Annotated in this window: 60 protein-coding genes (2 of these 60 running past the window's edge); 13 read left to right on the top strand and 47 right to left on the bottom strand. The window is 67.9% G+C overall.

The window, feature by feature from the left end; translation table 11 throughout:
* On the top strand, nucleotides 1-343 hold the end of the coding sequence (locus tag H4N64_RS06660; RefSeq protein WP_186281154.1) for an NAD(P)H-hydrate dehydratase. It extends 1091 nt beyond the left edge of the window; the window shows 343 of its 1434 coding nt (coding positions 1092-1434); its start codon lies beyond the left edge, outside the window; its stop codon occupies nucleotides 341-343.
* On the opposite strand, the gene H4N64_RS06655 is transcribed toward H4N64_RS06660, so the two are convergent.
* The 4 genes from H4N64_RS06655 to H4N64_RS06640 all read right to left on the bottom strand — a co-directional run bounded on the left by H4N64_RS06655 (nucleotide 315) and on the right by H4N64_RS06640 (nucleotide 4437).
* Entirely contained in the window at nucleotides 315-599 is a 285-nt protein-coding gene (locus H4N64_RS06655) for a hypothetical protein (RefSeq protein ID WP_186281309.1), read from the bottom strand. The two genes, H4N64_RS06660 and H4N64_RS06655, sit on opposite strands and share 29 nt — an antisense overlap.
* Nucleotides 600-684: 85 nt before the next feature.
* Complete coding sequence (gene glmS, locus H4N64_RS06650; protein ID WP_186281153.1) at nucleotides 685-2532, bottom strand: glutamine--fructose-6-phosphate transaminase (isomerizing); 1848 nt, start codon at nucleotides 2530-2532, stop codon at nucleotides 685-687.
* 88 nt (nucleotides 2533-2620) lie between these two features.
* Nucleotides 2621-3430: an ABC transporter permease gene (locus tag H4N64_RS06645; RefSeq protein ID WP_186281152.1), complete on the bottom strand. Its 810-nt coding sequence runs from the start codon at nucleotides 3428-3430 to the stop codon at nucleotides 2621-2623.
* A gap of 2 nt (nucleotides 3431-3432) precedes the next feature.
* Nucleotides 3433-4437, bottom strand: coding sequence for an ATP-binding cassette domain-containing protein (locus tag H4N64_RS06640; protein WP_186281151.1), 1005 nt, complete (start codon nucleotides 4435-4437; stop codon nucleotides 3433-3435).
* 194 nt (nucleotides 4438-4631) lie between these two features.
* Here H4N64_RS06640 and coaA point away from each other — a divergent pair, with 194 nt between their 5' ends.
* Nucleotides 4632-5600, top strand: a complete 969-nt coding sequence (gene coaA, locus H4N64_RS06635; RefSeq protein ID WP_186281150.1) for a type I pantothenate kinase — start codon at nucleotides 4632-4634, stop codon at nucleotides 5598-5600.
* 18 nt (nucleotides 5601-5618) lie between these two features.
* A complete protein-coding gene (locus tag H4N64_RS06630) occupies nucleotides 5619-6548 on the top strand; it encodes a DUF389 domain-containing protein (protein WP_186281149.1) in 930 nt (309 codons plus the stop codon).
* An 18-nt stretch (nucleotides 6549-6566) separates the two neighbouring features.
* Here the strand turns inward: H4N64_RS06630 and glmM are convergent, their stop codons facing one another.
* The 3 genes from glmM to rplM form a co-directional block, all read right to left on the bottom strand.
* Nucleotides 6567-7925, bottom strand: coding sequence for a phosphoglucosamine mutase (gene glmM / locus H4N64_RS06625; RefSeq protein ID WP_186281148.1), 1359 nt, complete (start codon nucleotides 7923-7925; stop codon nucleotides 6567-6569).
* Nucleotides 7926-8102: 177 nt separating this feature from the next.
* Nucleotides 8103-8615 (bottom strand): 30S ribosomal protein S9, encoded by a 513-nt coding sequence (gene rpsI, locus H4N64_RS06620; RefSeq protein ID WP_003998795.1) that lies wholly within the window; start codon nucleotides 8613-8615, stop codon nucleotides 8103-8105.
* A 42-nt stretch (nucleotides 8616-8657) separates the two neighbouring features.
* The gene (gene rplM, locus H4N64_RS06615; RefSeq protein WP_003998796.1) at nucleotides 8658-9101 is read right to left on the bottom strand and encodes a 50S ribosomal protein L13; all 444 of its coding nucleotides are present in this window, start codon (nucleotides 9099-9101) and stop codon (nucleotides 8658-8660) included.
* 492 nt (nucleotides 9102-9593) lie between these two features.
* Between rplM and H4N64_RS06610 the strand changes: the two genes are divergently transcribed.
* The gene (locus tag H4N64_RS06610; protein ID WP_186281147.1) at nucleotides 9594-10481 is read left to right on the top strand and encodes a hypothetical protein; all 888 of its coding nucleotides are present in this window, start codon (nucleotides 9594-9596) and stop codon (nucleotides 10479-10481) included.
* A 4-nt stretch (nucleotides 10482-10485) separates the two neighbouring features.
* On the opposite strand, the gene H4N64_RS06605 is transcribed toward H4N64_RS06610, so the two are convergent.
* The gene (locus H4N64_RS06605; RefSeq protein WP_186281146.1) at nucleotides 10486-11907 is read right to left on the bottom strand and encodes a cellulose binding domain-containing protein; all 1422 of its coding nucleotides are present in this window, start codon (nucleotides 11905-11907) and stop codon (nucleotides 10486-10488) included.
* Nucleotides 11908-12197: 290 nt separating this feature from the next.
* Here H4N64_RS06605 and H4N64_RS06600 point away from each other — a divergent pair, with 290 nt between their 5' ends.
* Nucleotides 12198-13469, top strand: coding sequence for a nucleotide sugar dehydrogenase (locus H4N64_RS06600; RefSeq protein ID WP_186281145.1), 1272 nt, complete (start codon nucleotides 12198-12200; stop codon nucleotides 13467-13469).
* Nucleotides 13466-15421, top strand: coding sequence for a glycosyltransferase (locus H4N64_RS06595; RefSeq protein WP_186281144.1), 1956 nt, complete (start codon nucleotides 13466-13468; stop codon nucleotides 15419-15421). The genes H4N64_RS06600 and H4N64_RS06595 overlap by 4 nt, the downstream gene beginning before the upstream one ends.
* Before the next feature lie 3 nt (nucleotides 15422-15424).
* On the opposite strand, the gene H4N64_RS06590 is transcribed toward H4N64_RS06595, so the two are convergent.
* Nucleotides 15425-16849, bottom strand: coding sequence for a polysaccharide deacetylase family protein (locus H4N64_RS06590; protein WP_186281143.1), 1425 nt, complete (start codon nucleotides 16847-16849; stop codon nucleotides 15425-15427).
* A gap of 224 nt (nucleotides 16850-17073) precedes the next feature.
* On the opposite strand from H4N64_RS06590, the gene H4N64_RS06585 reads away from it, so the two are divergent.
* Nucleotides 17074-18885, top strand: a complete 1812-nt coding sequence (locus H4N64_RS06585; protein ID WP_186281142.1) for a glycine-rich protein — start codon at nucleotides 17074-17076, stop codon at nucleotides 18883-18885.
* A 39-nt stretch (nucleotides 18886-18924) separates the two neighbouring features.
* Here H4N64_RS06585 and truA read toward each other — a convergent pair whose 3' ends face one another.
* The 36 genes from truA to rpsL form a co-directional block, all read right to left on the bottom strand.
* Complete coding sequence (gene truA, locus H4N64_RS06580) at nucleotides 18925-19767, bottom strand: tRNA pseudouridine(38-40) synthase TruA (RefSeq protein WP_186281141.1); 843 nt, start codon at nucleotides 19765-19767, stop codon at nucleotides 18925-18927.
* Nucleotides 19768-19848: 81 nt separating this feature from the next.
* A complete protein-coding gene (rplQ, locus tag H4N64_RS06575; protein ID WP_186281140.1) occupies nucleotides 19849-20349 on the bottom strand; it encodes a 50S ribosomal protein L17 in 501 nt (166 codons plus the stop codon).
* A gap of 84 nt (nucleotides 20350-20433) precedes the next feature.
* The gene (locus H4N64_RS06570) at nucleotides 20434-21456 is read right to left on the bottom strand and encodes a DNA-directed RNA polymerase subunit alpha (RefSeq protein WP_003966937.1); all 1023 of its coding nucleotides are present in this window, start codon (nucleotides 21454-21456) and stop codon (nucleotides 20434-20436) included.
* 120 nt (nucleotides 21457-21576) lie between these two features.
* Nucleotides 21577-21981, bottom strand: a complete 405-nt coding sequence (gene rpsK, locus H4N64_RS06565; protein WP_003956432.1) for a 30S ribosomal protein S11 — start codon at nucleotides 21979-21981, stop codon at nucleotides 21577-21579.
* A gap of 66 nt (nucleotides 21982-22047) precedes the next feature.
* Nucleotides 22048-22428 (bottom strand): 30S ribosomal protein S13, encoded by a 381-nt coding sequence (gene rpsM, locus H4N64_RS06560; protein ID WP_015658452.1) that lies wholly within the window; start codon nucleotides 22426-22428, stop codon nucleotides 22048-22050.
* Nucleotides 22429-22620: 192 nt separating this feature from the next.
* The gene (gene rpmJ, locus H4N64_RS06555) at nucleotides 22621-22734 is read right to left on the bottom strand and encodes a 50S ribosomal protein L36 (RefSeq protein ID WP_003998809.1); all 114 of its coding nucleotides are present in this window, start codon (nucleotides 22732-22734) and stop codon (nucleotides 22621-22623) included.
* Between the two features lie 59 nt (nucleotides 22735-22793).
* Entirely contained in the window at nucleotides 22794-23015 is a 222-nt protein-coding gene (gene infA / locus H4N64_RS06550; protein ID WP_003948620.1) for a translation initiation factor IF-1, read from the bottom strand.
* Between the two features lie 141 nt (nucleotides 23016-23156).
* The gene (gene map / locus H4N64_RS06545; RefSeq protein ID WP_186281139.1) at nucleotides 23157-23993 is read right to left on the bottom strand and encodes a type I methionyl aminopeptidase; all 837 of its coding nucleotides are present in this window, start codon (nucleotides 23991-23993) and stop codon (nucleotides 23157-23159) included.
* Nucleotides 23994-24115: 122 nt separating this feature from the next.
* Nucleotides 24116-24778, bottom strand: a complete 663-nt coding sequence (locus H4N64_RS06540; RefSeq protein ID WP_186281138.1) for an adenylate kinase — start codon at nucleotides 24776-24778, stop codon at nucleotides 24116-24118.
* Complete coding sequence (gene secY / locus H4N64_RS06535; protein WP_186281137.1) at nucleotides 24778-26091, bottom strand: preprotein translocase subunit SecY; 1314 nt, start codon at nucleotides 26089-26091, stop codon at nucleotides 24778-24780. The genes H4N64_RS06540 and secY overlap by 1 nt, the downstream gene beginning before the upstream one ends.
* Before the next feature lie 234 nt (nucleotides 26092-26325).
* Nucleotides 26326-26781 (bottom strand): 50S ribosomal protein L15, encoded by a 456-nt coding sequence (rplO, locus tag H4N64_RS06530; RefSeq protein ID WP_186281136.1) that lies wholly within the window; start codon nucleotides 26779-26781, stop codon nucleotides 26326-26328.
* Between the two features lie 2 nt (nucleotides 26782-26783).
* Nucleotides 26784-26966, bottom strand: coding sequence for a 50S ribosomal protein L30 (gene rpmD / locus H4N64_RS06525; RefSeq protein WP_003974250.1), 183 nt, complete (start codon nucleotides 26964-26966; stop codon nucleotides 26784-26786).
* 2 nt (nucleotides 26967-26968) lie between these two features.
* Entirely contained in the window at nucleotides 26969-27574 is a 606-nt protein-coding gene (gene rpsE, locus H4N64_RS06520; RefSeq protein WP_003992370.1) for a 30S ribosomal protein S5, read from the bottom strand.
* Between the two features lie 38 nt (nucleotides 27575-27612).
* On the bottom strand, nucleotides 27613-27996 hold the full coding sequence (gene rplR, locus H4N64_RS06515; protein WP_055632352.1) for a 50S ribosomal protein L18: 384 nt from the start codon (nucleotides 27994-27996) through the stop codon (nucleotides 27613-27615).
* Between the two features lie 3 nt (nucleotides 27997-27999).
* The gene (rplF, locus tag H4N64_RS06510; RefSeq protein WP_186281135.1) at nucleotides 28000-28539 is read right to left on the bottom strand and encodes a 50S ribosomal protein L6; all 540 of its coding nucleotides are present in this window, start codon (nucleotides 28537-28539) and stop codon (nucleotides 28000-28002) included.
* Nucleotides 28540-28563: 24 nt separating this feature from the next.
* Nucleotides 28564-28962, bottom strand: coding sequence for a 30S ribosomal protein S8 (gene rpsH / locus H4N64_RS06505; protein ID WP_015658459.1), 399 nt, complete (start codon nucleotides 28960-28962; stop codon nucleotides 28564-28566).
* A gap of 215 nt (nucleotides 28963-29177) precedes the next feature.
* Nucleotides 29178-29363: a type Z 30S ribosomal protein S14 gene (locus H4N64_RS06500; RefSeq protein WP_003948630.1), complete on the bottom strand. Its 186-nt coding sequence runs from the start codon at nucleotides 29361-29363 to the stop codon at nucleotides 29178-29180.
* Between the two features lie 5 nt (nucleotides 29364-29368).
* Nucleotides 29369-29926, bottom strand: a complete 558-nt coding sequence (gene rplE, locus H4N64_RS06495; protein ID WP_007494758.1) for a 50S ribosomal protein L5 — start codon at nucleotides 29924-29926, stop codon at nucleotides 29369-29371.
* The gene (gene rplX / locus H4N64_RS06490) at nucleotides 29926-30249 is read right to left on the bottom strand and encodes a 50S ribosomal protein L24 (protein WP_003998822.1); all 324 of its coding nucleotides are present in this window, start codon (nucleotides 30247-30249) and stop codon (nucleotides 29926-29928) included. Before rplX ends, rplE begins: the two co-directional genes overlap by 1 nt.
* A gap of 2 nt (nucleotides 30250-30251) precedes the next feature.
* Nucleotides 30252-30620 (bottom strand): 50S ribosomal protein L14, encoded by a 369-nt coding sequence (gene rplN / locus H4N64_RS06485; RefSeq protein ID WP_003998823.1) that lies wholly within the window; start codon nucleotides 30618-30620, stop codon nucleotides 30252-30254.
* A 106-nt stretch (nucleotides 30621-30726) separates the two neighbouring features.
* A complete protein-coding gene (gene rpsQ, locus H4N64_RS06480; RefSeq protein WP_018543912.1) occupies nucleotides 30727-31011 on the bottom strand; it encodes a 30S ribosomal protein S17 in 285 nt (94 codons plus the stop codon).
* The gene (rpmC, locus tag H4N64_RS06475; RefSeq protein WP_007494763.1) at nucleotides 31011-31235 is read right to left on the bottom strand and encodes a 50S ribosomal protein L29; all 225 of its coding nucleotides are present in this window, start codon (nucleotides 31233-31235) and stop codon (nucleotides 31011-31013) included. The genes rpsQ and rpmC overlap by 1 nt, the downstream gene beginning before the upstream one ends.
* Nucleotides 31235-31654, bottom strand: coding sequence for a 50S ribosomal protein L16 (gene rplP, locus H4N64_RS06470; RefSeq protein ID WP_030967307.1), 420 nt, complete (start codon nucleotides 31652-31654; stop codon nucleotides 31235-31237). Before rplP ends, rpmC begins: the two co-directional genes overlap by 1 nt.
* A 5-nt stretch (nucleotides 31655-31659) precedes the next feature.
* Nucleotides 31660-32481: a 30S ribosomal protein S3 gene (gene rpsC, locus H4N64_RS06465; RefSeq protein ID WP_031477835.1), complete on the bottom strand. Its 822-nt coding sequence runs from the start codon at nucleotides 32479-32481 to the stop codon at nucleotides 31660-31662.
* Nucleotides 32481-32828, bottom strand: a complete 348-nt coding sequence (gene rplV, locus H4N64_RS06460) for a 50S ribosomal protein L22 (protein WP_019329637.1) — start codon at nucleotides 32826-32828, stop codon at nucleotides 32481-32483. Before rplV ends, rpsC begins: the two co-directional genes overlap by 1 nt.
* 43 nt (nucleotides 32829-32871) lie before the next feature.
* Entirely contained in the window at nucleotides 32872-33153 is a 282-nt protein-coding gene (gene rpsS / locus H4N64_RS06455; RefSeq protein WP_095748093.1) for a 30S ribosomal protein S19, read from the bottom strand.
* A gap of 12 nt (nucleotides 33154-33165) precedes the next feature.
* Nucleotides 33166-34002 (bottom strand): 50S ribosomal protein L2, encoded by an 837-nt coding sequence (gene rplB / locus H4N64_RS06450; protein ID WP_007494772.1) that lies wholly within the window; start codon nucleotides 34000-34002, stop codon nucleotides 33166-33168.
* Between the two features lie 38 nt (nucleotides 34003-34040).
* Nucleotides 34041-34460, bottom strand: a complete 420-nt coding sequence (gene rplW, locus H4N64_RS06445) for a 50S ribosomal protein L23 (RefSeq protein ID WP_186281134.1) — start codon at nucleotides 34458-34460, stop codon at nucleotides 34041-34043.
* Nucleotides 34460-35116: a 50S ribosomal protein L4 gene (gene rplD, locus H4N64_RS06440; protein ID WP_030952370.1), complete on the bottom strand. Its 657-nt coding sequence runs from the start codon at nucleotides 35114-35116 to the stop codon at nucleotides 34460-34462. Before rplD ends, rplW begins: the two co-directional genes overlap by 1 nt.
* Nucleotides 35117-35124: 8 nt before the next feature.
* On the bottom strand, nucleotides 35125-35769 hold the full coding sequence (gene rplC / locus H4N64_RS06435) for a 50S ribosomal protein L3 (RefSeq protein ID WP_062706771.1): 645 nt from the start codon (nucleotides 35767-35769) through the stop codon (nucleotides 35125-35127).
* Nucleotides 35770-35786: 17 nt separating this feature from the next.
* Complete coding sequence (rpsJ, locus tag H4N64_RS06430) at nucleotides 35787-36095, bottom strand: 30S ribosomal protein S10 (protein ID WP_003948644.1); 309 nt, start codon at nucleotides 36093-36095, stop codon at nucleotides 35787-35789.
* Nucleotides 36096-36541: 446 nt separating this feature from the next.
* Nucleotides 36542-37690, bottom strand: coding sequence for an acyltransferase family protein (locus H4N64_RS06425; protein ID WP_418896246.1), 1149 nt, complete (start codon nucleotides 37688-37690; stop codon nucleotides 36542-36544).
* A 227-nt stretch (nucleotides 37691-37917) separates the two neighbouring features.
* Entirely contained in the window at nucleotides 37918-39111 is a 1194-nt protein-coding gene (gene tuf / locus H4N64_RS06420; RefSeq protein ID WP_115906452.1) for an elongation factor Tu, read from the bottom strand.
* A gap of 156 nt (nucleotides 39112-39267) precedes the next feature.
* Entirely contained in the window at nucleotides 39268-41394 is a 2127-nt protein-coding gene (gene fusA / locus H4N64_RS06415; protein WP_186281133.1) for an elongation factor G, read from the bottom strand.
* Between the two features lie 39 nt (nucleotides 41395-41433).
* On the bottom strand, nucleotides 41434-41904 hold the full coding sequence (gene rpsG / locus H4N64_RS06410) for a 30S ribosomal protein S7 (protein WP_003998848.1): 471 nt from the start codon (nucleotides 41902-41904) through the stop codon (nucleotides 41434-41436).
* 2 nt (nucleotides 41905-41906) lie between these two features.
* A complete protein-coding gene (rpsL, locus tag H4N64_RS06405; RefSeq protein ID WP_003948652.1) occupies nucleotides 41907-42278 on the bottom strand; it encodes a 30S ribosomal protein S12 in 372 nt (123 codons plus the stop codon).
* Between the two features lie 412 nt (nucleotides 42279-42690).
* Between rpsL and H4N64_RS06400 the strand changes: the two genes are divergently transcribed.
* The 6 genes from H4N64_RS06400 (at nucleotide 42691) to H4N64_RS06375 (ending at nucleotide 49600) form a co-directional block, all read left to right on the top strand.
* On the top strand, nucleotides 42691-43398 hold the full coding sequence (locus H4N64_RS06400) for a Crp/Fnr family transcriptional regulator (protein ID WP_186281132.1): 708 nt from the start codon (nucleotides 42691-42693) through the stop codon (nucleotides 43396-43398).
* Nucleotides 43399-43544: 146 nt separating this feature from the next.
* Nucleotides 43545-44366 (top strand): hypothetical protein, encoded by an 822-nt coding sequence (locus H4N64_RS06395; protein ID WP_186281131.1) that lies wholly within the window; start codon nucleotides 43545-43547, stop codon nucleotides 44364-44366.
* On the top strand, nucleotides 44363-46450 hold the full coding sequence (locus tag H4N64_RS06390; protein ID WP_186281308.1) for a hypothetical protein: 2088 nt from the start codon (nucleotides 44363-44365) through the stop codon (nucleotides 46448-46450). Before H4N64_RS06395 ends, H4N64_RS06390 begins: the two co-directional genes overlap by 4 nt.
* Nucleotides 46451-46495: 45 nt before the next feature.
* Nucleotides 46496-47686, top strand: a complete 1191-nt coding sequence (locus H4N64_RS06385) for a PE-PGRS family protein (protein ID WP_186281130.1) — start codon at nucleotides 46496-46498, stop codon at nucleotides 47684-47686.
* A gap of 26 nt (nucleotides 47687-47712) precedes the next feature.
* Nucleotides 47713-48210, top strand: coding sequence for a Pycsar system effector family protein (locus H4N64_RS06380; protein WP_186281299.1), 498 nt, complete (start codon nucleotides 47713-47715; stop codon nucleotides 48208-48210).
* Between the two features lie 475 nt (nucleotides 48211-48685).
* Nucleotides 48686-49600, top strand: coding sequence for a M48 family metalloprotease (locus H4N64_RS06375; RefSeq protein WP_336246652.1), 915 nt, complete (start codon nucleotides 48686-48688; stop codon nucleotides 49598-49600).
* Between the two features lie 157 nt (nucleotides 49601-49757).
* Here the strand turns inward: H4N64_RS06375 and H4N64_RS06370 are convergent, their stop codons facing one another.
* The gene (locus tag H4N64_RS06370; RefSeq protein WP_186281129.1) at nucleotides 49758-53657 is read right to left on the bottom strand and encodes a DNA-directed RNA polymerase subunit beta'; all 3900 of its coding nucleotides are present in this window, start codon (nucleotides 53655-53657) and stop codon (nucleotides 49758-49760) included.
* A 94-nt stretch (nucleotides 53658-53751) separates the two neighbouring features.
* Nucleotides 53752-56427: the 3' portion of a DNA-directed RNA polymerase subunit beta gene (gene rpoB / locus H4N64_RS06365; RefSeq protein ID WP_186281128.1), read on the bottom strand. Its footprint extends 810 nt past the window's final position; 2676 of the gene's 3486 nt are visible here — the last part of the coding sequence; its start codon lies off the right edge, out of view; the stop codon is at nucleotides 53752-53754.

Here is a 56427-nt window from a genome sequence, read left to right as displayed (position 1 = left end):
GGTCGAGGGGTCCCGCCTTTCGGCGGTACGGGAGTTGGCGGCGCGGTACCGGGCGACGGTACTGCTGAAGGGCTCGACGACGCTGGTGGCGGACCCGGAGGCGAGAACGCCGGTACGGGTGAACGCGACCGGCACGTCCTGGCTGGCCACGGCAGGCAGCGGCGACGTTCTGTCGGGCCTGTCCGGCTCCCTGCTGGCGTCGGGACTCGCGGCGCGGGACGCGGGGAGCGTGGCGGCGTATCTGCACGGTCTGGCGGGGCGGTACGCGGCGGACGGGGCGCCGGTGGGGGCGCAGGACGTGGCGGAGGGCATCGTCAGGGCCTGGCGGGACGTACGGGAGTGAGGCCCGGAAGAACCAGGTCGTGCGGGAGGTACGGGTGCCCGCCGGGACCGTTGCGCGGGGCCAGCGCGGCGCCCGTCTCGCGGTGCACGGCGATGCCGTAGCTCGTCCGGGACCCTTGGTGAAAACCATGCACTTCCTGGTCGAGGCGGAGGCGGTCATCAAGCTCGGCGTCTACGGCCGCCTGGCAGTCCAAGCGCCCGAAGTCGTCCCCCGAGGCCCAGGCCGACATGGCGAGGTCGGAGGAGCTGGCGGGCATCGCCGTACCGGTGTGGGAGGTGCGGCACGGTCATGCGGCTGGCACGCCCTGCCGGTCGGAGGCACGCTGGCCCTGACGCGGTGACCTACTCCACCGTCACCGACTTCGCCAGGTTCCGAGGCTGATCCACCTCGTTCCCCCGGGCCGTCGCCAGCTCGCACGCGAACACCTGGAGCGGGACCGTCGCCACCAGCGGCTGGAGCAGCGTCGGCGTCGCCGGGATGCGGATCAGGTGGTCCGCGTACGGGACAACCGCATCGTCCCCCTCCTCGGCGATCACGATCGTGCGTGCGCCCCGGGCCCTGATCTCCTGGATGTTGGACACGATCTTGTCGTGGAGGACCGAACGCCCTCGCGGTGACGGGACGACCACCACCACCGGCAGGTCGTCCTCGATCAGCGCGATCGGCCCGTGCTTCAGCTCGCCCGCCGCGAAGCCCTCGGCGTGCATGTAGGCGAGCTCCTTCAGCTTCAGAGCGCCCTCCAGCGCCACCGGATAGCCCACGTGCCGGCCCAGGAACAGGACCGTGTTCTTGGCGGCCAGGGAGCGGGCCAGCGCGCGTACCGGTTCCATCGTCTCCAGTACGCGCTCCACCTCGCCGGAGATCTCCGCCAGGTCCCGGATGACCGCCCGGATCTCGTCGCCCCACTTGGTGCCGCGCACCTGGCCCAGGTACAGCGCCACCAGGTAGCAGGCCACCAGCTGTGTCAGGAAGGCCTTCGTCGAGGCGACCGCCACCTCGGGCCCCGCGTGCGTGTACAGCACCGCGTCCGACTCGCGCGGGATCGTCGAGCCGTTGGTGTTGCAGATCGCCAGCACCCTGGAGCCCTGCTCACGGGCGTGCCGCAGCGCCATCAGCGTGTCCATGGTCTCGCCGGACTGGGAGATGGCGATGACCAGGGACCGCGCGTCCAGGATCGGGTCCCGGTACCGGAACTCGCTCGCCAGCTCCACCTCGCAGGGAATCCGCGTCCAGTGTTCGATGGCGTACTTGGCGATCAGCCCGGCGTGGAAGGCCGTACCGCAGGCCACGACGACGACCTTGTCGATCTCCCGCAGTTCGCTCGCCGGGATCCGCACCTCGTCCAGCGTCAGCGAGCCGGCCGCGTCGATGCGGCCGAGCAGGGTGTCGGCGACCGCCTTGGGCTGCTCGGCGATCTCCTTGAGCATGAAGTAGTCGTAGCCGCCCTTCTCGGCGGCCGAGGCGTCCCAGTCGACGTGGTACGAGCGGACCCCGGCCGGGCTGCCGTCGAAGCCGGTCACCGTGACGCCGTCGCGGCGGAGCTCGACCACCTGGTCCTGGCCCAGTTCGATCGCGGAGCGGGTGTGGGCGATGAAGGCCGCCACGTCGGAGGCCAGGAAGGCCTCGCCCTCTCCCACGCCCACCACCAGCGGCGAGTTCCGGCGCGCGCCGACGACCACGTCCGGCTCGTCCGCGTGCACCGCGACCAGGGTGAACGCCCCCTCCAGCCGCCGGCACACCAGCCGCATCGCCTCCGCGAGGTCGGCGCAGGAGGAGAACTCCTCCGCGAGCAGGTGGGAGACCACCTCGGTGTCCGTCTCGGAGGTCAAGTCGTGGCCCCGCTCGGCCAGTTCCGCCCGCAGCAGCGCGAAGTTCTCGATGATGCCGTTGTGGACGACGGCCACGCGTCCGGCGTTGTCCAGATGCGGATGCGCGTTCGCGTCCGTGGGTCCGCCGTGTGTCGCCCAGCGTGTGTGCCCGATGCCGGTGGAGCCGCTCGGCAGCGGACGGTCGACCAGTTCCTTCTCCAGGTTGAGTAGCTTTCCGGCCTTCTTCGCGGCGGCCAGACCGCCGTCCGCGAGCACGGCCACGCCCGCCGAGTCGTAACCCCGGTACTCCAGTCGCTTCAGCCCGGCCATCACGACATCGAGCGCCGACTGCGACCCCACGTATCCCACGATTCCGCACATGAGCGGCAGCCTACGATCGAATCCATCGCCGAACAGGCCGTAGCCTGCCCGATTTCGGAAATTCCCACGGCCTTACGCCTTCGAGGACTCATGTCTTCGCCCGATACGCCCTCATCGCCAGCGGATAGAACACGAGCGCTATCCCGGCCGCCCACACCAGCGACCACAGCACCGGCTCCGCCACCGGACCGCCGATCAGCAACCCCCGGAAGGCGTCCGAGAGATGGGTCACCGGGTTCACATCGCTCCACGCCTGGAGCCATCCCGGCATCGTCTCCACCCTGACGAACGCGCTGCTGGTGAAGGTGATCGGGAAGATGAGGGTGAACGCGAACGCCTGCACCTTCTCCGCGTCCCCCGCCAGCATCCCGATCAGCACCGCGCTCCATGACACCGCCGCCGCGAACACGATCACCAACAGGGTGCCGAGCAGGAAGCCGTCGAACCCGCCGGTGACCCGGAAGCCGAGCAGCAGCCCGAGCCCGATCATCAGCAGCAGCGCCCACAGATGCTTGGCGAGGTCCGCCGTGATCCGGCCGATCAGCGGTGCCGAGCGGGCTATCGGCAGGCTGCGCAGCCGGTCGAAGACGCCTTTGGTGAGATCGGTGTTGAGCGCCATCGCCGTGTACATCGTCATGAACAGGGTGTTCTGCACGATGATCCCGGGCAGCGCGTACCTCAGATACGCCTCGGGCGATCCGGCCATCTGCCCGCCCAGGACGTAGGTGAACAGGAACACGAACATGATCGGCGTGATGCTGTAGTCGACCAGTTCGAGCGGGTTGTGCTTGACCGCGACCAGGCTCCGCCAGGCCATGGTGAAGGTCTGCTGGAGTCCGGCGAGCGGCCGTACCCGGCCCGACTTGGTGAGGGGGGCCGTGAGGGTCGTGGCGGTCATGATCAGTTCACCGCCCTCTCCAGCTCGGTGTCCTCGCGGACGGGCTCGCCGCCGTCGTCCTCCGGCTCGCCCTCGGGCTCGGCGCGGTGGCCGGTCAGGGCCAGGAACACCTCGTCGAGCGAGGAGCGCCGTAGCGCCAGTTCGCCCACCGCTATGCCCTCCCGGTCGAGCGTGCGGACCACGGCCGGCATCAGCTCGGGGTCCTTCACCGGGGCCGTGACCGTCTCGCCCTCGATCTGGGTCTGGGCGCCGGCCGCCTGGGCCACCAGCGCGTGCACCCGCCCGAGCTCCTCCGCGATCAGCGGCCGCACTTGCAGCACCTGGCCACCGACCTGGGACTTCAGCTGGTCCGGGGTGCCCTCGGCGATCACCCGGCCCTTGTCGATCACCACGATGTCGTCGGCGAGCACATCGGCCTCGTTCAGGTACTGCGTGGTCAGCAGGGCGGTCGCGCCGTCCGCGACCAGGCCCCGCAGCAGGTCCCACAGCTCGCCTCGACTGTGCGGGTCCAGGCCGGTCGTGGGTTCGTCGAGGAAGAGGATGCTGGGTCGGCCGACCAGGCTCGCGGCGAGGTCGAGGCGCCGTCGCATACCGCCCGAGTACGTCTTCGTGGCCCGCCCGGCCGCGTCCGTCAGCTGGAAGCGCTCCAGCAGTTCCCGCGCGCGTGCCTTCGCCTCCCCGCGCGGCAGGCCGAGCAGCCTGCCGATGAGCAGCAGGTTCTCCGTGCCGGTCAGGTTTTCGTCCACCGCGGCGTACTGCCCGGTCAGCCCGACCAGCGCGCGCACGATCCCCGCGTCCCGCACCACGTCGTGCCCGGCCACCTGGGCCCGGCCCGCGTCCGGCTGGAGCAGCGTCGCGAAGATCCGCACGGCCGTCGTCTTCCCCGCGCCGTTGGGACCCAGCAGCCCGAGCACCGAGCCCTGCCGGGCTCCCAGGTCGACCCCGGCCAGCGCCTCGGTCTCCTTGAACCGCTTGACCAGTCCTTCCGCCTCAATCGCATACGTCATGGGTCGCCCCTCAGGGTTACGTCATGTCCGGGTGGACCCTGCCTGGGCCCACCTCTCCCACAACTGTGACGCACGCCACTGACATTCCCCGCCTTGCCCCGGTTCGCCCCGAAACCCTGGGTGCGTGACGGATCCCACCCCACCGCCCGTTCGTACTCCCGTAACAATGGACTGTGATCTCTCCGGTCTCTCCGATGCCCCGGAGCGCCCACCGGCCAAGGCCGGAGGCGACTCCCTACGTCGACCTCACCCGAGCCGAGTGGAGCGCGCTGCGCGACAAGACGCCGCTGCCGCTCTCCGCCGAGGAAGTCGAGAAGCTGCGCGGTCTCGGCGACGTCATCGACCTCGACGAGGTGCGGGACATCTACCTCCCGCTCTCCCGCCTGCTCAATCTGTACGTCGGCGCCACGGACGGCCTCAGAAGCGCGCTCAACACCTTCCTCGGCGAAGGGGGCTCCCAGTCCGGCACCCCGTTCGTCATAGGGGTCGCCGGCTCGGTCGCCGTCGGCAAGTCCACGGTCGCCCGTCTCCTCCAGGCGCTGCTCTCCCGCTGGCCCGAGCACCCGCGTGTGGAGTTGGTCACCACGGACGGCTTCCTGCTGCCGACCAAGGAGCTGGAGGCGCGGGGCCTGATGTCGAGGAAGGGCTTCCCCGAGTCGTACGACCGCCGCGCCCTGACCCGTTTCGTCGCCGACATCAAGGCGGGCAAGGACGAGGTCACCGCCCCCGTCTACTCCCACCTCATCTACGACATCGTCCCGGGCCAGAAGCTCACGGTCCGCCGCCCGGACATCCTGATCGTCGAGGGCCTGAACGTCCTCCAGCCCGCACTCCCCGGCAAGGACGGCCGCACCCGCGTCGGCCTCGCCGACTACTTCGACTTCAGCGTGTACGTCGACGCCCGCACCGAGGACATCGAGCGCTGGTACCTCAACCGCTTCAAGAAGCTGCGCGCGACGGCCTTCCAGAACCCGTCCTCGTACTTCCGCAAGTACACCCAGGTCTCCGAGGAGGACGCCCTGGACTACGCCCGTACGACCTGGCGGACCATCAACAAGCCCAACCTGGTGGAGAACGTGGCCCCGACCCGGGGCCGTGCGACCCTCGTCGTCCGCAAGGGCCCCGACCACAAGGTGCAGCGGCTGAGCCTGCGGAAGTTGTGAGCTGATAAAAAGGCGCCCATGCTGCATCTGCGCCTGATCACGCCGTCCGACAAGACCGACGACGTGGTCCGCCTGATCGAGGGGACGGTCGGAGCCACCCATCTGGTGGTGCTGCCGGGCACCGCCCACAACCCCGCCGGGGACGTCGTGCTGTGCGACGTGGCACGCGAGGCGGGCGACGGACTCCTCAGCGGGCTCCAGCGGCTGGGCATCGAGGACAGCGGCTCCATCGCCGTCGAGAACATCGACCTCTCGCTGTCCAAGCGCGCGGACAAGGCCGAGGCGGAGGCACCCGGCGAGGGCGCGGACGCGGTCCTGTGGGAGCACCTGACGGACGCGACGCACGAGGAGTCGACGCTCTCCGTCACCTACCTCGCGTTCATCACCCTCGCCACGATGATCGCGGCCTGCGGTGTGGTGCTGGACAACGCCATCCTGATCGTGGGCGCGATGGCCGTCGGCCCGGAGTTCGGCCCGCTGGCGGGCTTCTCCACGGCGCTGGTGCAGCGCGCCCCACGACTGGCGCTGCGGTCGCTCACGGCGCTGATCGTCGGCTTCGCCGTGGCCATGGCGGTGACCGTCGGGTTCAGCCTCTTCATGGACTCGATCGACCTGTTCAGCCAGGAGCAACTGGACGACGACCGTCCCCAGACCAGCTTCGTCTACGCCCCCGACGCGTTCTCGTTCATCGTCGCGGTCCTGGCCGGCGCGGCCGGCACCCTCTCCCTGACCTCGTCCAAGTCGGGCGCCCTGGTAGGCGTGGCCATCTCGGTCACCACGGTCCCGGCAGCAGCCAACGCGGCAGTGGCCCTGAGCTACGGCGACACCGAACAGACCTGGGGCTCGACGGAACAGCTACTGCTGAACCTCCTGGGCATCATCCTGGCCGGCACGCTGACGCTGCTGGCCCAGAAGTACTTCTGGAAGCGGCAGCGCCAACGTGCCTGACGGCACGGGGGAGGCGAACTACCCCAACGCCGACTTCACAACATCGGCAAGCCGCCCGGCAACAGACCGAGCCTGATCGATATCCGCGGCCTCGACCATCACCCGAACAAGCGGCTCGGTCCCGGACGACCGCAGCAGCACCCGCCCCGTGGACCCCAGCTCCGCCTCCGCCTCCGCGACGGCAGCCGCCAGCTCCCCGGACGTCTTGACCCGCGACCGATCGACATCAGGCACATTGATCAGCACCTGAGGCAGCCGCTCCATCACAGAGGCCAGCTCCCGCAGGGACCGCCCGGTCTCCGCGACGCGAGCCGCGAGCATGAGCCCGGTCAGCGTGCCGTCCCCGGTCGTCGCGTGATCGAGGATGATCACGTGCCCGGACTGCTCACCGCCGAGCGCGTATCCGTGCTCCTTCATCTCCTCCAGCACATACCGGTCACCGACAGCGGTCTGGACGATCTTCAGCCCCTCCCGCTCAAGCGCCAGCTTGAACCCGAGGTTGGACATGACGGTCGCGACAACGGTGCCGGAGCGCAGTGCGGAACGCTCCCGCATCGCCAGCGCGAGTACGGCCATGATCTGATCGCCGTCCACCTCCTCACCGGTGTGGTCGACGGCCAGACAGCGGTCGGCGTCACCGTCGTGGGCGATGCCGAAATGAGCGCCGTGCTCGACGACGGCGGCCTTCAGCAGATCGAGGTGGGTCGATCCACAGCCGTCGTTGATGTTGAGCCCGTCCGGCTCGGCCCCGATCGTGATGATCTCGGCCCCGGCCCGCGAGAACGCCTCCGGCGACACCCGCGAAGCGGCACCGTGCGCCTCGTCGAGGACGATCTTCAGCCCGTCGAGCCGGTTGGGCAGTACGGCGACGAGGTGGGCGATGTACTTGTCGAAGCCCTCGTCGTACTCCCGGACCCGGCCGACGCCCGCGCCGGTGGGCCGCTCCCAGGGCTCACCGCGCCGGTGCTCCTCGTAGACGGCCTCGATCCGCTCCTCCAGCTCGTCGTCGAGCTTGTGCCCGCCGCGCGCGAGGAACTTGATGCCGTTGTCCGGCATGGCGTTGTGGCTGGCGGAGAGCATGACACCGAGGTCGGCGCCGAGCGCGCCGGTGAGATACGCCACCGCGGGCGTCGGCAGCACACCGACCCGCAGCACGTCGACACCCGCGCTTGCCAGACCGGCGACCACGGCGGCTTCCAGGAACTCCCCCGACGCGCGCGGGTCCCGTCCGACCACCGCAGTCGGCCGGTGGCCCTCGAAGGTGCCCGCCTCAGCCAGCACGTGGGCCGCCGCGACCGACAGACCGAGCGCCATCTCGGCGGTCAGATCCGCGTTGGCGACACCACGCACGCCGTCCGTGCCGAAGAGTCGTCCCACTTGTCCTCCTGATGAAGCGTCAGTTCGGAGATCGTCCGATCACATGTGCCTTTGAGCGTCTTGTGTCGTTATACGCCCAAGACCGTGATAAACGAACGCCCCGGCGGCACTGTGGCGTGCCGCCGGGGCGTTCGGACGTACTGCTGAAGTGCGAGTACGAGCTGCAGGCAGCGAAGCTTAGCGCTTGCTGTACTGCGGAGCCTTGCGGGCCTTCTTCAGACCGGCCTTCTTGCGCTCGACCGCACGGTCGTCGCGGCGGAGGAAGCCGGCCTTCTTGAGCGGGCCGCGGTTGTTGTCGACGTCGGCCTCGTTCAGCGCACGGGCGACACCGAGGCGGAGCGCACCGGCCTGACCGGAGACACCGCCACCCGCGATGCGGGCGATGACGTCGTAGCGGCCCTCGAGCTCCAGGACCTTGAACGGCTCGTTGACTTCCTGCTGGTGCACCTTGTTGGGGAAGTAGTCCTCAAGGGTGCGGCCGTTGATCTTCCACTTGCCGGTGCCCGGGACGATCCGGACGCGGGCGATGGCGTTCTTGCGGCGGCCCAGGCCGGCGGCCGGCTGGGGCTCGCCGAAGCGGGAGGCCAGGGACTCCGAGGTGTACTCGCCCTCGACGGGGACCTCGGACTCGGTGGTGTAGCTGTCGATGTCAAGCTCTTCGAGCGGCTGCTCGGCAGTGGTCTCGGCCACGATTCTCCTCAGATTCTCTTCAGTCTTAGGGGGTGGCCGGACTTACTGCGCGACCTGGGTGATCTCGTACGGCTGCGGCTGCTGCGCGCCGTGCGGGTGCTGGTCACCCTTGTAGACCTTCAGCTTCGAGAGCATCTGACGGCCCAGGGAGTTCTTGGGGAGCATGCCCTTGACGGCCTTCTCGATCGCCTTCTCAGGGTTCTTGTCGAGGAGCTCGTCGTAACGGACGGAACGCAGACCACCCGGGTAGCCGGAGTGGCGGTACGCCATCTTCTGGGTCCGCTTGTTGCCGGACAGGTGCACCTTGTCCGCGTTGATGATGATGACGAAGTCACCAGCGTCGACGTGGGGGGCGTAGATCGGCTTGTGCTTGCCCCGGAGGAGGGTCGCTGCGGTGGTGGCGAGACGGCCCAGGACAACGTCCTGAGCGTCGATGACGTGCCACTGGCGCGTCACATCGCCGGGCTTGGGGCTGTACGTACGCACGGTTCGTAGCCTTCGCTTCGAGTGAATGGTCCTGAACAGGTCACCGAAACGATCACGACAGCCTTGACCGCGCTGCGGTGACGCAAACCGCGCGCTGGTCGCTGGTCATCGGCCCGGTGGACCGGTGTAAGGGCCCGTCCCGTGAGAATGAGCAAGCCAATACACAACGAACAGGCAGAATACCTGGGCTTCCCCGGACGGGTCAAAACGAGGCCACTGCCGTTGCAGGAGCCGATTTTACCCCCATCCGGCGCTCCCCCCGCCCAGCAGCGCCAAACGATCGTGAACGCCTGCACACACAGCGTGAGCGCGCCCGGGAAGGCCCGCCGCCGCAACGTCCGGCGAAGGCGGAGCGCCCACAGATGCCAGGACGCGGGTCGCACCAACCACCCGGAAATGTCGCTTCTGTGCACGCTCATCGGCGTAACGTCAGGCGCCCCAGGGGTTCTTGAGGCGGAACGGCACACCCCCGTCCCGTCTAAGATGCGCTCCATGAGTTTCGGGCAGCAGGGGGGACCCCAGTCCCAGTGGGATCCCTGGAAACCGCATTCCCAGCAGCCGTGGAACAGCGGCGGCGACAGCCGGACCCCGGACTGGGCCGCGCTCGCCGAGGCGTCCGAGTCCCGTAACAAGCGACGTCGGCTGCTGTTCATCGGCGGTGGCGCGCTGGCCACGGTCGGGATAGCCGCGGCGGTCGCCGTGGCCGTGGTGTCGGCCAACGGCGACGAGGCCTCCAACAAGCCGACCGCGCAGCTTCCCGCGACCGCGGACATACCGAGCGGGTCCACGGGCCCGGCGCCGTCCTTCGAACCGACGAGCGCGCCGCCCCCGCTGGATCCGAACGACTTCATCGCGAGCGCCAAGAAGGACACCGCCCCGCTCAGCCCCGAGACCCTCTTCCCGGGCTCGCAGCTGACTCTGGGCGAGACCCTCTACAAGAAGGGTCCGACGGCCGACACCAAGGACTGCTCCTCGGCCGCCCTGAAGACCCTGCCGAAGATCCTCGACGCCAACGGCTGCACCCGTCTGATGCGGGTCACCTACGTCAACGGCGGTGTCGCGGTCACGGTCGGCGTGGCCGTCTTCGACACCGAGGCGCAGGCAACCAAGGCCAAGGGCCAGACCGACGACAAGAGCATCGTGAAGGCGCTGTCCGGCAAGGGCGTGAAACCCTTCTGCAACGCCGCGGTCTGCCGCACCACGCGCAACTCCAACGGCCGCTACGCCTACTTCACGGTCACCGGGTTCACCAGCGGCAAGGACGTCACGACCAAGGACACCAAGGTGTTCGCGACCGACGACGACCTTCAGCGGTTCACCTTCGACCAGATCCGACGCCGGGGCGAGACGCAGGCGTCGGCGGCGGCTCAGGCGGGCTGACCCCTCAGGACTTGGACAGCGTGTCGAACCAGCCGACGCCGTCGCCCTGGAACTCCTTGGCGGCCTCCTCGGCCTCCTTCGCCGTGAGCTTCTCGCCGGCCTGGTGGTAGATCCAGTCGACCTTCATGTCCCAGGCCCGGTCGCCGGTGAACGGCAGGTCCACGAACCAGGTGTTGAAGTTGATCGCCATGTCGGCGCGCGGGGCGTAGTCCGAGCCGCTGCGGTAGAGGGTCTTGCCGTCGATGCTGTAGGTGACGGACTCCTTGTCGACCGTGATCACCATGGTGTGCCAGCCGGCCATGCTCTTCTCGGTCTTGCTGGTGACGCGGTCGCCCTCGTCGGCGTTGCGCCAGGTGGTGGTGTCCAGCTTGGGTCCGGGCGCGCCCCAACCGCCGTTCGGCATGTACTCGTTGTCGAGTTCGGCGTACTTGCTGCCCGAGCCGCCGATGGTGAAGAACGTCTGGTTGATGTGGTCGCCGTTCTCACCGGTGGTCGGCTTGTCGGTGAAGTGGATCCGGGCCGCGTAGGTGCCGGTGCGGAACTTGGACTCCTTCGTGCCGAGGGCCGCCTGCCTGGTGCCGGCCTCCGTGCCGTCGGTGGCGGCGCGCAGGTTGAGCACCTGACCGCCGAGCGCCTCGTCGTCGCCCGGGAACGTGACGCCCTTCGTGGTCCACGTGCTCTCGATGCCGGGCCCGCCCTCGCTGGTGCGCACCAGCCAGCCGTGCTTGAACAGCGCGGTGTCCTTCGGGCCCCGGTAGTTGAAGTCGTCGAAGAACCCGCCCTCGGGCAGCTCGGGCACGGCCCGGGACACGGGCTTGGCCGAGGCCTCGGCGCCCTTGCCGCCGGGCTCCTCGCCCCACACCAGGGCGCCGCGCTTGTAGGCGGGGATCCGGTCGGAGCTCTGGTACGTCTTCTTCGAGGCGTCGTAGGACCAGTCGCCGTCCTGGTCGACCGGCTTGTGGTCGGTCCGGTAGAGCTGGATCTCCAGACCCTCGCTGTTCGCGCCGGGCTTCAGCACGCCCGCCTTCTCGGTGAAGCCGAGCTCCAGATAGTGATCGGCGCCCTCGTGCGGCGCGTCCATGGCAACCACGGCGCCGGTCAGATTCGAGCAACCGACCGCCGCTTCCACGCAGTTGAAGCCGTACGACGCGTCCCCGTCGGCGGTGAAGTAGTACCGCAGGGCGACCTCGCTCAGCGGGACCGGCTTCTCGGAGGTGTTGAAGACCTCCAGCCACGGGCGGACGGCGTCGGCCTCGGCCGAGGTCTCCGTCCGGTAGCGGACCGTGAGCTCGGGGTCCTCCGGGTTGAAGTGGTTCCACACCGGCTTGGCGGCCAGGACGCCGCCGGCGAGGACGGCCACCACGAGCAGGACCTTGAAGGCTCGGGCTATGCCACTGCGACGGCGGGGTTGACGGCGGGACGCCACGTGGGTCTCCTTCAGGGGCGCGGGGCGTGCGCCCGGCGGATGTGGAATCGGCAAGAGGGTACCCGTCGCCGCGCCGTGCGCCAGGGTCGGTTTCAGACCGGAATCCGACGACAAACGACCCGACTCATGACCATGACGAAGGGTTGTACGCGCTTTCGAGTGACAAAAACGACTGTGTGCGACGTGTGAACACATGTGTGGGCACTGTTAGCCTTCTCGTTCCTGTATTCGATGGATGACTGTGCGCCCGGGCTGGGGGCTTGGGTGGCGCCGGGGTGGGAAGTATTGCCGTGAACCGAAACTCCACTGTCGATCTCGTGATCATCGGGCTCGGCTATGTCGGGCTGCCGCTTGCCCGGGCAGCAAGCGCTTCCGGTCTGAGGGTCGTCGGACTCGACCGGAGTGAGTCCGTGGTGCGGGGACTGTCCTCGGGTTCGTCGCACGTGGACGACATCAGCGATGCCGATGTGCGCACCATGCTCGACCAGGGTTTCCGCGCGGTCTCCTCGCCCGAGGTCATCGCGGACGCGGACGCCGTCGTGATCTGTGTGCCCACCCCGCTGACCGAGCACGGCGCGCCCAACCTCGGCGCGGTCGACTCCGCCGTCGCGGACATCGCGGCCCACCTCAAGCCCGGCACCCTGGTCGTCCTGGAGTCCACGACCTACCCGGGCACCACCGACGAGGTCGTCCGCCCGCGCCTGGAGGCCGGCGGCCTGAAGGCGGGCGTCGACTTCTACCTCGCCTTCTCCCCCGAGCGCATCGACCCGGGGAACCCGACCTACGGCCTGGAGAACACGCCCAAGGTCGTCGGCGGCACCACCCCCGACTGCACCAAGGCGGCCCGCGCGCTGTACGAGCGCTTCGTGGGCAGCGTGGTGGAGGCCAAGGGCACCCGTGAAGCCGAGATGGCCAAGTTGTTGGAGAACACCTACCGGCACGTGAACATCGCGCTCGTCAACGAGATGGCGATGTTCTGCCGCGAGATCGACGTCGACCTCTGGGACGCCATCCGCTGCGCCTCCAGCAAGCCTTTTGGCTTCGCGCCCTTCTTCCCGGGCCCCGGCGTCGGCGGTCACTGCATCCCGATCGACCCGAACTACCTTTCTTACAAGGTACGTTCGCTCGGTATACCGTTCCGGTTCGTGGAACTGGCCCAGGAGATCAACCAGCGGATGCCCGCCCATGTCGTCTCACGCGCGGCCGACCTGCTCAACAAGCAGGGCAAGCCGATCCGTGGCTCGCGCGTCCTCCTGCTCGGCGTCACCTACAAGCCGGACATCTCCGACCAGCGGGAGAGTCCCGCGGTCGACGTGGCCGAGCTGCTGCTCGAACGCGGCGCCGACCTCGTCTACTACGACCCCCGCGTCGAGGACTGGACCGTCGAGGGCACCTCGGTGCCCCGCGTCGAGGACTACCTCGCCGGTGCGGCCGAAGCCGATCTGACCATCCTTCTCCAGCAGCACAGCGAGCTCGACCTGGACGCGCTGGCCGACCGCTGCCGCCTGCTCTTCGACACGCGCGGCAAGTCGGCCGACCACCCCCAGGTGGTCAAGCTGTGACCGACACCTACATACCCGCGGCCGTCGACACCGACGGCCGCCGCCGACACAAGCGCAGACGGCATCTGAAGGTCTCGTACTTCGTCTTCCTCGCCATCGCCGCCGTCATCGTCACCAAGCTCGACCCGGACTCGCTCCATCTGTACTCGTTCGGGGCGCTCGGCCTGCTCGCCCTGAAGATGTTCGGAGCGCTCTTCTACCGGCCCGCCAAGGCGGACCGCGAGGAGCTGATGCTCCTGGACAACTCCTGGGTCACCGCGGTCATCCCGATCTACAACGAGGACCCGGTGATGTTCGAGCAGGGCATGCGCAGCCTCCTCGCGCAGAGCCGGCTCCCCAACGAGATCCACATCATCGACGACGCCAGCGCCGACGCCTCCGGCATCAAGGCCGCGAAGAAGCTGCGCCGTGAGTTCGAGGCGCAGGGCGTGAAGTACACGGTCAGCGTCCAGCCCGAGAACAAGGGCAAGCGCGAGGCCCTCGCCCTCGGCTTCGAGGCGGCGCCCTACTCCGACCTGTTCCTGTGCGTGGACTCGGACACGATCCTGTCCCGGGACACGGTCCGTGAGCTGCTGCTGCCCATGGCCAACCCGAAGATCATGGCCTCCACGGGCATGGTGCTGGCGCTCAACCACGACAGCAACATCTTCACGCGCCTTCAGGACCTGCGGTACGGCAACTCGTTCCTGTTCGAGCGGGCCGCCTACTCCCGGCTGAAGTCGGTCCTGTGCTGCTGCGGCGCGCTCTCCGTGTACCGCGGCTCCCTGGTGCGCAAGTATCTTCCGGACTTCCTCAACCAGCAGTTCCTCGGCAAGCCTGCCGTCTTCGGCGACGACCGGCGCATGACGAACTACTGCCTGATGGAGGGCCAGGTCGTCTTCCAGGAGACGGCCGTCGGCTACACCGCCGTCCCCGAGAAGCTGCCGCACTTCCTGCGCCAGCAGGTGCGCTGGAACAAGTCCTTCTTCCGTGAGTCCCTGTGGGCCTTCACCCACCAGAAGAAGTACCGGCCCGCCTTCTGGCTGACCTGCATGGAACTCGCGCTGTGGCTGGTCTTCGGCTCGGCGATGTTCTACTCCATGGTCATCCTGCCGATCATGCAGCCGGAACGGTTCGTCAACCACATCGGCGACTACCTGCTCTTCATGGTCCTCATGGGGTACCTGCGCAACGTCCGGTACCTGGACTTCCCACGCCGCGGCATGGGCTTCATCAAACGCTTCGGCATGTTCCTGCTGACCCCGCTGCGCTTCTACGCGCTGGTCACCCTGCACAAGGGCAGCTGGGGCACCCGTCAGGGCGGCGTCGAGGTCTCCGTCGCCGGCGACCACGAGCAGGACGTGTCCGCGGTATACGAGGAAGAGGACGAGTACTCGTCCCAGCAGGTCTCCTCCACGATCGAGATGATGCGCCTCGAGGGCATCGCCCTGGCCCGTACGGCCCCGCACGCCTCCCCGCGCAACCCCAACGGCATGGCCCAGGCCTACACCGGCCACACCCAGGGCGAGCTGCGCGACATGGGCCGCAACGCGCCCCAGCAGCAGGTGGCATGGAACGGCGTGACCCAGCCGGGGCAGCACATACCGCAGCAGCACCAGCAGCCCCAGCCGGTCCCCCCGCACGGCTACGGAACGCCCCAGCCCCAGCATCAGCAGCCGTACCCCGGCCACGTGCAGGACCCCTACCAGCAGCAGTACGCGCAGCAGCAGTACGCGCAGCAGCAGCACGCCCAGCAGCACCCGCAGCAGACGTACGACCCCTGGCAGGGCCAGCAGGACGCCTACCAGGGACAGCAGGGCAACGCCCAGCAGCCGTACATCCCCCACATCCCGCAGCAGCCGCAACACCCACAGGGCCCGTACCCACAGCAGCAGCAACAGCAGTGGGCTCCGGAGAACCAGCCGTACGCCCCGGAGCACCAGGACGACGGCTGGTTCGGTGACCGCCGCTAGCCGTCAGCTGTAGTACGCCATCGCCTCCTGGACGGTGAGCACCTCGATCTCGCGCTTGTCGATCTCCGCCATCAGCGTGCGAAGACCGGCCTGGCTGATCTCGGTGCTCGCCGCCGGCGTACCGGCGACGATCTTGTGGAGGCACAGGATCAGCCAACTGCCGCTGCCGGCACAGCGGTCCAACGCTCCGCCCGCGCCGATCACCTTGCTCAGCGCGGTGCCGCCGATTCCCGTTCCATCGGTGATTCCGGTCAGTGCTTTCAGCCGGTACGGCATGGCCGGCGCAAAGCTCTCGATGGTCTCGGAAATGATCGAGCGCGCGGTGCTGAAGTGGCGGGTGGCGAGCACATCGACGGGCACTCCGTCGGTGGTCTTCTGAAATGCGCCGTGCGGATAAGCGAAGTGCTCACTCGTGAATCCGTTGCCGACGAGCCATTCCCGCAGCTTCGCGAAATCCGCGTCGACCTCTTGGGCGGTGAGTTTGGGGTAACTCGCCGTGTGCGTGGCGTTGGCGTAGGCGTGCCCGGCCATCTCCCAGCCGGAGGAGTCCTGGAGCGAGCGCATCTGCGCGAGGTTCACGAAGGATCCGGTGCCGATCGCGTCGGCGATGTTGTAGAGCGTGCCCGGCATGCCGTACGGGTCCATGACCGGGCGGGCGAGGTCGTGCACCGACTTGTGCGAGTCGTCGAAGGTGATGGACACGACGCCCTTGGGGAACACGGACTCGGTGTCGGGCACCAGCTCGACCGCCTGAAGGTGGTACGTCACCGGGGCCGCCGCATCGTCGTAGACCGCGAACGACATGTCGGTGAAGCCCGTCCGCACGGACGGTTCGCCCGTGGCGGAGAGGCTGTACGTGCCGGAGGCGCCGCTCACGTCGGCCCACTGCAGATGGACCGTCACCCACTCCCCGGACTGCACGTAGTTGGCCCCGGTCGCCGAATGGGTGTGCACCCGCCAGCTGAAGGCGTTCTTCAGAGCGGAGCTGCCGAGGTAGAAGACGATCCTGCCGAGGTGGGCGGTGTCCGTGACCCGGAAGATCAGCCGGATCATCTTGCCGCTGAGGTCCATGGCGGTCATACCGGTCTTGCGTATGTACGACTGCACGCCGCTGCCCGCGGTGGTCACCCGGGCCGAGGACGTGCCCCGGGTGAAGAACTCAGTGTCCACCGGGTTCGACGAGCCGGTCCCCGCGCCGCCCGCCGTCCAGCCGTGCCCCGACTGGAACTGCTGGCTCCAGGTCGCCCGGCGATAGCGCGGCCGCCGTCCGGTCGGCGCGTACGGCGGCACCCCCAGGCCCTCGGCCGGCGCGGCGTCCGCGGTGGCCAGTGCCCCTATCCCGCCGACCGTGACCAGACCCCCGAGCCCCATGACCCGCAATGCCGAGCGTCTGCCCACCGGCCCCGAATGCTTGCTTCCCTTACTCAAGGTGACTCCCCACTGGCAACAATGCCCCAACCCCCCTGCTCCGCAAAGACGTTCGCAATTCAAGTGTCCAATGCGACTGGTGTGACAGTAAAATAGCCGCTGCCGGGTGGGGATGATGCTCACGGTCCTTCTTTCTTTTCAAGGGCCCGGACGAGACAGGGGAATCTCGCTCCCTACCGCTCTTCACACGCCCCAGGGGGCTGTGTTCTGCACTGGAGGGGTTCATGAACAGACGTTCTTTCGCGCTGCGCCGGGGCACGCGCGCCGTGGGTGCGGCCGCACTGCTGGTGGGCAGTCTGGGAGTCGGGGGCGTCTGGCCGGCCGCCGCGGCCGAGTCCAGGCCGTGCGACCCGACGGAGGGCTTCACCCACTGCCGGATCTACGACCACACCGGCGCGGCCGTGGACTTCCAGGTCCCGGCCGGGGTGGAGGAGTTGGACGTCCGGGCCTGGGGCATGGGCGGCGACGGCAACCCCTTCGCCAACGGCGGCGCGGGCGCGTACGTGGCCGGCTCGCTCGAGGTCACCCCCGGCGAGCACCTGACCGTGAAGGTGGGCGGCTGGTACGGCGGCGGCCGCAAGCTCTTCGGGGACGCTCTCGGCGGCAAGCCCGGTTCCGGAACCTGGGGTGGGAAGGGCGGTTCGAGCTCCGGAGTCCGCGCGGCCGACGGTTCCGCCCTGTTCATCGCCGCCGGCGGCGGGGGCGGCGGTATGGGCGTCATGGCACACGGTCGCGCCGGAAGCGGCGGCGCTCCGGACGGCCTGGACGCCCTTGAGAAGGACCTCGGCGGCAAGGGCGCGAAGGGTGCCACGGGCGGCGCGGTCGGCGGCGAGGGCGGCACGGCAGGCGCCGATCACGCGCAGGGCGGCGCCGGCGGTGACGGCGGCGCCCAGGCGGGCGGTGGCGGCGGTGGCTACGCGGGCGGTGGCGGTGGCGCCGGCAAGAACGCGGCGGGCGACTCGGGCAGCGGCGGTGGCGGTTCCAGCTACGCCGACCCGGAGCGCATGTCCGACGTCCGCATGCTGAGCAGCAGCACATCCGTTCCGCCGGCGAAGGACGACCCGTTCTGGTCGGCCGATCCGTACGGAGAGCTGTCCCCGGTCCTCTCCGGCGTCGGCGAGGGCGGCCCCAACCAGATCGGCGGCGACGGCCGTGTGGTCCTCCAGTGGAAGGACCCCAAGGGCGCACCCGTGGTGAACGAGCTGACGCGGGAGTCCGGCGACGACCAGACCATCCTCCCGATCAATGTCTCCGACCCGATGGTGGTCGTGGCCCGCGACAAGGACGGCGAGCCGCTGGCCGAGCAGAAGGTGAAGTTCACCCTGGAGGACCCGGACGGCCTCGGCGTGAAGTGGGAGGACTTCCCCACCGAGGTGCGCACGGACGCTCAGGGCCGCGCCGCATCCCCCTCCGTCATCACCGGCGAGAAGGAGGGCACCTTCACGGTCCGGGCCACGTCCGGGAGCGCCTCCACGACCTTCACCGCCCACGTCGGGCAGACGAGCCACGCCATCGAGATCAAGGACGGCGACGAGCAGCAGGCCGAGCCCGGGGACGCCTTCGCAGAGCCGCTGACCGTCAAGGTGACCAAGAACGGCGCTCCGGCGGCGGACACCGAGGTGGAGTTCACCGTGGAGAGCGAGGCGGAGGGCGCCCCGGCCTTCGAGGGCGACGAGGACTCCGTGAGCGTCACCACCGACGCCGATGGCGAGGCCTCCGCCACCGAGCTGGTCGCGGGCGAGGAGCCGGGCACGTACAACGTCCTCGCGTCGGCCGGAGACGCCGGGATCCGCTTCACCGTCGAGGTGACCGAGGAGGACGCGACCCCCTCCCCGTCCCCGAGCCCCTCCGGCACGTCCGACGCCACGACCGGCGGCTCTGACAGCACCGGGGGCACCGACACCCAGGGCGACTCGGGCAACCTCGCCCTGACCGGCGCCGCGGGCATCGGCACCCTCGCCGGGGCGGCCGCGGCCCTCACCGCACTCGGCTGGGCCGCGGTGCGGTTCACCCGCTCCCGCCGCACCCAGGACTGACGTACGGCGAAGGGGGGCCCTGCGACTCAGGGCCCCCCTTCAGTGCACCTGCCCCCGCACCCGCCGCGCCTGCCGCTGCCGCTCGGCGAGCTGGTCGGCGGCCGGGTAGGCGACCTCTTCCAGGGTCAGCCCGTGCGGCCGTACGACATGCACGGCGCTGTCCCTGACCCGGGCGTCGAGCACCTTCCGTGGCCACTCCACCCCGCGATGGCCGTCGCCCACGAACAGCAACGCGCCGACCATGGACCGCACTTGGTTGTGGCAGAAGGCGTCGGCCCGGACCTCGATCTCGACGACACCGTCGGCGGTCCGGCGCACCCCGAAGTCGAAGATCTCCCGAACCGTCGACGCCCCCTCGCGCTTCTTCGCGTACGCGGCGAAGTCGTGCTCCCCGACCAGGGACTTGGCGGCCGCGTCCATCACGGCGACGTCCAAACACCAGTCGTGCCACAGCACATGACTGCGCAACAGCGGATCCACACCACCCGGCCGGTCGGCGACCCGGTAGATGTAGCGCCGCCACAGAGCCGCGAACCGCGCGTTGAACCCCTCCGGAGCCTCGGTGAGCGCCCACACCCGCACGTCCTTGGGCAGCCGCCCCGCGAGCCGCTTCACCAGCTTCTCCCGGTGCTCCTCCCACAGCTCCGCCGGCAGATCCACATGCGCCACCTGCCCCCGCGCATGCACGCCCGCGTCCGTCCGCCCGGCCACGGTCAGGTCGTACGTCTCCTTGGACCGCGTCACGGTCCGCAGCGCACTCTCGACCTCCGCCTGCACGGTCCGCTGCCCCCCGGCCTGCTTGGCCCACCCGGAGAAGTCGGTCCCGTCATAGGACAGGTCGAGCCGGACACGGACGTAACCGGGCTGTACTTCGTCACTCACCCCTGGATCCTCTCAGCAACACAAAGCGGGCCCGCCCCTGGAAAAGGAACGGACCCGCCAACGCCCCAAGGGGCAGAACGCTTACGCGTCCTTCGACTCCTCGGCAGCCTCTTCGTCCTTGGTCACGTCGACCTTGGACTCAGTGGCGACCTCGGCAACCTCGGCGTCCTTGGCGGCGCGCTTCGTGGCCGCCTCGGCCTCACCGGTGGCCTCCTGGGCCACGGTCAGGGCCTCCACCAGCTCGATGACAGCCATGGGCGCGTTGTCGCCACGGCGGTTACCGATCTTGGTGATACGGGTGTAGCCACCCGGACGGTTCTCGTAGCGCGGGCCGATCTCGGTGAAGAGCGTGTGGACGACGCTCTTGTCCGTGATGACCTGGAGCACCTGACGGCGGTTGTGAAGGTCACCCTTCTTCGCCTTGGTCACCAGACGCTCGGCGTACGGCCGCAGACGGCGGGCCTTCGCCTCGGTGGTGGTGATACGGCCGTGCTCGAAGAGGCTCTTCGCCAGGTTCGCGAGGAGCAGCTTCTCGTGCGCGGCACTGCCGCCCAGACGGGCACCCTTGGTGGGCTTCGGCATTTCTTTCTCCTGTGTGTCTGCCCCGGCCGTATCAGGTACCGGGGTCAGGAACCCGATGAGCGGATGCTCACCGGCAACGACCGATCAGTACTGCTCGGTCTCCACGAAACCCGCGTCCGCGTCGTCGTCGGCACCGAAGGCGTCGGCGGCGGCCGTGGGGTCGAATCCGGGCGGGCTGTCCTTCAGGGCCAGGCCCATGCCGGCCAGCTTCGCCTTGACCTCGTCGATGGACTTCGCACCGAAGTTACGGATGTCCAGGAGGTCGGCCTCGGAGCGGGCGACGAGCTCACCCACGGAGTGGATGCCCTCACGCTTGAGGCAGTTGTAGGAGCGGACCGTGAGCTCCAGCTCCTCGATCGGCAGCGCCAGGTCGGCGGCAAGGGCGGCGTCCGTGGGGGACGGGCCCATGTCGATGCCCTCGGCGTCGATGTTCAGCTCGCGGGCGAGACCGAACAGCTCGACCAGGGTCTTACCGGCGGAGGCCATGGCGTCACGCGGACGCATCGCCTGCTTGGTCTCGACGTCGACGATCAGCTTGTCGAAGTCGGTGCGCTGCTCGACACGGGTCGCCTCGACCTTGTACGTGACCTTGAGCACCGGCGAGTAGATGGAGTCGACCGGGATACGGCCGATCTCCTGGCCCACCTGCTTGTTCTGCACGGCGGAGACGTAACCGCGGCCACGCTCGACCGTGAGCTCCATCTCCAGCTTGCCCTTGCCGTTGAGCGTGGCGAGGACGAGGTCGGGGTTGTGCACCTCGACACCGGCCGGGGGCGCGATGTCGGCGGCGGTGACCAGACCCGGGCCCTGCTTGCGCAGGTACATCACGACCGGCTCGTCGTGCTCCGAGGAGACGACCAGCTGCTTGATGTTGAGGATCAGGTCGGTGACGTCCTCCTTGACGCCCGGCACGGTGGTGAACTCGTGCAGGACACCGTCGATGCGGATGCTGGTGACAGCCGCACCGGGGATGGAGGACAGGAGGGTCCGGCGGAGGGAGTTGCCGAGGGTGTAACCGAAGCCCGGCTCCAGCGGCTCGATCACGAACCGGGAGCGGAACTCGTCGACGACCTCTTCGGTCAACGAGGGACGCTGAGCGATCAGCATGTGAATCCTTCAGTTCAGGGGCACCCACTATTTGATGCCCTGAGGTACTACAAGGGTACGGGCGATACGACCCTTACAGAGCCGTACCGCCCGAAAACCACAGCCTACGAAGGCGACGCGTCAGACGCGACGACGCTTCGGCGGACGGCAGCCGTTGTGCGGGGTCGGGGTGACGTCCTGAATGGAGCCGACCTCAAGACCCGTCGCCTGGAGCGAACGGATGGCGGTCTCACGACCGGAACCCGGGCCCTTGACGAACACGTCGACCTTGCGCATGCCGTGCTCCTGGGCGCGGCGGGCAGCCGACTCGGCGGCCATCTGCGCGGCGAACGGCGTGGACTTCCGGGAGCCCTTGAAGCCGACGTGGCCGGCGGAGGCCCAGGAGATCACGTTGCCGGACGGGTCCGTGATGGAGACGATCGTGTTGTTGAACGTGCTCTTGATGTGCGCGTGGCCGTGAGCGACGTTCTTCTTTTCCTTGCGGCGCACCTTCTTGGCAGCGCCCTGACGACCCTTGGGGGGCATCTGTACTCCTACGGGAGGTGGTCGGTCCTACAGCGAAGACCGCTGGACGGCGAAGTCCGCTGTGGACTACTTCTTGCCCGGCTTCTTCTTGCCGGCGATGGCGCGACGCGGGCCCTTGCGGGTGCGGGCGTTGGTGCTGGTGCGCTGACCGCGGACCGGCAGCCCACGGCGGTGACGCAGACCCTGGTAGCAGCCGATCTCGACCTTGCGGCGGATGTCGGCCTGGATCTCGCGACGGAGGTCACCCTCGGTCTTGATGTTGTTGTCGACGTACTCACGAATCGCGACGAGCTGCTCCTCGGAGAGGTCGCGAACGCGGGTGTTCGGGTCGACGCCGGTCGCGGCCAGCGTCGCCTGGGAGAGGGTCCGGCCGATGCCGAACACGTAGGTGAGGGCGACCTCCACGCGCTTGTCGCGCGGGATGTCAACACCGGAAACGCGTGCCATTCAATGGCTCCTGGTGATCTTCGGAGGTCTTCCGCAGAACCGACTCCCAGCCGCCGTACCAGGTACGAACTGGGTCCCCGGCCTCCGAACCGGGGGTGTCAGACACCGAAGCGCCTGGGCCCTGCGTATGAACAAATTCAGCTCGCGTCGCGCGAATCTCTGCGATATCGATGCAGAGGGAATGGTCGTGCGTCAGCCCTGGCGCTGCTTGTGGCGCGGGTTCTCGCAGATGACCATGACCCGACCGTGACGGCGGATCACCCTGCACTTGTCGCAGATCTTCTTGACGCTCGGCTTGACCTTCATGGGATTGAGGTTCTCCGGGTCAGTGCCATCACCCCGCCGAGGCGGGATGCGGGCAAGATCTACTTGTAGCGGTAGACGATCCGGCCACGCGTCAGGTCGTACGGAGACAGCTCCACCACGACCCGGTCGTCAGGGAGGATGCGGATGTAGTGCATACGCATCTTGCCGCTGATGTGTGCCAGGACCTGGTGGCCGTTCTGGAGCTCGACCTTGAACATGGCGTTCGGCAGAGACTCGACGACAGTGCCCTCGATCTCGATGGCACCTTGCTTCTTGGCCACGCTTCGCCCTTCGAATCGACTACCTTGATCGACTCAGCGTGAGCGCATGCAGGCATGCGGGTACACAAGAGCCGACGAGTCAGTCTACGTCAGCGCACCCGGAAAGACGAATCGAGGAAGTCTGCCCCACGCCCGAGATCATTACGCAACGGGATCCGGGGCGGCGGTGATCCCGTACTCGGCGAGCTTGGCCTTGCCCCCGTCCGGCGCGGTCAGTACCAGCGGCCCCTGCTCGGTCAGCGCGACCGAGTGCTCCCAGTGGGAGGACCAGGTGCCGTCGGTCGTGATGACCGTCCAGTCGTCCTGGAGGACCTCCGTCTTCGGGGTGCCCAGCGAGACCATCGGCTCGATGGCGAGGCAGAAGCCGGGGACCAGCTTCGGGCCCTTGCCGCGCTGGCGCTCGACATAGTTCAGCAGATGCGGGTCCATGTGCATCTCGGTGCCGATGCCGTGGCCGCCGTAGTCCTCGATGATGCCGTAGCGGCCGCCGCCGGGCTTGGGCTGGCGGCGGATGTACGTCTCGATCGCCCGGGAGACGTCGACCAGGCGGTTGCCCTGCTTCATGGCGGCGATACCCGCCCACATGGACTCTTCCGTCACCCGGGAGAGTTCGACCAGCTCCGGAGCGTGACCGGACCCCACGAAAGCGGTGTAGGCGGCGTCACCGTGCCAGCCGTCGATGATCGCGCCGCAGTCGATGGAGATGATGTCCCCGTCCTTGAGGACGACCTCGTCGGACGGGATGCCGTGGACGACGACCTCGTTCACGGAGGTGCAGATGGTCGCCGGGAACCCGCCGTACCCGAGGAAGTTCGACTTGGCCCCGTGCTCCGCGAGCACCTTGCGGGCGACCTCGTCCAGATCCTTGGTGCTGGCCCCCGGCACCGCGGCCTCCCGAGTGGCCGCGTGAATGGCGGCAACGACCAGCCCCGCCTCACGCATCTTGGCGATCTGCTCGGGGGTCTTGATCTGCACCATGGCGGCGGGAGCCTTTCTGAAACCGGGGTAAGGGCTACTTCACAACCATACGTGCGCGGCCCAACCACGCAGCAGCCGCGGCCCCTCACAAGGGAACCGCGGCTACAGCGACGTACGAAGAACTAGTTCTCGGCGCTCTCGCGCTTCAGCGCGGCCAGCGCCCGGCCCGTGACCTCGTCCACCGGACCCATGGCCTCGATCGTCACGACCAGACCCTGCGCCTTGTAGTAGTCGATGATCGGCTCGGTCTGCGTGTGGTAGACCTCGAGCCGCGTCCGGACGGTCGCCTCGGAGTCGTCGTCCCGCTGGTACAGCTCGCCGCCGCAGACGTCACAGACGCCTTCCTTGGCCGGCTTCTTGTACGAGACATGGAAGACGTGCGAGGAGTCATTACGGCAGATGCGCCGGCCGGCGATCCGCTTGACGACCTCCTCCTCCGGGGCCTCCAGGTCCAGCACCGCGTCCAGGTTCATGCCCTCGGTGTTGAGCAGCTCGTCCAGCGCCTCGGCCTGGGACACATTGCGCGGGAAGCCGTCCAGCAGGAAACCGCCCTCGGCGTCCGGCTGCTCCATGCGGTCCTTGGCCATCGCGATGGTGACCTCGTCCGGCACGAGATTGCCCGCGTCCATGTAGGACTTCGCGAGTTTCCCGAGCTCCGTCTGCTGGCTGATGTTGGCGCGGAACAGGTCGCCCGTGGAGATGTGCGGGATGTTCAGCTTCTCGGCAAGGCGCGTGGCTTGCGTTCCCTTACCGGCGCCAGGCGGCCCGACGAGGACGATTCGCATCAGCGGAGGAACCCTTCGTAATTGCGCTGCTGGAGCTGGCTCTCGATCTGCTTCACGGTCTCAAGACCGACACCCACGATGATCAGGATGCTGGTGCCACCGAACGGGAAGTTCTGGTTGGCCCCGAAACCGGCCAACGCAATCGTCGGGACGAGAGCGATCAGGCCCAGATACAGCGAACCCGGCCAGGTGATCCGGTTGAGTACGTAGCTCAGATACTCAGCGGTCGGTCGGCCAGCCCGGATGCCCGGGATGAAGCCACCATACTTCTTCATGTTGTCGGCGACTTCCTCGGGGTTGAAGGAGATCGCCACGTAGAAGAACGCGAAGAACACGATGAGCAAGAAGTACAGAGTGATGTAAATCGGATGGTCGCCTGTGACGAGATTCGCTTCGATCCAGCTCTTCCAGCCCGATTCGCTGCTTGAGAACTGCGCGATCAGGGCCGGAATGTAGAGCAGCGACGACGCGAAGATGACAGGAATCACACCTGCCTGGTTCACCTTCAGCGGGATGTACGTGGACGTACCACCGTAGGAACGGCGGCCGATCATGCGCTTCGCGTACTGCACCGGAACCCGGCGCTGGGCCTGCTCGACGAAGACCACCAGGCCGACCATGACCAGGCCGACGAGCATGACGGTGCCGAACTCGATCCAGCCGTCGGCCAGGGTGCCCTGCTTCTTGATGGCCCACAGCGCGGACGGGAAGGTCGCGGCGATCGAGATGAACATCAGGATCGACATGCCGTTGCCGACACCGCGGTCGGTGATCAGCTCACCGAGCCACATGACGACGGCCGTACCGGCGGTCATGGTGATGACCATGGTGACGGTCACGAAGATCGAGCGGTCCGGGACGATCTGGCCGGCGACCGTGCAGCCGGAGAAGAGGGCGCCGCTGCGGGCGGTGGCGACGAGGCCGGTGCCCTGCAGGATCGCGAGCGCCACCGTCAGGTAACGGGTGTACTGCGTGATCTTCGCCGTACCGGACTGGCCCTCCTTCTTCAGGGCTTCCAGACGCGGGATCACCACAGTCAGCAGCTGAAGGATGATGCTCGCCGTGATGTACGGCATGATGCCCAGCGCGAAGACCGTGATCTGCAGCAGCGCGCCGCCGCTGAACATGTTGACCAGACCGAAGAGGCCCTGGTTGCCGGACGCCTCGTCCACGCACTGCTGGACGGACGTGTAGTCGACGCCAGGGATCGGGATGTGGGTACCGACGCGGTACACCACGATGATCCCGAGCGTGAAGAGCAGCTTCTTGCGCAGGTCGGGCGTCTTGAACGCCCGGGCGAACGCGGTGAGCACGGTGCCTCCTGCGACCCCCGCGCTACTGCGTCAAGGGTGACGGTCTTGAGGTTCGACGATTAAGTAACGGTCAACTGCCGCTCCGAGTGCCGCCTGTGAGGCACTCGGTAAAAGTTGGCAGTGCAGGCCACCTTACCCGCGAGACTGCCACCCTAGGAACGACCGACCGGGGATACCCCATTTGTGGGGTATCCCCGGTCGGGATCGCTCAAGTCATCGAGACGCCTGATGTGTTCAGACGAGCTCGGTGACGGTACCGCCGACGGCGGTGATCTTCTCCTTGGCGGAGCCGGAGACGGCGTCGACCGTCACCTGCAGCGCCACGGAGATCTCGCCCTGGCCGAGGACCTTGACGAGGCTGTTCTTGCGAACGGCACCCTTGGCCACCAGACCCTCGACCGTGACCTCGCCACCCTCGGGGTAGAGCGCGGCCAGCTTGTCGAGGTTCACGACCTGGTACTCGGTCTTGAACGGGTTCTTGAAGCCCTTCAGCTTCGGGAGGCGCATGTGGAGGGGCATCTGCCCACCCTCGAAGCGCTCCGGAACCTGGTAGCGGGCCTTGGTGCCCTTGGTACCACGACCGGCCGTCTTACCCTTCGACGCCTCACCACGACCGACACGGGTCTTGGCGGTCTTGGCGCCGGGGGCCGGACGGAGGTTGTGGATCTTCAGCGGGTTCTGCTCCGCCATGATCAGTCGACCTCCTCGACCGTCACGAGGTGGCGGACGGTGTGCACCATGCCGCGGAACTCGGGGCGGTCCTCCTTGACGACCTGCGTGTTGATGCCCTTGAGACCAAGGGAGCGCAGGGTGTCACGGTGGTTCTGCTTGCTGCCGATGTAGGACTTGACCTGCGTAATCTTCAGCTGCGCCATGATTACGCACCCGCCCCGGCACGCGCACGCAGCAGAGCCGCGGGAGCGACGTCCTCAAGCGGCAGACCACGGCGGGCCGCGATCTCCTCGGGACGCTGCAGGCCCTTCAGGGCCGCCACGGTCGCGTGCACGATGTTGATCGCGTTGTCGGAGCCGAGCGACTTCGACAGCACGTCGTGAATACCGGCGCACTCGAGCACGGCACGCACCGGACCACCGGCGATAACACCGGTACCCGGGGACGCGGGCTTGAGCAGCACGACGCCGGCAGCCTTCTCACCCTGGATGGGGTGCGGGATGGTGCCCTGGATACGGGGGACCTTGAAGAAGTGCTTCTTGGCCTCCTCAACGCCCTTGGCGATGGCGGCCGGCACCTCCTTGGCCTTGCCGTAACCGACACCCACGGTGCCGTCACCGTCGCCCACCACGACCAGCGCGGTGAAGCTGAAGCGACGACCACCCTTCACAACCTTGGCGACGCGGTTGATCGCGACAACGCGCTCAACGTACGCGGTCTTCTCGGCGGCAGCTGCGCCGCCGTCACGGCCCTTCCGGTCCCGCCGCTCGCCGCCACCGGCACCGCCACCGCGGCGCTGGGGTCCAGCCATTGGATTTACCTCTCTCTTTTCCGCTAGCTACGAACGGCTCAGAACTTCAAGCCGGCTTCGCGGGCGGCGTCCGCCAGGGCGGCGATGCGCCCGGCGTACTGGTTGCCACCACGGTCGAACACGACGGCCTCGACACCGGCGGCCTTGGCACGCTCGGCGACCAGGGCGCCGACCTGCTTGGCCTGCGCGGACTTGTCGCCCTCGCCACCGCGGACCGAGGTGTCCAGGGTGGACGCCGACGCCAGGGTGTGACCCTTGATGTCGTCGATCACCTGGGCCACGATGTGGCGGTTCGAGCGGGTAACGACCAGACGGGGACGCTCCGCCGTACCAGAGATCCGCTTGCGGATCCGGATGTGACGGCGCTTGATCGCGGCGCGCTTGTAGGCGTCGCCCTTCAGGATCTTCTGCCCGTATGCCATGGCTTACTTACCCGCCTTTCCGACCTTGCGGCGGATGACTTCGCCCTCGTACTTGACACCCTTGGCCTTGTACGGGTCGGGCTTGCGCAGCTTGCGGATGTTGGCCGCAACCTCGCCGACCTTCTGCTTGTCGATGCCCTCGACCTGGAAACGGGTCGGGGTCTCCACCTTGAAGGAGATGCCCTCGGGGGCCTCGACCAGGATCGGGTGGCTGTAGCCGAGCGCGAACTCAAGGTTCGAGCCCTTGGCGGTCACGCGGTAACCGACACCGCTGATTTCGAGCTTCTTCACGTAACCCTGGGTCACGCCGGTGATCATGTTCGCCACCAGCGTGCGGGACAGGCCGTGCAGGGCCTTGTTCTGACGCTCGTCGTTCGGGCGGGTGACGTTCAGGACGCCGTCCTCACCCTTGACGATCTCGATCGGCGCCGAGACGGTGTGGGTCAGTTCGCCCTTGGGACCCTTGACCCTGACCGTACGGCCGTCGATGGTGACGTCCACGCCGGCGGGAACCGCGATGGGGAGCTTGCCGATGCGCGACATAGCTGTTTCCTCCGTTCCCTTCCGTTACCAGACGTAGGCGAGAACTTCTCCGCCTACGCCCTTCTTGCCGGCCTGCTTGTCGGTGAGAAGCCCGTGGGACGTGGAGATGATCGCCACGCCGAGGCCGCCGAGCACCTTCGGCAGGTTGGTGGACTTCGCGTACACCCGGAGACCGGGCTTGGAGATCCGCTTGATGCCCGCGATGGAGCGCTCACGGTTCGGGCCGAACTTCAGCTCGAGGACGAGGTTCTTGCCGACCTCGGCGTCCTCGACCTTCCAGCCCGTGATGAAGCCCTCCTGCTGGAGGATCTCCGCGATGTGCGACTTGATCTTCGAGTGCGGCATAGCCACGGTGTCGTGGTACGCCGAGTTCGCGTTCCGCAGACGCGTAAGCATGTCTGCGATCGGATCAGTCATGGTCATGAATTGGCCTTCGGCCTCTCTCGCCGGGGTTTCCTGGTGCGCCATCCCTCTCCCCGATCCGAGACGGGACGGGTGCGGCGCGGTGGACCTACGGCGTAGTAAGTCGTACGGGCGACTGTCAGGCGCCCAACCCTCCAAGCCTAAGCCATGAAGGGGAGGGCGCCTGACACGCCCAGTGCTTACCGAGAGACTCCGGAATCCCTAAAAAGCGGGGACTACCAGGAGCTCTTGGTCACGCCCGGCAGCTCGCCACGGTGAGCCATCTCACGAAGGCACACGCGGCACAGGCCGAACTTGCGGTACACGGAGTGGGGACGGCCGCAGCGCTGGCAGCGCGTGTAGCCACGCACGCCGAACTTGGGCTTGCGAGCAGCCTTCGCGATCAGAGCCTTCTTCGCCATCTCGCTCACGCCTCCTTGAAGGGGAAGCCGAGGTGACGAAGGAGCGCGCGGCCCTCAGCGTCGTTGGTCGCCGTGGTGACCACGGTGATGTCCATACCCCGGACGCGGTCGATCTTGTCCTGGTCGATCTCGTGGAACATGACCTGCTCCGTGAGACCGAAGGTGTAGTTGCCACGGCCGTCGAACTGCTTGGGGGACAGACCACGGAAGTCGCGGATGCGCGGGAGCGCGAGCGACAGGGTGCGGTCCAGGAACTCCCACATGCGGTCGCCACGGAGCGTGACGTGGGCACCGATCGGCTGACCCTCACGCAGCTTGAACTGCGCGATGGACTTGCGGGCCTTGGTGACGGCCGGCTTCTGACCGGTGATCGTGGTGAGGTCGCGGATGGCGCCCTCGATCAGCTTGGAGTCGCGGGCGGCGTCGCCCACACCCATGTTGACCACGATCTTGACGAGGCCGGGGATCTGCATGACGTTCTCGTACTTGAACTCGTCACGCAGCTTGCCCGCGATCTCCTCGCGGTACTTCGTCTTCAGACGCGGAGTGGTGGTGGTAGCCATCAGATGTCCTCACCCGTCCGCTTGGCAACGCGGATCTTGTTGCCCTCTTCGTCGAAGCGGTAACCGACACGCGTGACGACCTTGTTGCCGTCCTTCTCAACGACCAGCTGGACGTTGGAGACGTGGATCGGCGCCTCGGTCGTGACGATGCCGCCGGCCTGGGAACCGCGAGCGGTCGGACCGGCCTTGGTGTGCTTCTTGACCCGGTTGACACCCTCGACCAGGACGCGCTCCTCGCGCGGGTAAGCGGCAATGACCTTGCCCTGCTTGCCCTTGTCCTTACCGGTGATGACCTGGACCAGGTCGCCCTTCTTGATCTTCATGCTTACAGCACCTCCGGCGCGAGCGAGATGATCTTCATGAACTTCTTCTCGCGCAGCTCACGGCCGACCGGGCCGAAGATGCGGGTGCCGCGAGGGTCGCCGTCGTTCTTCAGAATGACGGCGGCGTTCTCGTCGAAGCGGATGTACGAGCCGTCCGGACGGCGGCGCTCCTTGACGGTGCGAACGATGACCGCCTTGACGACGTCACCCTTCTTCACGTTGCCACCGGGGATCGCGTCCTTGACGGTGGCGACGATGACGTCACCGATGCCCGCGTAGCGGCGACCGGAGCCACCGAGCACACGGATGCAAAGGATTTCCTTCGCACCAGTGTTGTCGGCGACGCGCAGTCGCGACTCCTGCTGGATCACGTCTATCTCCTGTTTGTCTGCCGGTTCCCGGCAGGGGCCTCCTCGTTACGAGGGGAGCCCCTGCCGAGCCTGGCGGAACTGACCTGCGGGGTTTGCCCCGCAGGAATTACTTGGCCTTCTCGAGGATCTCGACGACGCGCCAGCGCTTCGTCGCGGACAGCGGCCGGGTCTCCATGAGGAGGACGCGGTCGCCGACACCCGCGGCGTTCTGCTCGTCGTGCGCCTTGAGCTTGTTCGTACGGCGGATGACCTTGCCGTACAGCGCGTGCTTGACGCGGTCCTCGACAGCGACGACGACGGTCTTGTCCATCTTGTCGCTGACGACGAGACCCTCACGGGTCTTGCGGAAGCCGCGGGCCTCTGCGTTCTCAGTCACGTTCTTCTCGCTCATCAGGCGTTCTCCACCGTTTCGATGCCCAGCTCACGCTCGCGCATCAGGGTGTAGATCCGCGCGATGTCCTTGCGGACCGCCTTCAGACGGCCATGGTTCTCAAGCTGCCCCGTCGCCGCCTGGAAGCGGAGGTTGAACAGCTCTTCCTTGGCCTCGCGGAGCTTCGCCAGAAGCTCCTCGTTGCCCAGCTCGCGCAGCTCGGACGCCTTGGTACCGGCCGACATCACGCTTCACCTGCCTCGCGCTTGACGATCCGGCACTTCATCGGCAGCTTGTGGGCGGCGCGAGTCAGGGCCTCACGGGCGATCTTCTCGTTGGGGTACGACAGCTCGAACATCACGCGTCCGGGCTTGACGTTGGCGATCCACCACTCCGGAGAACCCTTACCGGAACCCATGCGGGTCTCGGCAGGCTTCTTGGTGAGGGGACGGTCCGGGTAGATGTTGATCCAGACCTTGCCACCACGCTTGATGTGACGCGTCATGGCGATACGAGCGGCCTCGATCTGGCGGTTCGTCACATACGCCGGGGTGAGCGCCTGGATGCCGTACTCGCCGAACGCAACCGTCGTGCCACCCTTGGCAGCGCCGGAGCGCTTCGGGTGGTGCTGCTTGCGGTGCTTGACCCTACGGGGGATCAGCATTTCGGTCAGGCCTCCGTTCCGGTGCTCTCAGCCGGAGCGGACGCGGGAGCCTCGGCCTTGGGGGCCTCGGAACCGGCAGCCTGCTGCGGCTTGCGACCGCGCCGCTCGCCACCGCGGCCACCACGGGCCGGGCGGTCGGCACCACCGCGGGCCGGGCGGTTACCCGCACGGGCCGCAGCGTTCTCGGCGCGGACCTCGGCGATGTTCTTGACATCGCCCTTGTAGATCCAGACCTTCACACCGATGCGGCCGAAGGTCGTCTTGGCCTCGAAGAAGCCGTAGTCCACGTTCGCGCGGAGCGTGTGCAGGGGCACACGGCCCTCGCGGTAGAACTCCGAGCGGGACATCTCGGCGCCACCGAGGCGGCCACCGCACTGGATCTTGATGCCCTTGGCGCCGGCCTTCATGGCGGACTGCATGCTCTTGCGCATGGCCCGACGGAAGGAGACGCGGGAGGAGAGCTGCTCGGCGACGGCCTGGGCCACCAGCTGAGCGTCCGTCTCCGGGTTCTTGACCTCAAGGATGTTCAGCTGGACCTGCTTGCCGGTCAGCTTCTCCAGGTCACCGCGGATGCGGTCGGCCTCGGCGCCGCGGCGGCCGATGACGATGCCCGGACGCGCGGTGTGGATGTCCACGCGGACACGGTCACGGGTGCGCTCGATCTCAACCTTCGAGATACCGGCGCGCTCCATGCCGGACGTCATCATCCGACGGATGGCGACGTCTTCCTTGACGTAGTCCTTGTACAGCTTGTCGGCGTACCAACGCGACTTGAAGTCGGTCGTGACACCGAGCCGGAACCCATGCGGGTTTACCTTCTGGCCCATTACCGGGTTCCTTCCTTGCTGCTGACGACCACGGTGATGTGGCTGGTCCGCTTGCGGATCCGGTAGGCACGGCCCTGGGCGCGCGGACGGAACCGCTTCAGGGTCGGACCCTCGTCGACGTACGCCTCGGAGATGTAGAGGCTGTCGGCGTCGGTGTGGTCGTAGTTGTGCGCGGCGTTGGCAATGGCGCTGTCGAGCACCTTGCCGACCGGCACGGAGGCGGCCTGCGGAGCGAATCGCAGGACCGCCTGGGCCTCCGTGGCGTCCATGCCACGGATGAGGTCCACCACGCGGCGGGCCTTCATGGGCGTGACGCGGATGTACCGCGCCTGGGCCCTGGCTTCCATGGTTGTCCCTTCAGTTACTTACGTGTCTGAATGCGATCCGCTACTAGCGGCGCTTCGACTTCCGGTCTTCCTTGACGTGACCCCGGAAGGTGCGCGTCGGCGAGAACTCGCCGAGCTTGTGGCCGACCATCGACTCGGTGACGAACACCGGGATGTGGGTCTTGCCGTTGTGCACCGCGATCGTGTGGCCGAGCATGGCCGGGACGATCATCGAGCGACGGGACCAGGTCTTGATGACGTTCTTAGAGCCCGCTTCGTTCTGGGCGTCCACCTTCTTGATCAGGTGGTCGTCGACGAAGGGCCCCTTCTTGAGACTGCGCGGCATCTAAACCCGCTCCTAGCGCTTCTTGTTCGTCTTGCGGCGGCGGACGATGTACTTGTTCGAAGCCTTCTTCGGCGAACGAGTACGACCTTCCTTCTGACCCCAGGGGCTGACCGGGTGGCGACCACCGGAGGTCTTGCCCTCACCACCACCGTGCGGGTGGTCAACCGGGTTCATCGCCACACCGCGAACGGTCGGGCGGACGCCCAGCCAGCGCTTACGGCCGGCCTTGCCCCAGTTGATGTTGCTCTGCTCGGCGTTGCCGACCTCGCCGACCGTGGCGCGGCAGCGCTGGTCGACCAGGCGGATCTCACCGGACGGCATGCGGAGGTGGGCCATCGAGCCCTCCTTCGCGAGCAGCTGCACGGAGGCACCGGCGGAGCGGGCGAACTTGGCGCCGCCACCGGGACGGAGCTCGATCGCGTGGATCGTGGTACCGACCGGGATGTTGCGGAGCGCCAGGTTGTTGCCCGGCTTGATGTCGGCCCCGGGACCGTTCTCGACGCGGTCACCCTGCTGCAGGTTGCGCGGGGCGAGGATGTAGCGCTTCTCGCCGTCGGCGTAGTGCAGCAGCGCGATGCGCGCGGTGCGGTTGGGGTCGTACTCGATGTGCGCGACCTTCGCCGGCACGCCGTCCTTGTCGTGACGACGGAAGTCGATCACACGGTAGGCGCGCTTGTGTCCGCCACCCTGGTGGCGAACGGTCACACGACCGGCGTTGTTACGGCCGCCCTTGCTGTGCAGCGGGCGGACCAGCGACTTCTCCGGCGTGGACCGCGTGACCTCGACGAAGTCGGCGACGCTGGAACCACGACGGCCCGGCGTAGTCGGCTTGTACTTGCGGATTCCCATTTCTCAGTCCTCGTCCGATATCGGACGATCCGACCCGCTTACGCGGTCGGACCGCCGAAGATGTCGATACGGTCGCCCTCGGCGAGGGTCACGATCGCCCGCTTGCTGTCGGCGCGCTTGCCGAAGCCCGTGCGGGTCCGCTTGCGCTTGCCCTGGCGGTTGATCGTGTTGACCCCGGTGACCTTGACCGAGAAGACCGCCTGGACGGCCTCCTTGATCTGGGTCTTGTTGGCACGCGGGTCGACGATGAACGTGTACTTGCCCTCGTCGAGGAGCGCGTAGCTCTTCTCGGAGACGACCGGCTTGAGCAGCACGTCACGGGGGTCCGTGAAGGACTTGCTCAGCGGGGTCTCGACGGTGTTCTTGCCCTCGGTGGCGTGGCGACGCGCCTTGGCGACGCGCGCGGCCTTGGCGGCCTTGGCCGCCTTGGAGGCAATGGCGGGGTGACGGATAGCCATCAGGCCTCGCTCCCTTCGGTGTCATTGGCCTTCGGGCCGGACACGAAGGACTCGAAGGCGGCCTGGGTGAAGACCACGTCGTCCGAGACGAGAACGTCGTACGTGTTCAGCTGGCCCGGCTCCAGGATGTGGACCTGGGGCAGGTTGCGGGCGGACAGCCACGCGGCCTCGTCGGCGCGCTCGACGATCAGGAGCAGGTTCTTGCGCTCCGAGATCTTGCCGAACAGCGACTTCGCGGCCTTCGTCGAGGGGGTCTCACCCTCGATGACGCCGGAGACGACGTGGATGCGGTTGTTGCGGGCCCGGTCGGTGAGGGCGTGGCGCAGGGCCGCGGCCTTCATCTTCTTGGGGGTCCGCTGCGAGTAGTCGCGCGGCACGGGACCGTGCACGACGCCACCACCGGCGAACTGCGGCGCGCGGGTCGAACCCTGACGGGCGCGACCGGTGCCCTTCTGGCGGTAAGGCTTCTTGCCACCACCACGGACTTCACCGCGGGTCTTGGTCTTGTGGGTGCCCTGGCGGGCAGCGGCCAGCTGTGCGACGACGACCTGGTGAAGCAGCGGAACGCTGATCTTCTCTACGTCGAAGATCTCCGCGGGGAGCTCGACGGTACCGGCCTTGTCGCCCGCCGGCGAAAGGATGTCAACAGTGCTCATCGGTTACCTCAGGCCCCCTTGGCCGCGGTGCGGACCAGGACGAGGCCGCCGTTCGGACCGGGAACCGCGCCCTTGATGAGCAGCAGACCCTTCTCCGCGTCAACGGCGTGGACGGTCAGGTTCTGGGTGGTGACCCGCTCGTTGCCCATGCGACCCGCCATGCGGAGGCCCTTGAACACACGGCCCGGGGTGGCGCAGCCACCGATGGAACCGGGGGAGCGGTGCTTGCGCTGGGTGCCGTGACCGGCGCCGAGGCCCTTGAAGTTGTGACGCTTCATGACACCGGCGAAGCCCTTGCCCTTGCTCTTGCCGGTGACGTCGACCTTCACGCCGGCCTCGAAGACCTCGGCCGTGACTTCCTGGCCGAGCGTGTACTCGGAGGCGTCAGCGGTGCGGATCTCGACGAGGTGACGACGGGGGGTGACGTCGGCCTTGGCGAAGTGGCCCTTGAGGGGCTTGTTCACCTTGCGCGGGTCGATCTCGCCGAAGGCGATCTGGACCGACTCGTAGCCGTCGACGTCGTTGGTACGAACCTGGGTCACGACGTTGGGGCCGGCCTTGACGACGGTGACCGGAACAACACGGTTGTTCTCGTCCCACACCTGCGTCATGCCGAGCTTCTCGCCCAGGATGCCCTTGATCTGCTTAGCCATTCTCAGATCACCGACCCTCAGAGCTTGATCTCGATGTCGACACCGGCCGGGAGGTCGAGTCGCATCAGAGAGTCAACGGTCTTGGGGGTGGGGTCGAGAATGTCGATCAGGCGCTTGTGCGTGCGCATCTCGAAGTGCTCGCGCGAGTCCTTGTACTTGTGCGGCGACTTGATGACGCAGTACACGTTCTTCTCAGTGGGCAGCGGCACCGGGCCCGCGACCGACGCACCAGTACGGGTCACCGTCTCGACGATCTTCTTCGCCGAGGAGTCGATGACCTCGTGGTCGTAGGCCTTGAGCCGGATGCGGATCTTCTGTCCCGCCATGGCTACTCAGTAGTCCTTTGTCTCGTAACGCTCTGGAACCCGGTGTTCCTGTTCCTCGCTCTCCGACCCACGCGGTCGGGCGTGTCGCGCTCCCGCTGACACAGATGCCCCTTGTTCGAACATCCCTGCTGGGAATGCACACGGCCCTTCCGGAACCGCAAGCCGAGGGCGAGAGGCCCACCGGGTGCCTGGCCGGTGCCGCACCACACTTCCCGGAAGATTCCCGTACGTCCGCCCCAGCGCTGCCGTAAGGCAGTTAAGGCGACGAGTACCGTGGGACTCGCTTCCAGTCCTCCCGGCGGGAGGCGCGCAGCATCAACACTCGACCGAGCAACTCCGACAGTCTGCCATATGGGGCAGGGGCCTGGCCAATCGAGCCGGAGAGAATACCCCGGGAGTGACGCAGGTCAAACCCGGGCCGCCGACAGCCCAAGGGATCAGGCACATCACGGCACCTGCCGCCCCCGTACCCGCGCGAACGACGTGTCCAACCCCCGCTTCAACACCCGCGCCACCGGCCGCTCCACCACGCGATGCACCGCCCAGCTCAGCATCAGGAACCCCGCGATCAGCAGCCCCAGCAGCAGCCGCGCGTCCATCGTCCCGTGCAGGCGGCTGATCAGGGACGTGCCGGCCATGTAGTGCGTCAGGTACAGCGGATAGGTCAGGCACCCCGCCGTGACCAGCCACTTCCAGCGGATGCCGTCCAGGCGGCCCAGGGACACCGCCACCATGACCAGCATGAAGGCCGTGAAGATCAGGACCGCTCCGCGCCAGCTGGAGACGCCCTCGTACTCGACCCGCTCCCCCAGCTCCAGCTGGCCCATCAGCCAGGCCATCGCCAGGATGCCCCAGAGCAGCAGGTCCTGGCCGAAGCGGTGCATCAAGTACAGCGCCAGGCCCGCGATGAAGTACCAGGCTCCGTCGGGGTTGGCGAGCAGCTCCAGCAGGGGGAAGCCCGATACCGGCGCCAGCATCGCGACCGCGCCCCAGACGCAGCAGAAGACGATCACCCTGCGGTAGGTCAGGCCCATCGCCACGACTACCAGGAAGAGCAGGTAGAAGCGCAGTTCCGACCAGAGCGTCCAGTAGACCATGTCCACGTTCGGTACGTCCGAACCCGCTTGCAGCATCGTCAGGTTGAGCAGCACTTCGCGGACAGGGAGCCGCTCCCAGACGCCCGGTACAGCCACCAGCACGGCCGTGGTGAACAGGACCGCGAACCAGTACGCCGGGTACAGCCGGATCACGCGCGAGACGAAGAACTGCCGGGGCGTGCGGCCCCAGCAGGACATGCAGATCACAAAGCCGCTGATCACGAAGAAAATCTCGACGCCGATCCAGCCGTAGGCCGCGACATGGAACACCGACGGCATGATCTCCGAGACCGGTCGGCTCCAGATCGCGTTCCCCGGTTCGTTCAGCCGCCGTGTGCCGGCGTAATGGTGCAGCACCACCATCAGCGCCGCGACCAGACGGATGCCGTCGACGACGTAGAGCCGCCGGGTACGAAGCGGCTGCAGCGGGCGTTCCGCCACCGCGACCGGGACTTGCTTCGGCAACGGCATCGACAGTCCGCCGCGCGCTCGGTGCATCAGGAAACCTGGCCGTCCTCGGGAAACTCTGGGCCCGCACCAGGAAAGCCCATTCCCGCAGCTCGCAGGGCGACCTCGGCGGAACCCTCGCAAATCCGTCGCCCAAGGTTCGGCCAGGCTTCATTCACGCCCTGCCACGACGGCAAAGGACGGCAATGGACGGCAAAGGGGCCCGTACGACCGAAGTCGTACGGGCCCCTTCAGAGACCTACCGGGTCAGTTCAAGATCACTTGTTGATCTTGGTGACCTGGCCGGCGCCCACGGTCCGGCCACCCTCACGGATGGCGAACTTCAGGCCCTCTTCCATGGCGATGGGCTGGATGAGCTCGACCTTCATCTCAGTGTTGTCGCCGGGCATGACCATCTCGGTGCCCTCGGGGAGGGTCACAACACCGGTCACGTCAGTCGTACGGAAGTAGAACTGCGGACGGTAGTTGTTGAAGAACGGCGTGTGGCGGCCACCCTCGTCCTTGGAGAGGATGTAGGCCTGGGCCTCGAACTCGGTGTGCGGGGTGACCGAACCGGGCTTGATGATGACCTGGCCGCGCTCGACGTCCTCGCGCTTGATGCCGCGGAGCAGCAGACCGACGTTCTCACCGGCCTGGCCCTCGTCGAGCAGCTTGCGGAACATCTCGATGCCGGTGACCGTGGTGGTGGTCTTCTCGGTCTTGATGCCGATGATGTCCACGGTCTCGTTGACCTTGAGGACACCACGCTCGATACGGCCGGTGACGACCGTACCGCGACCGGTGATCGTGAAGACGTCCTCGATCGGCATGAGGAACGGCTTGTCGACGTCGCGCTCCGGCTCCGGGATCGCGGTGTCGACGGCGGCCATCAGGTCCAGGACCGACTGGCCCCACTCCTTGTCGCCTTCGAGCGCCTTGAGCGCGGAGACCTTGACGACCGGAACGTCGTCGCCCGGGAACTCGTACTCGGAGAGCAGCTCACGGACCTCGAGCTCGACGAGCTCAAGGATCTCCTCGTCGTCCACCATGTCGGCCTTGTTCAGGGCGACGACGATGTACGGAACGCCGACCTGGCGGGCCAGGAGCACGTGCTCCTTGGTCTGCGGCATCGGGCCGTCGGTGGCGGCGACCACGAGGATGGCGCCGTCCATCTGGGCAGCACCCGTGATCATGTTCTTGATGTAGTCCGCGTGACCGGGGCAGTCGACGTGGGCGTAGTGACGGGTCTCCGTCTGGTACTCGACGTGCGCGATGGAGATGGTGATACCGCGCTGGCGCTCCTCAGGAGCCTTGTCGATCTGGTCGAACGCCGAGGCCTCGTTCAGGTCCGGGAACGCGTCGTGCAGCACCTTGGTAATGGCGGCCGTGAGGGTCGTCTTACCGTGGTCGATGTGACCGATGGTGCCGATGTTGACGTGCGGCTTAGTCCGCTCGAACTTCGCCTTCGCCACTGGGGTCCTCCTGTGGAGTGGTTCTGAACGCCTTGCTTCATCGGCGCCAGGTGATCTTTGCTGGAAAGCCCGGGCCCGGGGGCATTCTCACCATGATTGCGGTGGAATGCCCCACGAGACTCCGGAGTCAAGCCTAAAGCGTGTGAACGCGGAGCGTTACTCGCCCTTGGCCTTCGCGATGATCTCCTCGGCGACGTTCCGCGGAACCTCGGCGTAGGAGTCGAACTGCATGGAGTAGCTGGCACGGCCGGACGTCTTGCTGCGCAGGTCGCCGACGTAACCGAACATCTCCGAGAGGGGCACGAGGCCCTTCACGACGCGGGCACCGGCCCGCTCCTCCATGGCCTGGATCTGGCCACGGCGGGAGTTGATGTCACCGATGACCTCACCCATGTAGTCCTCGGGCGTGGTGACCTCGACGGCCATCATCGGCTCAAGGAGCACAGGGCTGGCCTTGCGCGCGGCCTCCTTGAAGGCCTGCGAACCGGCGATCTTGAACGCGAGCTCGGAGGAGTCGACCTCGTGGTACGCACCGTCGTGCAGGATCACGCGCACACCGGTCATCTCGTAACCGGCGAGGATGCCGAACTGCATGGCCTCCTGCGCACCGGCGTCGACCGAAGGGATGTACTCCTTCGGGATACGACCACCGGTCACCTTGTTCACGAACTCGTACGAGGTGTCGCCACCCTCAAGCGGCTCGATGCCGATCTGCACCTTGGCGAACTGGCCGGTACCACCAGTCTGCTTCTTGTGCGTGTAGTCGACGCGCTCGACGGCCTTGCGGATCGTCTCGCGGTACGCGACCTGCGGCTTGCCGACGTTGGCCTCGACCTTGAACTCACGGCGCATACGGTCGACCAGCACCTCAAGGTGCAGCTCGCCCATACCACCGATGATGGTCTGGCCGGTCTCCTCGTCCGAGTGGACCTGGAAGGACGGGTCCTCCTCGGCCAGGCGCTGGATCGCGACGCCGAGCTTCTCCTGGTCGCCCTTCGACTTGGGCTCGATGGCGACCTGGATGACCGGGGCCGGGAAGTCCATGGACTCCAGGATCACCGGGTTCTTGTCGTCGGACAGCGTCTCACCGGTCGTGGTCTGCTTCAGACCCATGACGGCGATGATGTCGCCGGCGCCCACCGAGTCGATCTCCTCACGCTTGTTCGCGTGCATGCGGTAGATCTTGCCGATGCGCTCCTTCTTGCCCTTGACGGAGTTCAGCACCGAGGTGCCGGACTCCAGGCGGCCCGAGTAGACCCGGACGAAGGTGAGCTTGCCGAGGTGCGGGTCGCTCATGATCTTGAACGCCAGCGCCGACAGCGGCTCGTCGTCGGACGGCTTGCGCCGGACGACGACCTCGGGGTCCTTGACGTCGTGGCCCTCGATGGCCTCGATGTCGACCGGGGAAGGCAGGTAGCGCACGACCGCGTCGAGCAGGGGCTGAACGCCCTTGTTCTTGAAGGCGGTACCGCAGAACACCGGGGTGACCGTGGTGCCCGTGCCCTTGCCGGAGGCGATGGTGATACGACGGATCGCGGCGTACAGCTGCTCCTCGGTGGGCTCCTGGCCCTCCAGGTACAGCTCCATGATCTCTTCGTCGTTCTCGGCCACGGCCTCAAGCAGCTTGCCGCGGTACTCCTCGGCAGCCTCGGTGTGGGTGTCCGGGATGTCGACGACGTCGTACATCTCGCCCTTGGTGGCCTCGGCGGACCACACGAGCGCCTTCATGCGGACCAGGTCCACGACGCCCTTGAAGTCGGCCTCGGCACCGATCGGGAGCTGCATGACGATCGGCTGCGCGCCCAGGCGGTCCGAGATCATGTCCACGCAGCGGTGGAACTCGGCGCCCGTGCGGTCGAGCTTGTTGACGAAGCAGATACGCGGAACGCCGTAGCGGTCCGCCTGACGCCACACCGTCTCGGACTGGGGCTCAACACCGGCGACGCCGTCGAACACCGTCACCGCACCGTCGAGCACGCGCAGCGAACGCTCCACCTCGACGGTGAAGTCGACGTGGCCCGGCGTGTCGATGATGTTGATGGTGTGGTCGACGTCTTCCAGCGGCCAGTGACAGGTGGTGGCAGCAGAGGTGATCGTGATGCCACGCTCCTGCTCCTGCTCCATCCAGTCCATGGTGGCAGCGCCGTCGTGGACCTCACCGATCTTGTACGAAACGCCGGTGTAGAACAGGATCCGCTCGGTGGTGGTCGTCTTGCCCGCGTCGATGTGGGCCATGATGCCGATGTTGCGCACCTTGGCCAGGTCAAGCGAAGTGGTAGCCATAAGGCTTCAGTCTTCTCTCGGTCTCGATGTGGACTGCGACTACCAGCGGTAGTGCGCGAAGGCCTTGTTGGACTCGGCCATCTTGTGCGTGTCCTCGCGCTTCTTCACAGCGGCACCGAGGCCGTTGGAGGCGTCGAGGAGCTCGTTGAGCAGACGCTCGGTCATGGTCTTCTCGCGACGGGCGCGGGAGTAACCGACCAGCCAGCGCAGCGCCAGGGTGTTGGCACGGCCGGGCTTGACCTCGACCGGGACCTGGTAGGTGGCGCCACCGACACGGCGGGACTTGACCTCAAGGGTCGGCTTGATGTTCTCAAGAGCGCGCTTGAGCGTGATGACCGGGTCGTTGCCGGTCTTCTCGCGCAGGCCCTCCATGGCGCCGTAAACGATGCGCTCGGCGGTGGAGCGCTTGCCGTTCAGCAGCACCTTGTTGATCAGGGAGGTCACCAGAGGAGAACCGTAGACCGGGTCGATGATGACCGGGCGCTTCGGGGCGGGGCCCTTACGAGGCATTCTTACTTCTCCTTCTTGGCGCCGTAGCGGCTGCGGGCCTGCTTGCGGTTCTTGACACCCTGGGTGTCGAGGGAACCGCGGATGATCTTGTAGCGAACACCCGGCAGGTCCTTCACACGGCCACCACGCACGAGCACGATGGAGTGCTCCTGCAGGTTGTGTCCCTCACCCGGAATGTAAGCGGTGACCTCGATCCCGCTGGTCAGACGCACACGCGCGACCTTACGCAGGGCCGAGTTCGGCTTCTTCGGGGTGGTCGTGAACACACGCGTGCACACGCCGCGACGCTGGGGCGAACCCTCAAGTGCGGGCGTCTTGTTCTTCTCGACCTTGTCCTGCCGGCCCTTGCGGACCAGCTGCTGGATCGTAGGCACTACTTCTCCGGTTTCTGTGTGCCGATGGGTACAGCTAACCTGGAACGTCGCCGACCCACGCGGTCGGGTGTGTCGAATCCGGCGGACTCCCGCCGCAAGGCGAAAAGAGCACAGATTACGGTGGCCGCTCACAGCTCGCTATGCGGTTGAAGGCACGCACGAGAGCCAGGGCACACCCCAGGCACAAGGTCTGAGCGTACCTAGCCCACGGACATCGGTCAAAACAAATGCAATGGGCCCCGACATACCGGACATGTCCCTGTACCCCAAGCTACCCCGGTGAGCTCCGCGTCACCTTCTGTCGCCCCTTCCGCTCTCCTCGGCCGTGAATGTCGACGATCCCGTGCAGGTGTCAACACGTTTTCAGTACGTTGAGCGGTCGCGTGCCGCTCACGGAGACGGGGGACTTTTCATGACGGGGGTCGGCTTACCCGGCGAGAACGGACTGGACGACCGGGTGCCCTTCCTGGCCCGGCTGGAGGCGGGAGACCGTGGCACCCTGCTCGGCCTCGGCCGGGAGCTCCGGTTCAGGACACGGGACGTGCTGCTGCACCAGCACGAGCCGTCGTCGTACGTCCTGTTCATCACGCGCGGCTGGACCAAGGTGACCGCGGCCGCCGTCAACGGCTACGAGGCGCTGCTCGCGCTGCGCGGCCCCGGCGACATCGTCGGCGAGTCCGCCGCGCTGACCGGGCGGCCCCGCTCGGCCACGGTGACCGCGCTGGAGGAGGTGCGGGCCGTCGCGGTCGAACGGGAGCGTTTCACGGAGTTCCTCGCCGACTCCCCTGCCGTCTCCTACGCCCTCCTCGGCCTCACTTCCGACCGGATGCGCGCGGCCGACCAGCGCCGGCTGGAGTTCGCCTCCATGCAGGTACGGGAGCGGCTCGCGGCCCTGCTGCTCCAGCTCGCCCATACCAACGCCAAGTACACGGAGACAGGCGTCGAGCTGCTGGTCCCGCTGAGCAAGCAGGAGCTGGCCGGTTCGGTCGGGGCGTCCCGGGAGATGGTCCAGCGGCTGCTGAAGGAGCTGCGGGACCGAGGAGTGGTGGTGACCGGGAGGCGAACACTGCGGATCGTGCGGATGGATGTGCTACGGCGGATCGCGCGCGCGGAGCCTTGAGGCGAGCGCGCGCTGCCCGCGGCAGCGTTCTGTGCACACGGTCACAGTTCGAGTGCGTCATCCGGCCACGCGCCCGAGCCGCCACTCACGCCACTCTGCTCGCCAGGCGAAAGGCCTCCCACGGCCTCCTCACCCGAAAGGCGACCATGACCGACCCCGTGAGCCGGACGATCCTGCTGCTCGACATCGAGAGGTTCAGCGACCGCGACGACGTGGAGCAGGCGTACCTACGGCGGATGCTCTACGACATCACCGACCGCGCCCTGGAGAGCGCCGGCATCGACGAGACACTGCGGCTGCGGGCCGACCGGGGCGACGCGGTGATGGAGCTGATCGACGCCAACGCCTCGGTGACCGCGCTGCTGCGCGCCCTGCTCACCGAGGTCCCGGCCCAGCTGCGCGCGGTCAACCGCATGGCGTCCAGCTCGGCGCAGATCCGGCTGCGGGGCGTCGTCGCCACGGGGTACGTCGCGGTGGACGAGCGCGACGGCTGGGTCGGCTCCGACCTCAACCACGCCTGCCGCCTGCTGGACGCCCAGCTGCTGCGCGCGGCCCTGCGGGAGCGCGACGACGACTTCGCCCTGTGTGTCTCGGAGAGCGTCCATGCCGGGATCGTGCGGCACAGCCACACCGGCATCCCGGCCGAGGACTTCCACGCGGTCACGGTGGACAGCAAGAACGGGGCGCTGCGGGCCTGGCTGCACGGGCCGGTACCGGACGTGCCCGGCGCGGGGAAGCGGTCCGACGACCACGGTGAGAAGGGGGGAGCCCCGGTGCCGGGAACTTCGGGGGACGGCCCGGCACCGGGGCGGGAGGCGCCCCCGGGTTCCGCCGGCCCCGTCTTCAACTTCAACGGCGGTTCCCCTAGCTTCGGCGGCAGCCTCGTCGGCGGTGACCAGCACGGTGTGTCCGGCGGCCGGGTCACCGGGGACGTCCACCTCGGCAGGTCCGGGGGTGAGCCGGCGTGACGGTGCCCGCGCAGGCGCTGGACGAGGAAGCCTCGGTCACCGCTTCCGACGGGCCCGAGGAGCAGACGCAGGAAGCGCGGGCCGCGCAGCGCGAACTGTTCGTGCACACCCCGGGGTTCATCCTCGGCTCCGCGGCGTCGTTCGGCGGCAGCCTGGTCGGCGGGGCCCAGCACGGCGTGTCCGGCGGGCAGGTCACCGGCGACGTCTTCATGGGCGGCAAGACGGAGATCCACCAGTACGCGCCGGATACGGCGGCCGACGCCTCGGGCGAGATTCCGCGGGAGCGTCTTGAGGCACTCGACGCGGTCTTCGTGGCGGGCGCTTCCTTCTCCGGAACGCTTGAGCGGCTGCGCCAGGAACGCGTCCTGGTGCTGGCCGGCGGCCACGCCAGCGGGCGGTATGCGGCCGCGCGCATGCTGCTGCACCGTCTGGGCGTGCCCGCCGTACGCGCCCTGTCGGCGGAGACGACCCCGGCGACCCTGCCCGGCAGGCTCACCCAGCCGGGCGGATACGTGCTGCGTGATCTGCCGCTGACGCGCAACCGGCCGCTGCGGGACGTGCAGTTGTACGCGGCCCGTGACCGGCTCAAGCAGAACGACGGCTACCTGGTGGTGACGGTCGAGAAGTCGCCGTTCCTGCAGGGGATCACGGCTCAGCCGTGGGAGGCGCCGGGCGCCCTGGACGTCGTACGGGCGCATCTGGGGGTGCTGCGGGAGGACGGCTGTGAGGAGCTGCTGGCGCTCCCGGCCATGCGGGACTTCATGGCCCGGGGGCCGCATCACCCGGGTGTGGCGGCCGAGTTCGCGCGGGCGCTGGCCGTGTACGACGGGAGCGCGGCGGCCGGGGCGCGGCTGGTGGACTTCGGGCAGGCAGCGGTGGAGAAGCAGTGCCGGGAGCGGCTGAGCGACACCGACACCGATCTGCGGGACAAGGCGTTCCTGATCGCGCTGGCCGTGTTCGACCGGGCTCCGTACGTGCTGGCCGCCGAGCTGGCCGACAAGCTCTTCGTGCACTTCCAGCGGCTCCAGCATCCCGAACTGCCACCGGAGATCCCGGTGTTCGGCGACGCGGCCGAGACCCGTCTGGAGCGGGCCGGGGCTCAGGGCGAGACGCGCAGCGAGACGACCGAGTGGGGGCCGGTGCCGCAGTTCACGGCGTACTTCCCGCGGGAGGACACACCCCGGGTGCTGCTCACCGAGGTGTGGACGGGCCACCCCTCGGCCCGGCCGGCGCTGGTGGCGTGGCTGAAGGAGCTGGCGCGGGACGGGCGTCCCGTCGTACGGACCCGGGCCGCCGCGGCCGCCGCCCTGCTCGCCCGCGCCGATCTGCCCTCGGCGGTCGCGCTGCTCATCGACGGCTGGGCGGTCTCCGGCGCCTTCGGTCCCCGTGTGACCGCTGCCAACGCGCTCACCCTCGCCCAACTCCTCGACACACCGGTCGTGCTGGGCCTGCTCACGCGCTGGTGCACCGACAGCCACTGGGCGCGCCGGTGGACCGCGATCCGCGCCCTCGGCCTGCTGGCGCCGCTCCGCCCCGACCTGGCCGGCCGCGCACTCGGCGCACTCGCGACCCGGGCCCGTGCCGACGACTCGAGCCCCGCAGAGAGCAACAACCTGATCGAGTCGACGGCCCTGCTGCTGTCCGTGGGCGGACGGCGCGGCGAGATGCTCTCCGAGCTCGTACGGCTGCTGCAGCACGACACCCCGGCGGTCCGGACACTCGCGCTCAACGCGTTCGTGCGGGCCTGCGACAACGCCGAGGACGAGGCGCTCGTCGACTGGTACGCCCACACCGGCATGTACGAAGCCGACTCCGCCCGCGATCTCGCCACCCTGTGGCGTACCGCCCTCGGCGACCGCGCCCACACGCGGCAGGCCCTCAACGCCCTGCACACCTGGGTGCACGTCGCCCAGCGCCGCGCGGACGCCGCGCAGGCCCTGGAACTGCTGCTGCCCGCGCTGGTCGTCACGGCGGCCGACCGGGACCGCCTCGACCACGAGCTGCGGACCATGCGGGCGGAGGACGGCGGGCCGCGGCCCCCGGTCGCGGACCGTCTGCTGACGCTGCTGCATCCGGCGGCGTGATTCATCCGAAGCACAGGATTCTCAAGGTTCCCTAGGAGTGGCCCCATGGCGGACTTCCGCCGTCAGCCGGAGTGGCAGCAGAACGCCGACCGGCACAGCACACTGATCGACCCGGTGCTCACCGTCAGACCGATCGCGCGGTTCGACTACACCGCCCGACGGCCGGTCACCGCGATCGACCACGCACTGGTCTTCGCCACGGCGGGCGGCGCGTACGACGTCTACGTCCCGCCGCACCGGCCGAGCCGCACGGACGCGGCGACCCGCCGCTACACCTCCGTCTACGAGGTGGACATGGGCAGTCACCCGGTCCAGCTGGACCTTCACCTGCCCAGCGACGACGACGCGTTCGCCTTCGGCGCGACGGCCGACCTGACCTGGCGGGTCGTCGACCCCGAGGCCTATGTACGCAGCGGTGAACGCGACGTCCCGACCCGCCTGACCCGCGAACTCCAGCACCTCGCAAGGCCGGTGACCCGCCGCTTCCCCATCGAGGCGAGCCCGGCGGCGGAGGGCGCGGTCCAACAGGCCGTCGAAGGCGGGCAGTTCGCGGCGGGCATCGGGCTGGCGGTCACCTGCCTGGTGCGGCTGCGGCTGGACGACGAGGCGATCGCCCACCGGCGGCGGCAACGGGCGCTGCGCTACGAGGCGGAGATGCTCGACCCCGAGCACGAGTTCCGGATGCGGCAGGCGCAGCAGCAGCACGAGTTGGAGGCGTTGCGGCAGCGGCAGCAGCAGGAACTGGTCGCCGCGAAGATCAACTTCTACCAGTACCACCTCCAGCACGGCGGAGTCGGCGCCTGGGCCCTGCACCTCGCCGCCCATCCCGAGGACACCCAGCTGGTCATCAACAACATCCATCAGGACCAACTCACTTTCATCAAGGGTCAGTTGGAGTTGATCGGGGGTGAAGAGCTGGAGGACTACCAGAAGGCCGAGTCCTTGAAGCAGGTCCGTCAGGAGGTGGACAACCTGATCCGGGCGCGGGCGCAGGGTGCGCTGCCGGCGGGCTCGTACGGTGACTCTTACGGGGAGCAGAGCCCGCACGTGGAGCAGGCACCGGCTGCGCCGGGGACGCCACCGGCGCCGTACGCCCCCGCAGCCGCGGCATCGGCCCCGCCTGCGGCGGCCCCCGTCGCCGACGGTCCGGCACCCGCCACGCCCCCGCCGCCTCCGGCGTACACGCCTACCCAGCCCGGTGTCCCCACGCCCCCCGACCCGCGGTGGCGCTCGTGACGACGACGCCGGGCGCCGCCGCAGCCATGGCGCCGTCCGGTCACGCCGTCGCCGAGCGGCTGCTCGCCGAGATGCGCGGGGAGATCGCGCGGGCCGACAGCAAGGCGTCCGTGCTGGTGGCGGCGCTCGGGATGACGGCGGGGGTGTTCAGCGGGCTGGTGGCCGGGCGGAAATGGGCGCCGGGCCAACTCTCGGCGCCCGGGACCTTCATGTGGTGGGCCGGCGCGCTCGCCCTCGGCCTGTCGCTGCTGGCCCTGCTGCTCGCCGTCCTGCCCCGCTACCGCACCGGCGTCTGGGCCCCGGGCCAGCCCCTCTGCTACTTCGGCGACGTCCAGCAGGCCGTCCGGGAAGGCCGGCTGACCGATGCCCTCGCCGACACCGAACGCGACCACGCCTCCGGACTCAGGGCGGCCCTCACCGAGACCAGCCGTATCGCCGCCCGCAAGCACCAGTGGATCCGCACCGGCCTGATCGCCTTCTGCGCCGGCACCGTACTCCTCCCCGCCGCGGCGCTCATCGGCTGACGTCCCCCTCACACACATACGAAGGAACCCCATGACCCAGCCTCCGGACCCGGCGCCCATGCCGGAACCGCAGTACCCGACGGCCCCACCGGCCCCGCACTACCCCACCGCTCCCCCGGCGTCTCCCCATCCGACGCCGACGGCCCCGACGCCCACGCCACCGCAGTACCCGACGGGAGCACCTGCATACCCCACCAGCGGCCCCGCACACCCAAACACCGGGCCGGCATATCCCGCCACGGGCCCGGCATACCCGACCACCACCCCCGCACACCCCGCCACGGGCCCCGCATACCCGACCACCACCCCCGCACCTCCGGCCGCTGGGTCCACCTACCCCACCCCCTTCCCTCCCCCCACGGCTCCGCATCACCCCGCCGCGCCTCCACAGGGCCCGCCCTACGCCGCCGTCCCCCCTCAACCCACCCGAGCCGCCGATGACCTCGACTACCGTCACCTCGGCTCTCGTATCCACGTGGCGGAGCATCAGCGCGGAGCGGATGCCACGGCTGTCGGCCGGTTACTGATCCACCTGCCGGGGTTCGTCGTCAGCCTGGCCGTCATGGCCACGGTCGCGGCGGCGTTCGTCGGGCAGACCGGTGCCTGGGTGGTCGTACTCCTGTGGCTCGCGTCCGGGGCGTTCGTCTTCCACCGGCCGACCGAGCTGGTCTTCGCCCGCCGCGTCCTGAAGCTCCGGCCGCCGCTGGAGCAGGAGCGGACGCGGCTGGAGCCGGTGTGGCGGGAGGTGACCGCCCGCGCGGGCATCGAGGCGCACTCGTACGAGCTGATGGTGGAGAACAGCCCGGAGCTGAACGCCTCGGCGGTCGCGGGGCATGTCGTCAGCGTCACCACCTACGCCCTGAACGAGATTCCCAGTAGCAACCTGGCCGCCGTACTCGCCCATGAACTCGGTCACCACACCGGCGGCCACGCCTGGGCCGGCCTGCTCGGCTATTGGTACTCCCTGCCCGGCCGGATCCTCTGGGCCCTGACCAAGGGGCTGGCCCGGATCGCGCTCGCGATCGCCAGCGTGTTCTCGGGGGCGGCGACGTTCGTCCTTCTGCTGTTCATGAGCTGCTTCCTGCTCGCCGGCTTCCTGACCATCCCGTACATCACCGTCCCGCTCGTCATCGCCCCGTATCTGCTGGCGTACGTCGGCCGACAGAGCGAGTTGCGCGCCGACCAGCAGGCCGCCGCACTGGGCTTCGCCGGTCAGATGACGCAGGTGCTCTACCAGCTCCAGGCCCACGAGGACGCGGTGAAGGCCCACGCCCTCGCCACGGGCCAGCGGCTCCAGGAGCCGGGCAAGCTCGCCCGCCTGCTGTCCACCCACCCCGACCACTACACCCGCCTTCGCGCCCTGGAGCCCTATCTCCGGATCGGCCGCTGATCCAGCGTCAGGACGAGCGTCCAGCCGACGGTGGACAGCCAGCCGAGCACCAGCCCGGTCAGGGCGAGCGCGTCACCGCCCTCCCTGAGACGATCCCCGGCAACGCCGAAGGGCGGCCACCCATACGGGTGACCGCCCCTCAACTCAAGCGACTCGCTTACTGGTTGTACGGACCGTAGTCGTAGTCCTCCAGCGGAACGGCCTGGCCGGAGCCCGTGCCGAACGGCGAGTAGTCGATGTCGTCGTAGCCGACGGCCGAGTACATCGCGGCCTTGGCCTCCTCGGTCGGCTCGACCCGGATGTTGCGGTAGCGGGACAGACCCGTACCGGCCGGGATGAGCTTACCGATGATGACGTTCTCCTTGAGGCCGATGAGCGAGTCGGACTTGGCGTTGATCGCCGCGTCCGTGAGGACTCGCGTCGTCTCCTGGAAGGACGCCGCCGACAGCCAGGACTCCGTGGCCAGCGAGGCCTTGGTGATACCCATGAGCTGCGGACGACCGGAGGCCGGGTGACCGCCCTCCTGGACCACACGACGGTTCTCGGTCTCGAACTTCGAGCGCTCGACCAGCTCACCGGGCAGCAGCTCGGCGTCGCCGGACTCGATGATCGTCACCCGGCGCAGCATCTGCCGGATGATGATCTCGATGTGCTTGTCGTGGATCGACACACCCTGCGAGTTGTACACCTTCTGGACCTCGCCGACCAGGTGGACCTGGACGGCACGCTGACCCAGGATGCGCAGCACGTCGTGCGGGTTGGTGGCACCCACGGTGAGCTGCTGGCCCACCTCGACGTGGTCGCCCTCGCGGACCAGGACCTTGGCACGCTTCGAGATCGGGAACGCCGTCTCGTCGCTGCCGTCGTCCGGGGTGACGACGATCTTCTTGGTCTTCTCGGTCTCCTCGATCCGCACGCGGCCGGAGGCCTCGGAGATCGGGGCGACACCCTTCGGCGTACGAGCCTCGAAGAGCTCGACGACACGGGGCAGACCCTGGGTGATGTCGTCACCGGCCACACCACCGGTGTGGAAGGTACGCATCGTCAGCTGGGTACCGGGCTCACCGATGGACTGGGCGGCGATGATGCCGACCGCCTCACCGATGTCGACCAGCTTGCCGGTGGCGAGCGAACGGCCGTAGCACATGGCGCAGGTGCCGACCTGGGACTCGCACGTCAGGATCGAGCGGGTCTTGACCTCCTCGACACCGTGGTGCACGAGCTGGTCGATGAGCACGTCACCGAGGTCCACGTTGGCCGGCGCGATCACCTTGCCGTCGATGACGACGTCCTCGGCGAGCATGCGGGCGTAGACGCTGGTCTCGACGTCGTCCGTCTTGCGCAGCGCGCCGTCCTCGCCGCGGACCGCGATCTTCAGCTTCAGACCGCGCTCGGTGCCGCAGTCCTCCTCGCGGATGATGACGTCCTGCGAGACGTCCACCAGACGACGGGTCAGGTAACCCGAGTCGGCGGTACGCAGGGCGGTGTCCGCCAGACCCTTACGGGCACCGTGCGTGGAGATGAAGTACTCCAGCACGGACAGGCCCTCACGGAAGGACGCCTTGATCGGGCGCGGGATGGTCTCGTTCTTCGCGTTCGACACCAGACCACGCATACCGGCGATCTGCCGCATCTGCATCATGTTTCCTCGGGCACCCGAGTCAACCATCATGAAGATGGGGTTCGTCTTGGGGAAGTTCTCGTTCATCGCCTCGGCGACCTCGTTGGTCGCCTTGGTCCAGATCGCGATGAGCTCCTGAGTGCGCTCTTCCTTGGTGATCAGACCGCGCTCGTACTGCTTCTGGACCCTCTCGTCCTGCGCCTCGTAGCCCTTGACGATCTCCTTCTTCGCCTCGGGAACGACGACGTCGGAGATGGCCACGGTGACACCGGAACGGGTCGCCCAGTAGAAGCCGGCCGCCTTCAGGTTGTCGAGCGTCGCCGCCACGATGACCTTGGGGTAGCGCTCGGCGAGGTCGTTGACGATCTCGGAGAGCTGCTTCTTGCCCACCGAGTAGTCGACGAACGGGTAGTCCTCGGGCAGCAGCTCGTTGAAGAGCGCGCGGCCCAGGGTGGTGCGCAGCCGGAAGGTGTCACCGGTCTGGTACTCCGGCTCGCCCTCCTCGACGGCCGGCGGGGTCCAGCCGCGCGGCGGGATGGTGCCCACCGGGAAGCGGATGTCGATCGCCGACTGCAGCGCGAGCTCACCGGCGTCGAACGCCATGATCGCCTCGGCCGTGGAGCCGAAGGACCGGCCCTCGCCCTTGGTGTCACGCAGTTCGCCGTCGGTGGTGAGGAAGAACAGACCGAGGACCATGTCCTGGGTCGGCATCGTCACCGGACGGCCGTCGGCGGGCTTGAGGATGTTGTTCGAGGACAGCATCAGGATGCGGGCCTCGGCCTGCGCCTCCGCGGACAGCGGAAGGTGTACGGCCATCTGGTCGCCGTCGAAGTCCGCGTTGAACGCGGTGCAGACGAGCGGGTGGATCTGGATGGCCTTGCCCTCGACCAGCTGCGGCTCGAAGGCCTGGATGCCGAGGCGGTGCAGGGTGGGAGCACGGTTCAGCAGCACCGGGTGCTCGGCGATGACCTCTTCGAGGACGTCGTACACGACCGTGCGGCCGCGCTCCACCATGCGCTTGGCGCTCTTGATGTTCTGCGCGTGGTTCAGGTCGACCAGGCGCTTCATCACGAACGGCTTGAAGAGCTCCAGCGCCATGGCCTTGGGCAGACCGCACTGGTGCAGCTTCAGCTGCGGGCCGACGACGATGACGGAACGCGCCGAGTAGTCGACTCGCTTACCGAGCAGGTTCTGACGGAATCGACCCTGCTTGCCCTTCAGCATGTCGCTGAGGGACTTCAGCGGGCGGTTACCGGGACCGGTGACCGGACGGCCGCGACGGCCGTTGTCGAAGAGGGCGTCAACAGCCTCCTGAAGCATGCGCTTCTCGTTGTTGACGATGATCTCGGGCGCGCCGAGGTCGAGGAGCCTCTTCAGACGGTTGTTGCGGTTGATCACACGGCGGTACAGGTCGTTCAGGTCGGAGGTCGCGAAGCGGCCACCGTCCAGCTGCACCATCGGGCGAAGGTCCGGCGGGATGACCGGGACGCAGTCCAGGACCATGCCCTTGGGGCTGTTGGAGGTCTGCAGGAAGGCAGACACGACCTTCAGCCGCTTCAGCGCACGGGTCTTCTTCTGGCCCTTGCCGGTACGGATGATCTCTCGGAGCTTCTCCGCCTCCTCCTCCAGGTCGAAGGACTCCAGGCGCTTCTGCAGCGCCGCGGCACCCATCGAGCCGTCGAAGTACGTGCCGAAGCGGTCACGCAGCTCGCGGTAGAGGAGCTCGTCGCCCTCCAGGTCCTGGACCTTGAGGTTCTTGAACCGGGTCCACACCTCGTCCAGGCGGTCGATCTCGCGCTGCGCACGGTCGCGCAGCTGCTTCATCTCACGCTCGGCACCCTCGCGCACCTTGCGGCGCACGTCGGCCTTGGCGCCCTCGGCCTCCAGCTCGGCCAGGTCGGACTCGAGCTTCTTGGCGCGGGCCTCCAGGTCGGCGTCCCGGCGGTTCTCGATCTGCTGCCGCTCGACCGAGACATGCGCCTCCAGGGAGGGCAGGTCGCGGGTACGGCGCTCCTCGTCGACGTACGTGATCATGTACGCCGCGAAGTAGATGACCTTCTCCAGGTCCTTCGGGGCCAGGTCGAGCAGGTAGCCCAGGCGCGACGGGACGCCCTTGAAGTACCAGATGTGCGTGACGGGGGCGGCCAGTTCGATGTGGCCCATCCGCTCACGGCGCACCTTGGCGCGAGTCACCTCGACGCCACAGCGCTCACAGATGATGCCCTTGAACCGGACACGCTTGTACTTGCCGCAGTAGCACTCCCAGTCCCGGGTCGGACCGAAGATCTTCTCGCAGAAGAGTCCGTCCTTTTCGGGCTTGAGGGTGCGGTAGTTGATGGTCTCGGGCTTCTTGACCTCGCCGTGGCTCCACTGACGGATGTCGTCAGCGGTGGCCAGGCCGATCCGGAGCTCGTCGAAGAAGTTGACGTCGAGCACTATGCGTCAATCCCTCTCAGGGTCGTAAGTCTTTGGGTCTGATACGGGGGTCCAGGGGCCGGAGGCCTTCACGGGGAAGGCCTCCGGACTCCCGTCAGACCTCTTCGACGCTGCTCGGCTCGCGCCGGGACAGGTCGATGCCGAGCTCCTCCGCGGCGCGGAAGACATCCTCGTCGGTGTCACGCATCTCGATGGACATACCGTCGCTGGACAGCACCTCCACGTTCAGGCACAGGGACTGCATCTCCTTGATGAGCACCTTGAAGGACTCGGGGATGCCGGGCTCGGGGATGTTCTCGCCCTTGACGATGGCCTCGTAGACCTTCACGCGGCCGGTGACGTCGTCGGACTTGATGGTCAGCAGCTCCTGGAGGGCGTACGCGGCGCCGTAGGCCTCAAGGGCCCACACCTCCATCTCACCGAACCGCTGGCCACCGAACTGAGCCTTACCACCCAGCGGCTGCTGGGTGATCATGGAGTACGGACCGGTCGACCGGGCGTGCAGCTTGTCGTCGACCAGGTGGTGCAGCTTCAGGATGTACATGTAGCCGACCGAGATCGGGTCCGGGAACGGCTCACCGCTACGGCCGTCGAACAGCCGCGCCTTGCCGGACGGGAGCACCATGCGCTCGCCGTCGCGGTTCGGGATGGTGTGCTGCAGCAGACCCGCCAGCTCGTCCTCACGCGCACCGTCGAAGACCGGGGTGGCGACGTTGGTGCCGGGGGCGACACTGTCGGCGCCGATGGCCTGCAGACGCTGCGCCCACTCGTCGGCGAGACCGGAGACGTCCCAGCCGCGGCTGGCGAGCCAACCGAGGTGGATCTCCAGGACCTGTCCCGGGTTCATTCGGGACGGCACACCGAGCGGGTTGAGGATGATGTCGACCGGGGTCCCGTCCTCGAGGAACGGCATGTCCTCGATGGGCAGGATCTTGGAGATGACGCCCTTGTTGCCGTGCCGGCCGGCGAGCTTGTCACCGTCGGTGATCTTGCGCTTCTGCGCGACGTAGACGCGCACCAGCTGGTTCACACCGGGGGGAAGCTCGTCGCCCTCCTCGCGGTCGAAGACGCGGACGCCGATGACCTTGCCGGTCTCGCCGTGCGGCACCTTCAGCGAGGTGTCACGGACCTCACGGGCCTTCTCACCGAAGATCGCGCGCAGCAGACGCTCCTCGGGCGTCAGCTCGGTCTCACCCTTGGGCGTGACCTTGCCGACGAGGATGTCACCGGCGATGACCTCGGCACCGATACGGATGATGCCGCGCTCGTCGAGGTCGGCGAGGACCTCCTCGGAGACGTTCGGGATGTCCCGGGTGATCTCCTCGGGGCCGAGCTTGGTGTCACGGGCGTCGACCTCGTGCTCCTCGATGTGGATCGAGGAGAGGACGTCGTCCTGCACGAGGCGCTGCGACAGGATGATCGCGTCCTCGTAGTTGTGACCCTCCCACGGCATGAACGCGACCAGCAGGTTCTTGCCGAGCGCCATCTCGCCGTTCTGGGTGGCCGGACCGTCGGCGAGGACCTGGCCCTCGATGACGCGGTCGCCCTCGTTGACGATGACCTTCTGGTTGACCGAGGTGCCCTGGTTGGAGCGGGCGAACTTGGCCAGACGGTACGTGATGTACGTGCCGTCGTCGTTGGCGGTGGTGATGTAGTCCGCGGAGACCTCCTGGACCACACCGGCCTTCTCGGCCTTGACCACGTCGCCGGCGTCGACCGCGGAGCGGTACTCCATGCCGGTGCCGACGAGCGGGGACTCCGACTTAATCAGCGGAACGGCCTGACGCATCATGTTCGCGCCCATGAGGGCACGGTTGGCGTCGTCGTGCTCGAGGAAGGGGATCATGGCGGTCGCGACCGACACCATCTGGCGCGGCGAGACGTCCATGTAGTCCACGTCCTCGCCGCCGACGTAGTCGACCTCGCCGCCACGACGGCGGACGAGCACACGGGCCTCGGAGAAGCGCATGTCGTCACCGAGCGCGGCGTTGGCCTGCGCGATGACGAACCGGTCCTCCTCGTCGGCGGTCAGGTAGTCCACCTCGTCGGTGACCTGGCCGTCGACGACCTTGCGGTACGGGGTCTCGACGAAACCGAACGCGTTGACCCGGCCGTAGGAGGCGAGCGAGCCGATCAGACCGATGTTCGGGCCTTCGGGCGTCTCGATCGGGCACATACGGCCGTAGTGCGACGGGTGCACGTCACGGACCTCGAAGCCGGCCCGCTCACGGGAGAGACCACCCGGGCCAAGAGCCGACAGACGGCGCTTGTGGGTGAGACCCGACAGCGGGTTGTTCTGGTCCATGAACTGCGACAGCTGGCTGGTGCCGAAGAACTCCTTGATGGAGGCGACGACCGGCCGGATGTTGATCAGGGTCTGCGGCGTGATCGCCTCGACGTCCTGAGTCGTCATGCGCTCGCGGACGACACGCTCCATACGCGCCAGACCCGTACGGACCTGGTTCTGGATGAGCTCGCCGACGCTGCGCAGACGACGGTTGCCGAAGTGGTCGATGTCGTCGGTCTCGACGACGATCGTCTGACCGCTGTCGGCGACCGTCTCGGTCTCACCCGCGTGCAGCTTCACCAGGTACTTGATCGTCGAGATGACGTCCTCGACGGTCAGGATGCCCGCGTCCAGCGGAGCGTCCGCACCCAGCTTCTTGTTGACCTTGTAGCGGCCGACCTTGGCGAGGTCGTAGCGCTTGGGGTTGAAGTACAGGTTCTCCAGCAGCGTCTGCGCGGCCTCACGCGTGGGGGGCTCGCCCGG

It is taken from the genome of Streptomyces cupreus (assembly GCF_014257025.1).
Taxonomy (GTDB): domain Bacteria; phylum Actinomycetota; class Actinomycetes; order Streptomycetales; family Streptomycetaceae; genus Streptomyces; species Streptomyces cupreus.
The sequence above is the reverse complement of the archived record's forward strand: the minus strand, read 5'-3'. Positions and strand labels throughout refer to the sequence as shown.

Coding starts and splice junctions, on each gene's coding strand:
- H4N64_RS06655 (WP_186281309.1), bottom strand. CDS start 599: ATGCCCGCCAGCTCCTCCGACCTCGCCATGTCGGCCTGGGCCTCGGGG.
- glmS (WP_186281153.1), bottom strand. CDS start 2,532: ATGTGCGGAATCGTGGGATACGTGGGGTCGCAGTCGGCGCTCGATGTC.
- H4N64_RS06645 (WP_186281152.1), bottom strand. CDS start 3,430: ATGACCGCCACGACCCTCACGGCCCCCCTCACCAAGTCGGGCCGGGTA.
- H4N64_RS06640 (WP_186281151.1), bottom strand. CDS start 4,437: ATGACGTATGCGATTGAGGCGGAAGGACTGGTCAAGCGGTTCAAGGAG.
- coaA (WP_186281150.1), top strand. CDS start 4,632: ATGCCCCGGAGCGCCCACCGGCCAAGGCCGGAGGCGACTCCCTACGTC.
- H4N64_RS06630 (WP_186281149.1), top strand. CDS start 5,619: ATGCTGCATCTGCGCCTGATCACGCCGTCCGACAAGACCGACGACGTG.
- H4N64_RS06610 (WP_186281147.1), top strand. CDS start 9,594: ATGAGTTTCGGGCAGCAGGGGGGACCCCAGTCCCAGTGGGATCCCTGG.
- H4N64_RS06585 (WP_186281142.1), top strand. CDS start 17,074: ATGAACAGACGTTCTTTCGCGCTGCGCCGGGGCACGCGCGCCGTGGGT.
- rplQ (WP_186281140.1), bottom strand. CDS start 20,349: ATGCCGAAGCCCACCAAGGGTGCCCGTCTGGGCGGCAGTGCCGCGCAC.
- H4N64_RS06570 (WP_003966937.1), bottom strand. CDS start 21,456: ATGCTGATCGCTCAGCGTCCCTCGTTGACCGAAGAGGTCGTCGACGAG.
- rpsK (WP_003956432.1), bottom strand. CDS start 21,981: ATGCCCCCCAAGGGTCGTCAGGGCGCTGCCAAGAAGGTGCGCCGCAAG.
- rpsM (WP_015658452.1), bottom strand. CDS start 22,428: ATGGCACGCGTTTCCGGTGTTGACATCCCGCGCGACAAGCGCGTGGAG.
- rpmJ (WP_003998809.1), bottom strand. CDS start 22,734: ATGAAGGTCAAGCCGAGCGTCAAGAAGATCTGCGACAAGTGCAGGGTG.
- map (WP_186281139.1), bottom strand. CDS start 23,993: ATGGTGCAGATCAAGACCCCCGAGCAGATCGCCAAGATGCGTGAGGCG.
- H4N64_RS06540 (WP_186281138.1), bottom strand. CDS start 24,778: ATGCGAATCGTCCTCGTCGGGCCGCCTGGCGCCGGTAAGGGAACGCAA.
- rplO (WP_186281136.1), bottom strand. CDS start 26,781: ATGGCGGAGCAGAACCCGCTGAAGATCCACAACCTCCGTCCGGCCCCC.
- rpmD (WP_003974250.1), bottom strand. CDS start 26,966: ATGGCGCAGCTGAAGATTACGCAGGTCAAGTCCTACATCGGCAGCAAG.
- rpsE (WP_003992370.1), bottom strand. CDS start 27,574: ATGGCTGGACCCCAGCGCCGCGGTGGCGGTGCCGGTGGCGGCGAGCGG.
- rplR (WP_055632352.1), bottom strand. CDS start 27,996: ATGGCATACGGGCAGAAGATCCTGAAGGGCGACGCCTACAAGCGCGCC.
- rplF (WP_186281135.1), bottom strand. CDS start 28,539: ATGTCGCGCATCGGCAAGCTCCCCATCGCGGTTCCCGCCGGCGTGGAC.
- rpsH (WP_015658459.1), bottom strand. CDS start 28,962: ATGACCATGACTGATCCGATCGCAGACATGCTTACGCGTCTGCGGAAC.
- H4N64_RS06500 (WP_003948630.1), bottom strand. CDS start 29,363: ATGGCGAAGAAGGCTCTGATCGCGAAGGCTGCTCGCAAGCCCAAGTTC.
- rplE (WP_007494758.1), bottom strand. CDS start 29,926: ATGGCTACCACCACCACTCCGCGTCTGAAGACGAAGTACCGCGAGGAG.
- rplX (WP_003998822.1), bottom strand. CDS start 30,249: ATGAAGATCAAGAAGGGCGACCTGGTCCAGGTCATCACCGGTAAGGAC.
- rpsQ (WP_018543912.1), bottom strand. CDS start 31,011: ATGAGCGAGAAGAACGTGACTGAGAACGCAGAGGCCCGCGGCTTCCGC.
- rpmC (WP_007494763.1), bottom strand. CDS start 31,235: ATGTCGGCCGGTACCAAGGCGTCCGAGCTGCGCGAGCTGGGCAACGAG.
- rplP (WP_030967307.1), bottom strand. CDS start 31,654: ATGCTGATCCCCCGTAGGGTCAAGCACCGCAAGCAGCACCACCCGAAG.
- rpsC (WP_031477835.1), bottom strand. CDS start 32,481: ATGGGCCAGAAGGTAAACCCGCATGGGTTCCGGCTCGGTGTCACGACC.
- rplV (WP_019329637.1), bottom strand. CDS start 32,828: ATGGAAGCCAGGGCCCAGGCGCGGTACATCCGCGTCACGCCCATGAAG.
- rpsS (WP_095748093.1), bottom strand. CDS start 33,153: ATGCCGCGCAGTCTCAAGAAGGGGCCCTTCGTCGACGACCACCTGATC.
- rplB (WP_007494772.1), bottom strand. CDS start 34,002: ATGGGAATCCGCAAGTACAAGCCGACTACGCCGGGCCGTCGTGGTTCC.
- rplW (WP_186281134.1), bottom strand. CDS start 34,460: ATGGCTATCCGTCACCCCGCCATTGCCTCCAAGGCGGCCAAGGCCGCC.
- rplD (WP_030952370.1), bottom strand. CDS start 35,116: ATGAGCACTGTTGACATCCTTTCGCCGGCGGGCGACAAGGCCGGTACC.
- rplC (WP_062706771.1), bottom strand. CDS start 35,769: ATGGCTAAGCAGATCAAGGGCATCCTGGGCGAGAAGCTCGGCATGACG.
- rpsJ (WP_003948644.1), bottom strand. CDS start 36,095: ATGGCGGGACAGAAGATCCGCATCCGGCTCAAGGCCTACGACCACGAG.
- H4N64_RS06425 (WP_418896246.1), bottom strand. CDS start 37,690: ATGCACCGAGCGCGCGGCGGACTGTCGATGCCGTTGCCGAAGCAAGTC.
- fusA (WP_186281133.1), bottom strand. CDS start 41,394: ATGGCTACCACTTCGCTTGACCTGGCCAAGGTGCGCAACATCGGCATC.
- rpsG (WP_003998848.1), bottom strand. CDS start 41,904: ATGCCTCGTAAGGGCCCCGCCCCGAAGCGCCCGGTCATCATCGACCCG.
- H4N64_RS06400 (WP_186281132.1), top strand. CDS start 42,691: ATGACGGGGGTCGGCTTACCCGGCGAGAACGGACTGGACGACCGGGTG.
- H4N64_RS06395 (WP_186281131.1), top strand. CDS start 43,545: ATGACCGACCCCGTGAGCCGGACGATCCTGCTGCTCGACATCGAGAGG.
- H4N64_RS06385 (WP_186281130.1), top strand. CDS start 46,496: ATGGCGGACTTCCGCCGTCAGCCGGAGTGGCAGCAGAACGCCGACCGG.
- H4N64_RS06380 (WP_186281299.1), top strand. CDS start 47,713: ATGGCGCCGTCCGGTCACGCCGTCGCCGAGCGGCTGCTCGCCGAGATG.